Source organism: Fodinibius salinus (genome assembly GCF_008124865.1).
Taxonomy (GTDB): domain Bacteria; phylum Bacteroidota; class Rhodothermia; order Balneolales; family Balneolaceae; genus Fodinibius; species Fodinibius salinus.
The window spans coordinates 1-57,671 of sequence record NZ_VNHY01000005.1 but is presented as its reverse complement, the minus strand read 5'-3'; the positions used below and the strand labels follow the sequence as shown (position 1 = coordinate 57,671).

Below are 57,671 nucleotides of genomic sequence, written 5' to 3'. Positions count from 1 at the left end.
TACTACAAGCAATATTGCCACCTTCCGCTATGACGACCGCGGGGTTGGGCAATCAACCGGAAGCTTTGGAAATACTACACTCCAGATGCTGGCTTCGGATGTAGAAGCAATCATCAAATATCTTACAAAAAGACCAAAGCATAATTTTAAAAAAATTATTTTACTGGGGCACAGTCAGGGTGGCATTGTCGGGGGGAGAGTAGCGGCAAAAAACAAAAAAGTTGATAAGCTCATTTTAATGGCTTCACCATCATTGACGCTTGATAAAATTTTGCAATATCAGTTAAAACAAAATTTTATACAAAATGGCTTTGAAGAAGCAAAAGTTGAACCTGCCCTTTCAGCATTTCAAAAAGCACTGGAGGCTATACATAATGAGAACAATGTAAAAGCAGCAAAAAAACACTATGAGAAAAAAATTGGGGAAATGTTCAGAAGCCTGCCCAATCAAAATAAACCCCAAATAGCTAATTTTGATTCTGCTGCATCCGCCCAGGGTAAGGGCTTGCTGCAAGCATTTACCAATCCCCAAATGCAGTCACTGCTGTTTTACGATCCCACGAATGATTTAAAGAAACTTGACATCCCTGTTCTGGCTTTATTTGGCGGTAAAGATGTACAAGTGCTTGCTGGCAAAAACAAACCTCCTATCAAAGCAGCGCTGGAGTCGGCCGGTGTGCCCTATCGGATCGAAGTGTTTGAACAAGCCAACCATTTATTCCAAAAAGCAGACACGGGCTTACCTCAAGAATACGGTACTCTCCCAAACCAGTTTCTGGATAAATTTACATCTACAATAATTGAATGGATTAACAAAAGCGGTGGCGAAGCGGCTAATCACAAAAAATAGCATGTCCAACGTGCGATTTCCCTGTTTCATCCACAATCTTTTAAACTTGGATATATAAACAACAGTAATACAGGCGGACGCTTGCACTATCCCTTTTTCCATTTGTGCCGGTCAGATATTTGTTTTTGCCGCTGTCCCAACTATCCATGCTTGGGACAACACATTAACTATTTTCCGGACTCCACTCCTTCATCTTATCATCGATTACCTCTTTGAGACGACTTACCGGCACACGATCCTGGGTCATATCATCACGGTAACGAATGGTTACCGTATCTTCGCCTTCCGACTCTACACCATCGAAATCAACCGTAATACAGAAGGGAGTACCGGCTTCATCCTGTCGGCGATATCGTTTACCGATTGATCCGGATTCGTCATACAACACATTATAATCCTCGCGCAGCTCATTAGTAATATCATGTGCCAGGCTTTGTAATTTCTCTTTTTTGATAAGCGGGAAAATGCCCACTTTCGTTGGTGCCAGCTCTGGATTCATTTTAAGCACCGTTCGCGTATTGCCATTTACCTCTTCTTCCCGGTAAGCATCCGCGAGCACCATCATTACCGTGCGATCGAGTCCTATAGAGGTTTCAATGACATACGGTATGTACCGCTCCTCTTTCTTTTGATCGTAATAGGAAAGTTTCTTGCCCGAAAATTCTTTATGCTGACTCAAGTCAAAATCTGTCCGATTATGCACACCCTCAACCTCTTGCCAGCCAATAGGGTACTCATACTGAATATCGGCAGCGGCTTCGGCATAATGTGCCAGCTTATCTTCAGGATGATCTTCGACGCGCAGCTTCTCTTCGCGAATACCCAGTGCCTTGTGCCACTCCATACGCTTTTGCAGCCAGTGGTCATAACTTTCTCCATCCGTTCCCGGCTCTACAAAATACTGCATTTCCATCTGTTCAAACTCTCGCATCCGAAAGATGAACTGTCGGGCTACGACCTCGTTACGGAATGCTTTACCCACCTGGGCAATACCAAAGGGGACCTGCTGACGGGCGGTATCCATCACATTTTTAAAGTTTACAAAAATACCTTGTGCCGTTTCAGGCCGCAGGTAAACCGAATCATCACCGTCGCCACCCGAAGATGTAGCTCCAAACTGGGTTTCGAACATTAGGTTAAACTGGCGCACCTCCGTCCATTCAAACGCTCCCGATTCGGGCGCACGGATCTCGTAGTCCATGATGATATTATAGAGATCCTCGCACAATCCATCCCGAGAGCCGGCTGTATCCAGCAGCTGCTGTAACTCATCAGCTTTTTCTGCTTTTTCTTTGCTGCGGAGTTTGGCGATTTCATTCTCAATGAGCATATCTGCCCGATAGCGCTTGTTGGATTGCTTATCATCAATCATCGGATCGTTAAATCCATCCAGGTGCCCACTAGCCTTCCACACTTTGGGATCCATAAAGATAGCAGAATCAAGCCCCACAATATTATCGTGCTTCTGCGTCATTGATTCCCACCAAAGATCGCGAATATTACGCTTCAGCTCTACACCAAGCGGACCGTAATCATAAACGGCTCCCAGTCCACCGTAAATTTCAGATGACTGGAAAATAAAACTGCGCGATTTTGCTAGTGAGACAAGCGTATCTAAGCTATCGAGTTCGGTAACGGACATGTAAATACTCTATTTGTTGTTACTGAGTTACAAATTTTTAATGCGCAAAGATACCAAAAATTAATCCTTTAATTAATATTCAATTTCTGCCTATCTTCACCTTCTCTAAATTACATACATACACTAATTTTTCGAAGTCTTTGAAAAATCCTCTGTTAACTAATAACTAATTACCAACCAATGCCTTCACACAACGTCGGAATTCTCGGAGCTACCGGGGCGGTAGGACAAAAATTTATTCGTTTACTTGAAAACCATCCATGGTTTACTATTTCTAAACTTGGCGCATCTCAACGCTCAGCTGGTAAAAAATATACCAATGCTGTTCACTGGATTGAAAAAACGGAACTGCCCCGCCAGGCAGCTGATATTGAAGTAAGCGAATGTATCCCTGATCATTTCCAGGACGTAGACTTTGTCTTTTCCGGACTGGATTCATCCGTAGCCGGCGACATTGAGCAGCAGTTTGCCGAGGCAGGCATACCGGTCATCTCCAACGCTAAAAACTATCGCATGCACGACCAGGTACCGCTTCTGGTTCCCGAAGTCAACCCCGATCATGCGAAACTCATAAAAAAACAATCATTCACCGACGACGGCAGTGGTTGGATTGTGACTAATCCCAACTGTGTTTCCGTTCCCCTTTCGATGTCACTGAAGCCACTGGCCGCTGCATTTGGTATAGAGTCTGTAATTGTTACATCTATGCAATCGGTTTCCGGGGCCGGTTATCCCGGAGTATCCAGCCTGGATATTATAGGGAATGTTGTACCGCACATTGGGGGGGAAGAACCCAAAGTGCAAACAGAGTCCACCAAAGTTCTCGGTAACTTGGCAGATGATATTATTGATTTCAACGATTTCACCATTCAGGCTACTGCCGTTCGGGTACCAACCATTGAAGGACACTTACTATCAGTAGCTGTAAAACTCAATAATACTCCCTCATCCATCCAAAAAGCCGAACAAGCTTTCACTGAGTGGGACAATCCCATTTCAGATCTGGACTTACCTTCATCACCGGATAATCCTATCCGGTTGTATCAGAAAGAACGATACCCCCAACCGCGACTACACGCCGATCGCGAAGGAGGCATGCAAACAGCTGTGGGGCGGCTGCGTGAAGGTACAGTTATGGATTTAGGATATGTAACGATGGCACATAATACCATCCGCGGTGCCGCCGGCGGAGCGATCTTAAATGCAGAGTTGTTGGTAGCCAAAGAGTATATTAAATAATAAATCTGGCATACCTGAATGATGGTTTAGCATGTATTAAAACAATGGCTCTAATATCCTTTATACAACCGCTAAACTCGTTAGAATAATTATTGAGCTTCATAATGGCTAGTCAATGGTTACCAGTTAACACTCAGTACGGCTTACCAAAAATAGTTTTAATCCTCCTCATCCAGTTGATCCAGCTTTCGTTCTGAGAGCTGCACCTGGGCTTGAGATATTAAATTACGTGCTTCCTTTCGGTTCTTCTTTTTAACGGTAAGCGTGCAAGTAGCAATATCAGTGCCCGGAACTTCATCAAATACTTTCATTGAATGTCCTTCGAACGTAATATTGTCGCTAAACCATCCCTTTTCATATCTAATGTCCTGTAAGTCACCATAAGAGATTCGAACAGTTTGGACACCGGATGTATCAAAAACGCCCAGAAACTTCTCTTCAAATTCTAGCTCCAATCCCCCCTTCCACAATTTGAACAATCCATTGGCCTGCTTTAAACCATGATTAATATCAGGAATGGTAAAAGGAATAGATGGACTATTAGCAATATTCATTTTTCTTTTTTAGGTAAGAATTAGATTTACCAACGATGATAATAAAAAAATCAAAAAAATTTGTAAGGATTTGCTCTCGCAACGGTCTTACTAACAGAAACGCTTAAATGCGTTAAGCCGTTGAAATAGAGAGCAATATCAAATGTCCTTCCGGGGTGAAGTTGTTGAATCCAACTTCACCCTTTTTTTATGTTACTTTTTTTGCCATTCACGCCCTCCTCTGTTATCCTAAGATAAATTAAATATTTGATATGCGGAGATGAGAAAAAGTATTCGGATTCTTGTGACAATACTGTCGGCTTTTTTCATAACGGCCAACAGTTTCGCACAAACAAATTTTGAGGACGGTTTTGAGGACGAGGATTTTACAAACAATCCTACTTGGAGCGGCGAGGACAGCGAATTTACCGTTGTTGACGATTCACCTAACTTTTTGCTTCAGCTAAATGCATCTACAAGTCCGGCTTATTTAACAACCCCTTCTACCGATGTAAACGGAACATGGACATTTTATATTGAATTTCGTGGCTTTGAACCGTCAGGATCGAACCAAGCAGAGATATTTTTAATGAGTGATATTGCTGATCTCGAAGGTGCAGTCAACGGCTATGCCGTGCAGGTTGGAGAAAGCGGCAATGACTTCTTTAAGATTGTGCGGTACGACAGTGGCAGTGAAGCCGCCACAGTACTTACGGGCACCACGGTTGTCCAGTCCGGAGGTACATATACTGTGCGTGTAAATCGTGATGGCAGCGGCAACTGGCAGATGGAAGTTTCTGACAACTATGGAGGACCTTATAACACCAACATTTCAGGAACCGATAATACACATACTAATGCCTCTTATTTGGGTCCTCGTATAAATTTTACATCAACACGCTCCGACAAGTTTTATATGGACTTCAAAATTGACCTCCCTCCTTTTGATGTTACCCAAGCTTCGGTTAGCGGCAGCCAAGTAGATGTAACGTTCAATCGAGGTTATAACCAATCTACCGTAGATGCTTCCGATTTTAGTATTGATAACGGTATCGGCACCCCCTCCACCTCTTCGGTTACCTTCCCAAACACTACCACCGTACGGCTTGACTATGGAAGCACGAACTTCCCCAGCGATGAATATACGGTCACCGTAAATGACGTAGATGACCAAAACGGTAACACCATTGCAGCCAACACCACAACTTCGTTTGTCATCTTTGGAGCTTTTGCACAAGGCGATGTGATTATTAATGAATTCAGATACGATCCCCCCACCGGGCGGCAAGAATACATAGAACTTAAAAACACCTCCTCCAAGTTTTTGAATCTACAAAATTGGGAGCTGGGTGATGACGGAGGCACAAGTACAATATCATACTCCAATCTCACCCTCCGGCCTGACAGTTTTTTGGTAGTTTCGGCTGATACCTCTTCTCTTTTTAACGAATTTGGTAATCGTGCCTACGTTAGCATGGGCGGGCTGGCAGGCTTTAACAATGGCGGAGATGTTGTTCAAATCAATACCAGCAGTGGTACACAGGCCGATTCGTTACGATATACTGACGAATGGGGCGGCGAAAATATTGCCTTGGAGCGTCGTTCTGATACAGCCCCAGCTACCATGCAAGCCAACTGGGGGGATTCTCCAAGTTCCCTAGGTGGCACACCGGGCCTTACTAATGAAATCCCTTCTGATAATACTCCACCCTTTTTTACGGATTTGTTTGCTGTGGATGAGACAACACTCAGGCTGGGCTTTTCTGAACCTATAACGGCCTCTTCTGCTACCAATAGCAGCAATTATCAAATTACGCCAAACCGAAAAATTCAGCTTGTTTCAGCGCAGGACGACAGTGTAACACTTGTCCTAAGTTCTCCGCTTACCGATGGGGAATCATACGACGTTACGGCTTCAAATATCTCTGATATATTTGGCAATACTTTATCCGGTGCCACCCGTAGCTTTGATTTCTTAAAAATTGATGAGGCACTATCCCGCGATATTGTTATCAATGAGGTGTTATATAATCCCGATGATCAGGGAACAGCTGATTTTGTAGAACTTTACAATACTACCGACAAGAACTTTGATCTTAGTAACTGGACCATAAGCGATGCCAGCAGTACTTCTTCCATTCCGGCAAATACGCAGCTTAAAGCAAATGAGTATCTTGTTGTTACCGGAGATGCTGTTTTTGCTAATTCTGTCCCTAATGCTATACAACTAAGCGGATTCCCCGCTTTTAATAACTCCAGCGGAGATATTGTACAACTAAAAAACTCTAATGGCGAATCTATAGACTCGTTGCGTTATGCCACAACCTGGGGCGGTAGCCAGGAAGGTACATCCATGGAACGAATAGACCCCAGTGCTGCTTCCAACGATGCCTCAAACTGGCAAACCAGTACAGCTAACAATGGATTCTCAGCCGGCGTTGAAAATCCCAGCCTCCAACCGGACACTACACCACCCGAAGCGGTCTTCTCAAAAACACTACCCGGTGGAAATATTAAAGTACAGTTCAACGAGTTTATCCAACTTACACAGAGTCTAAGCTTTCAATCCGGTGGACAAAAATTGCAAGTAGCTGAATATGATTCTGTTAATGCCAATAGCATTATTTTGGATGGTGGACAGTCTAAATCAACAGGCGCGGCTGCAAAGGTCACTATCCAAAACCTAACCGATTTTGTCGGTAATACGACCAACAGCACCGAAATTCCGATAGCCCAGTCCATTTCGGCCAATCAAAAAAATATTGTCATCAACGAGATAATGTATAATCCGCTGGATGAGTCTGATGATAACCAACCGGATCAAAGCGAATATATTGAATTGCGCAATGCAAGCGAATCAGCCGTATCGCTAGAAGGGCTTGTACTCCATGATGAGCCCGACGAAAACGGCGTTGTTCGTGAACTCGTGCCCGTCAGCAGTAATGCCAAATGGGTCCCCGCCGGTGGCCATGTACTTATCTATGCTGATAAAACCACCACTTTTAAACAAAGTAATGTTGCCAACTTTTTTGATATCTCTACCCCCGAGCAACGTTCTCTAATGCGCATTGACCGCACTACACTGAGCTTAGCTTCCAATGACGATGCCATCTACATTGCCGACAGCACAGGCGCTAATATCGATTCGGTATTCTATGATGAATCGTGGCAAAACCCAAACCTGATTGACACGCGCGGCATTGCCCTGGAACGCATATCACCTGAAGGGACCAGCAATGATAAAACAAATTGGGGATCAAGTGTTAATCCCAAAGGCGGAACACCAAACAGTGAAAACTCTATTTTTCAGCCCCAATCTGAACCACCCGCTGAAACCGGTATTAGCTTTTCGCCCAATCCCTTTACTCCAGACGGTAACGGCGATAAAGACAACCTGTTTATCAACTATACGCTCGACCAACAAGATTATCTTATTAAGGTACGTATCTACGATCGATATGGGCGTCTGGTCAAAGAACTGGCGGACGGCAAGCAAGCCGGTTTCTCGGGACAGCTTATTTGGGATGGCCGCAAAGATGATGGCGGGCGTAACCGTATTGGTATCTATATTGTTGTTTTTGAAGCCTTTGACAGCGCAAGCGGTAAAGATAAAGCCTTCAAAAAACCTGTTGTTCTGGCCCGTCCGCTAAATTAAAGTTTTGCGATTCAATTAAATCAGTTTAAGGCTTTTCTAAATGGTGTCAATCCATACACCTCTCGGAGAATATCTAAAGGTATTTTGCGTACTTTCTTCATCATACTTCTCAACCGAAAGACTGGTAAAATTTAGCTGCTATATTTTTTATTTGAACTCTATAATTAGGAATTATGAATTCGTAGTCTTTTTTTACTTCAAACTTCATAGCCGTTAATCCCTAATCACTTTATGAAATTAACACCTATTGGCATTTTTGACTCCGGCTACGGTGGACTAACAGTGATGAGAGACATTGTTGACGAACTGCCGCAGTATGACTATTTGTATCTCGGCGATAATGCCCGATCTCCCTATGGGAGCCGTTCCTTCGAAACCATTTATAACTATACGCTGGAATGTGTTAAATATCTTTTTTCTCAAAATTGTCACTTGGTAATATTGGCATGCAATACAGCTTCAGCTAAAGCCCTCCGTACGATCCAGCAGAAAGATTTGCCTGAAATAGATCTCAAACGAAGGGTACTGGGCGTTATTCGTCCTACCGCCGAAGTTATTGGCGAACACTCGAAAACCGGTCACGTGGGGGTGCTCGGGACAAACGGCACCGTCAATTCAGAATCGTATGTGATGGAAATCCGTAATCAATTTCCCGACTTAGAAGTTTATCAAGAGGCTTGCCCCATGTGGGTACCACTGGTGGAAAATAAAGAGTATGACAGCAAAGGTGCTGACTATTTTATAAAGCAACATATAGACAGAATCTTATCTCAATCAGAGCAAATCGATACGTTGTTATTAGCCTGCACCCACTACCCATTGCTCATTAAAAAAATAAAGCAGTTCACACCAGATGATATTACCATTCTGAGCCAAGGTAAAATTGTCGCCCAAAGCCTCGCGGACTATTTGGAACGGCATCCTGAAATAGCCGAAATGTGCTCTACAGGTGGTAACCGACAATTTCTTACTACCGATTCCACCGATGATTTTGATGAACATGCCAATTTCTTCTGGGGCAATGAGATAACATCTAAGTTCATTGAATTATAAGTTATCATGTCCGAATCTAACAAAATCGCAGTCATAGGTGGCGGTGCTGCTGGATTTTTTGCCGCCGTAAATACCGCCCGGCTTAATTCCAGTCTGGATGTTACCATTTTTGAAAAAAGTCGAGAGCCGCTCTCTAAAGTTCGCATCTCGGGTGGCGGCCGCTGTAATGTTACCCACCAGTGCTTTGATCCCGAAGTAATGGCTAAAGCCTATCCCAGAGGCTCCAAAGCACTCCGCTGGGCCTTTGAACAGTTTCAGCCCAAAGATACCGTGCGCTGGTTTGAAGAACGAAACGTGGAGCTCAAGACAGAATCCGACGGACGCATGTTTCCTACCACCGATGATTCGGCTACTATTATTAATTGCTTACATGACGAAGCAAAAAGGAACAATGTAAAAATCAACCTACGAAGCCGAATTGACTCTATTAAGCAGAATGATACCGGCCGGTACAAGCTTGAAATTCGTAATAACGGATCCAAATTATTTGATGCAGTCGTAGTTGCTACCGGCGGATCGAACAGGTTAAAGCATTACCGATGGCTCAAAGATCTGGGCCATTCTATTGTTGAACCTGTACCATCGCTGTTCACCTTCAATTTTAAAAATCCTATTTTTGAAGACCTTTCCGGTATCTCAGTAGCAGATTGTTCGGTCGAAATTGAAGGCACTTCCTTTTCACATACCGGCCCTATTCTAATTACACACTGGGGATTCAGCGCACCGGCCGTACTCAAGACATCCGCCTGGGCCGCGCGATACCTGCATGAACAAGACTATCAATTCACCATTCAGGTCAATTGGTTGTATCCCCAAAACGAACAGGAAGTACGCCACCAATTAGATGAACTGAGGAAATACAACGCAAAGAAGACCGCTGCCAAACAAGACCAATTTACTATTCCCAAGAGACTATGGACACGGTTTTTGGAACTAGCTGATATCTCAGAGAACCGCCGGTGGGCTGAACTTTCAAATAAACAAATCCACGATCTGGCCCATCAGCTGACAAATGCCAGCTACGAAATAGAGGGCAAAACAACCTACAAAGAAGAATTTGTTACCAGCGGAGGAGTTCCATTAGACGAAATAAATATGGGCACTATGGAAAGTAAAAAACTGTCTAACCTCTATTTTGCCGGCGAAATCCTGAATATTGACGGTATTACCGGCGGCTATAATTTTCAATCTGCCTGGACTACCGGATGGATCGCAGCTCAGGATATTGGTGGCAGCTAAGTACATTTCATTTACCAGTGCAAGCTTTGTTATCTGACAATGTGCATTTTAAGGCTATTCCAAAGCGTCCGAGCATCTGCTGATACTATTGTAATCCAATTTATATCTAACCTCACAACAACTTGCTGGCCAGGTTTGCAAGTTCGGAACGTTCTCCCTTTTCAAGGTTAATATGTGCATACAGATCATTGTCATGCATGCGATCCACCAAAAATGACAGTCCGTTACTCTGGGTATTCAGATAGGATGTGTCGATCTGATAAATATCACCGGTGAAAATAATCTCTTTTATCTATTTCAATGTTGCTGTCAGCTCATACAGTGCAATAGAGGTTGCGATAGCGGCATTTAAACTTTCTACCTGTACATTTTTTTGCGGTGGAGCAATACGGATACGGCGAAGGGGTACCGCTTGCAAGTCTGCCTGGATACCATGCGCCTCATTCCCGACTACAATTATAGCTTTATCAACAGATGCAATATCAGATAGGGATTCTGCTCCCTCTCCGGTATCCAACATGAAAACAGGCCAACCCTCTTTTTGCAGCTCCTTAAGCAACGCAGAAAGATTTCCATTCAAATGTGGTACACTGCCGGTGGCTCCGGCAGTGGCACGTACAACCTTGGGATTAAATAAGTCAACCGTCCCTTTACCCGAAAGTATTCCAGTAGCACCAAACCATGAAGCAGTGCGAATAATGGTACCCAAATTTCCGGGATCTTGCAGGGCATCGAGGGCTAATATAATCCCCTTTTGGGACTGAAGGTCTGTAATTGTTGTTTCTTGAGGCATTTCACAAATAGCCAATACTCCCTGTGGATTATCGGTATCCGATACTTCGGCAAATAAGGCCTCATCCATCACAGAAACATCTACTTGCTGCGCTGCTTCTGCCCATCGTTCGTCTCTCCAGTACTGTTGGTTCTCATCAAAAAATAATGCTCTCACTGATATAGCGCTATTGGTTATCACCTGCTGTACAGCGCGATCCCCTTCAATTAAAAAAAGCTTCTCTTTGTGACGATATTTTTTCTTGTTGAGTTTACGAAGCAGCGTTGACTGGCGATTGGAGACAGAAGTGGGTTTCATCAAATAAATATCTTATTCAAGATTATGTACTATGCAATGTACGTTGTCCTACATTTGCAATACCAAATGCTTACTATTATTGCTTCAAAACTTAAAAACAATCCTTATCTTGTGCAGTATTAATTTAAAGAAAAACTGCAGCTCAATATTATGGATTTTCTCAAGAAATTAGGGATTGAAGACACAAATCATGGTACCAGTACCGGGCAACAATTTTTAGGAGACGGTAGTCAACAAACAATTACCAGCCATACCCCGGTGGACGGTTCGCCCATTGCCGACACTACAGTAACTACGCGTGAAGAATATGATCAGGTGATAGAAACGGCGCAAGAAGCCTTTAAAGAATGGCGTATGGTGCCTGCTCCCAAACGCGGTGAAATTGTGCGGCAAATCGGACTTGAGCTGCGTGAACACAAGGAGGATCTCGGCCGATTGGTAACTTATGAAATGGGCAAAATTTACCAAGAAGGGCTTGGAGAAGTACAAGAGATGATTGATATCTGCGATTTTGCCGTAGGTCAATCACGCATGCTTTACGGAAAAACCATGCAGTCTGAACGTCCTGAGCACCGTATGTATGAGCAATGGCATCCGCTGGGAATTACCGGTATTATCTCAGCCTTTAACTTTCCCGTAGCTGTCTATAGCTGGAATGCAATGATTTCCGCCATTTGTGGAAATGTGATGGTCTGGAAAGGATCTGAAAAGACCCCGCTGTGCGGAATTGCTGTCCAAAACATTATTGGGAAAGTCCTAAAACGCAATGACCTGCCCGAGGGCATTTTTAATTTAATTACCGGTGGACGAGAAGTCGGACAATGGATGACGGAGGATGAGCGTCTTCCTCTGATTTCTGCAACCGGCTCTACCCGGATGGGTAAAGAAGTAGCTAAGACAGTAGGTGCGCGACTCGGTAAAACCATCCTAGAGCTGGGCGGAAATAATGCCATTATTGTATCCAAAGATGCAGATCTGGAAATGGCTGCCCGTGCTACTGTTTTTGGATCAGTAGGCACCTGTGGACAACGGTGTACCTCCACACGCCGCCTTATTGTTCATGAAGAAGTATTTGACGAGCTTAAGGATCGGCTGGTAGAAATTTATGAAGATGTCAATATTGGAAATCCTATGGATGAAGACACGCTGGTAGGTCCACTTATTGATGAACAGGCTGCCAATAGTATGCAGCGTGCCCTGCAAGAAGTGCAAGAAGCCGGCGGAGAGATTGTTTACGGTGGCCAAAAATTAGACAAAAAACAGCTGGACGGTGGTCACTACGTACGTCCCGCCATTGTCAAAGCCGAAAACGACTTCGATATCGTACAAGAAGAAACCTTTGCTCCTATTCTGTACCTCATCAAATACAATGAGCTTGACGAAGCCATTGCCAAACATAATGGCGTTAAACAGGGACTCAGCTCATCGATGTTCACGCTGAATATGCGAGAGGCCGAAACTTTCTTGAGCGCCCGCGGTTCCGATTGCGGTATTGCTAACATCAATGTGGGTACCAGTGGCGCTGAAATTGGAGGAGCCTTTGGCGGTGAAAAGGAAACCGGAGGTGGGCGTGAATCAGGATCAGATGCCTGGAAAGCCTATATGCGCCGACAAACAAACACTATTAACTGGAGTGACGAAATGCCGCTGGCACAGGGTATTGAGTTTGATGTGGAATAGCGAGATATCTTTGAGAGTTGAGTGTTGCAGATGAAGAGAATCCCCCTAATCTGCAATACTCAACTTTATTTTTTACAGGATGCTGTATGAAAGTCCCGCTGAAAGTACCTGTTTCATTTGTACCTCTCTGGAAAAATCGCTGTCATAAATTACTACAAACTGTAAAGACATGTTCATGACATCGTTAATTTTCCCGATAAGCTCATTTGAGAAGTTCACATCCGTATTATCAAGGTGACGCTGGAGGTTTGTAAATGTTTCTACCGAACTGATGAGCCGTACATTAGCAAATACTTCTCGTTCATAGCTCAGTGCTAAGGAATAACCCGGCTCAAAACGAAATGTTTCTCCTGCCTCTAAACCATATCGGGTAGAAAGAGTTGTGTCTGAAACAATCGTTTCTTTAAGTGCTAAACCACCTTCAGCGGCAAAATAATTATTTGGTGAATAAGCAACACCGGTAATTTGTGTAAAGTAAGCAGGAGCAAAAAATTTGGAAATCAGTGTGGGAGGATCCGTATCATATCTTAATCCTTCGTCAAACTGGGTGTTAAAATTAATATTTCCGAACGCACTCCAATTTGGGTTATTAAACAAATAATTGAATTTATTATTTACAGCAATACGATCATCTGTTTTTCGCGTACCCTCTCCTTCTAAATGCGACTTGCCGTATTTTAAATTAGTTGAAAAGGCATATGCAAATCGATCTTTGCGATATTTTGCCTCAAAGGCTGTAGAAGCTGTCACACTAATAGTATTTACGCCTCCCTGGCTCCAGTTACTATATGAAGCCTGCGAACCATTCAACCCAGTAGACCAATTCACTTGCCAACCGTCTAACGTATCAGCAACTACCACTTCACTGTTAATACGCGACATATCACGCGCTGATATATCCTCTTTATCTTCAATCAGTTTGCTAATTTCAACTGCTTCTTGCCCCAGTACCTGAGAAAAAGGGATGAATAACAAAATGAGTAATACTGCTGGTAATAACTGTTTGTGCATGTCTCTAATTTTATTTGTCTGATCTCATTAAAAATTTTGCCTAAAAATATCACAAAAAAGACTGAGAATAAACTATCTATCATCAGCGATTTTGCAACAGTACTTCTTTCACGGTATGATCATCTACCATGACAGATACATGTTCATCAAGTTTTGTAGGAAGCTGCATCCCATAAAATCCGGCCCGAATAGGAAACTTTCGATGCCCGCGATCTATCAACACAGCAGTATGAATTTCTGTGAGCGGCAGGTCTTTTCCTATTTTCGTCAGTGCTCGGAACATCGTTTCCCCAGAGAAAATTACATCATCTACAGCAATAAGAAACATATCTTCTGTTTTATTCGACGGCAAGGAATTCAGCGTCTTTTGGGTATTGCCTTCATCAAGCGGAAGTGAAACTGTTTCTATAACTCCCTGCCAAATATCATCAAGTACATTGCCAAGCAATTCAGCTACTGCTGTTCCACTCTGATCAATACCAAATAACAAAATGGGGGTATCCTTTTTGTTCGTCTCAATAATTTCATGTCCCATACGTCTGACTGACCGGTGAATACGCCGTTCATCCATTAGAATTAAGTGATCATCCATAATAAGTTGGTAAAAATTAAATGATGAATAATTTAAAATATTGAAAAGCGTTTGTACATTACCATCTACTGATGGTTACCATAACTTCGTTTCGAAAATAATCAATTACCAACTTAAGATAGAAATATTATGGCTTCGAACTCCAAAATAAGATCTATCCTAGCCTTGACCTCCTCATTTATCGGGGGCGTAACTATAGGCTTACTGTTGGCTCCCAAAAATGGATCGGCAAATCGTCGCTGGCTCAATAAAAAAGTAAGAAAACTATCTCGCTGGGCAGATTATCATCGGCAGCAAGCACAACGTTCAGGCATAAAAGAGTATCATAACCTGCGTACCTTACTTAATCGCAGGATTCATGATAACATTCCCGATCTATATGAATCAACAGCGGACATACCACTTAGTAAGCACGATTTAAACAATGAGTAACGGTAAGCCGCCATACCACGAGAAACTCCTCCACTGGCTGTGGAAACACCGTCAATTTAGTACTAGCCAACTACAAACGGGCAGCGGTGATAAAGTTATCATCCATAATACCGGGACACTCAATAAAACAGACGGAGCAGATTTTAGGGGAGCTGACATCACTGTAGGTGATCTGCGATGGCACGGAGATGTTGAAATCCACTGGAATCTTGCAGGCTGGAAAGCACACGGCCACCATGCTGATCCAAACTTTGAGCAGGTCATCCTCCATGTAATTTTCGAAGAAGAACAAGGATGTGTCACCCGCAGCGATGGTACTTCTATCCCCACCCTTTGCCTTTCTCCATTACTACGACAACCGCTTAAAAAATTTATGGCACAATATCGGCAAGGTCCCGACCTGCCGTGTTCAGGGCATTTATCCTTTATTTCGGAAGAAGCTTTTGCCCAACAAATTCAAAAAGCACACAAAGAATATTTTGAACAAAAGGTAGAAGATCTGCTTGAATTTTATGATCCCACCCTGCCTCCTTCGAAAGCCTGGCAAAAAATGTTTGCCATTGCACTCTTCGACGGGCTAGGCATTTCTCATAATCGGGAGCCGATGCAAAAACTGGCCACAGAGCTATTTGATGTGGCTGAACCCTCTACTTTAAAATCAACATTAAAAGCCAAAGCTATTAGGCTTTCAGAAATTGAAAATGATGCTACACACCCTAGAAAGCTAAACTGGAACCACAAGGGCGTGCGTCCAGCTAACCACCCCCGGCCCCGTATGATGCAGGGAGCTGAATGCCTCTGTTTTATTTTGCAACTACCTTTCCAACATTGGATGCGTAAGGACCCTGAATTACTTTGGGAAAAAATGGTCCATTCTATTTCTACAACTCCCTCACTAGGCACCGAACGCAGTGATATTTTATTCGGGACCGTTTTTCTGCCTGCACTGTACTCACTGGGTAATCTCTTTTTCTGCGAACAGCTTAAGAGCCAAAGCTGGGAACTTTGGCTACAGCATCGCGTCTCACTTCCTCAATCACTGCTTACATTATTTTCTCAAAGTGAACTTCCCACTGGCGTTTATGCCCAGAAATTGGGTACCATTCGTCAGCTTCGCAATTATTGCAAACCCAAAAATTGTCAACAGTGCAAAGTGTTTAAAAGTGTAATTTCTTCTTGATTTGAAAGCAGTAAATCCCTATTATCTGAATCTGTTAAAAACAGACTTTGATTGCCCGGTCGTCTAATGGCAGGACAGCGGTTTTTGGTGCCGTCAGTGGGGGTTCGAGTCCTCCCCGGGCAACACCAGTACTATTTTGTTAGATGGGACGAAGGATGACTATAAAAGCCATCCTTTTCTTTTATTTTAAATTCCTGAAAATCCGTTTCGTTGGATACGCCCTTAGCCATATTTGCAGGACGCAGTAATATTGCATTATCACGTGCTATTGCTGAAAATTATGGTACTTCGCTTGGCGAAGTTACCATCAAGCCATTTTCAGATGGCGAACTGTATGTCAAATATGAGCAGAGCATTCGAGGAGAAGATATATTTGTGGTTCAACCCACAACTCCGCCGGGCGATAATATTATGGAATTGTTACTGTTGCTGGATGCCGCAAAACGCGCATCCGCCAAACGCGTTACTGCTGTGATTCCCTATTTTGGGTATGCGCGGCAAGACCGAAAAGATCAGCCTCGCGTCTCTATTGCCTCTAAAATGATGGCAAACTTGTTAACAGAGGCCGGTGCCGATCGCATTCTGACGATGGATTTACATGCATCCCAGATACAAGGCTTTTTTGATATTCCGGTAGATCACTTGTACGCAAGCCGGTTATTTATTGACTATTTTAGTGAAAATCCAATTGAGAATTTGGTAGTTGTTGCTCCCGATGTGGGGAGTTTAAAAATGGCGCGTTCATATGCCAAGCAACTGGGCGCTCGTCTTGCATTTATTGATAAACGACGCCCAAAACAAAATGTGGCCGAAGTAATGAATATTGTCGGCGAAGTTAATAACAAAAATGTACTCATCGTTGATGATCTTATTGACACGGCAGGTACATTAACAAATGCCGCTTCGGCTTTAAAAGAACGAGGAGCACTCAATATTACGGCTACCTGCACGCATCCAATTTTATCGGGACCTGCATACCAGCGTATCGAGGATTCCCCCATTGATAAATTATTGGTGACTGACACAGTTCCGCTGCGGAAACCATCAAAAAAAATAACAGTATTGAGCGTCGCAGGAATTTTTGCAGAAGCAATACAGCGGATCCACACAAACGATACGATAAGCGCACTTTTTGACGATTAAACTTGCAACCACAAAACACGAAATACTTATTAACGAACGATAATCACCTTTGGTGACTTTCTGTTTTCGTGGTAAAAAATAACAGTAAGACTTATGATTACTCCAGAAATTGTTGAACTAGAAGGTAAGAAAAGAGAAACCGGACGTCGTGCCGCAGAGGCATTGCGGGATGCCAAGCGAGTACCAAGTGTACTCTACGGGCCCGAAATTGATGAGAACCTACATTTCTCTATTGATGAGCTTGAATTAGAAAAGATCTTAGCAGTTAGTAAACGTCAATTTATTGAAATCTCTATTGACGGTGAAACACAAAAGACACTGCTTAAAGATGTAGAGTTTCATCCCATCACCGACCGGCCTATACACGTAGATTTTTATGCCTTGGCCGATGATCACAAAGTGACTTTAACTGTTCCCATAAAGCTGGAAGGCACTCCTACCGGCGTTTCCGAGGGAGGCGGACGTATTTTCCAGCCTATGCACATTCTTAATATCCGTGTAACGCCTGACCAAATCCCCGGGGCTTACACAGTAGATGTAAGTGAACTTGAAATTGGAGACTCACTGCACGTCCGTGACCTCGAACTCGAAGGTATTATTCCTCTCGATGAGTTGGAGCAAACACTTGTCACAATTCGTCCTCCAAAATCCGAAGCACTCCTCACCTCTTCACTTATTACCGAGGAAACCGACGAAGAAGAACTCGAAGAAGGAGAACTGCCAGAAGGCGAAGAAGGCGAACTCGAAGAAGGAGAATTGCCAGAAGGCGAAGAAGGAGAAGCCGAAGAACCAGGCGAAGAAGGCGAAGCAACAGAATAATTGACCTTAAGACCAGCGTAGTTACTGTATGCCACTAATTATAGGACTGGGAAATCCCGGGCGTAAATACGCTGGTACCCGCCACAATGTTGGTTTTACATTAATAGATCTATTGGCTGATTCGTTATCAGCCCGACTGGGGCCCGGCAAGGGCCCTTTTCAGGTGGGAAAGGGAAATCATGCCGGCCATCCCCTTTACCTGATGAAGCCGACAACATATATGAACAACAGCGGTGAGGCCGTAAAACAAGCTGTTGACTGGTACAAAGAAGATGTTAATAACTGCCTGGTATGCTATGATGATCTGGATCTGGAGGTTGGGACCATCCGGATAAGACCAAGTGGCAGCGCAGGAGGACACAACGGTATTAAGGATATTATTCAAAAATTGGGTACGAACGCTTTTCCACGTTTACGAATCGGGATCGGAAATGACTTTCCAAAAGGACAACAAGTGCAACATGTGCTCTCCCCTTTTTCGGACGATGAACAATCCGTTCTTACCCCAACACTGGACGAGGCCGTAGATGCTACCCTTTGCTTTATTCGCGAGGGTATCGATCAGGCTATGAACAAGTTTAATTGATCAATTACTAACGCTTACAATTAACCAATCAATAATATGGATACTTCAACTTTAATAACCTACTTGGTTCCCATCGCGGGAGTCATTGGCTTATTATATACATTTTTTAAATCATCTTGGGTTTCTAAACAAGATGTAGGAACCGAAAAAATGGCCGGTATTAGCTCCCATATTCAACGCGGAGCAATGGCTTTTCTTAAAGCAGAATATAAAGTACTCGCTATTTTTGTAGCTGTTGTTGCTGTGCTCTTGGGATGGAGCGCCGACCCGCAACTTTCCAGCTGGATGGTAGCTATTTCCTTTGTACTCGGGGCTATCTGTTCGGGACTAGCCGGGTTTATCGGGATGAGAGTAGCAACAAAAGCCAATGTTCGAACTACACAAGCTGCTCGGTCAGGTCTAAGTAAAGGATTGAATATTGCCTTTGCCGGCGGATCTGTAATGGGACTTGGTGTTGTAGGTTTAGGCGTACTCGGTCTCGGTGCACTCTTCCTTTTCTTTGGTGATTATTTTGGTGTGGACACAGCTGAAAGCGTTAAGCGCGTACTGGCTGTTGTCACCGGATTTTCTTTCGGTGCTTCCTCTATCGCCCTTTTTGCCCGTGTAGGCGGTGGGATTTATACCAAGGCCGCCGATGTTGGAGCAGACTTAGTAGGTAAAGTTGAAGCAGGTATTCCTGAAGACCATCCGCTGAATCCCGCTACTATTGCCGACAATGTTGGAGACAATGTAGGCGATGTTGCCGGAATGGGTGCTGACCTTTTTGAGTCGTATGTAGGATCTATTATTGGCGCCATGGTACTCGGCGCTGCTTTTATAGGGCTTGACGGGTTTGCAACAGCCAATGACTTTGGCGGTCTCAATGCCGTACTGCTTCCCCTCGTACTGGGCGGAGTCGGAATTTTGACCTCTATTCTCGGGACCTTTTTTGTACGCGTTAAAGAAGGCGGTAATCCACAGTCGGCGCTGAATATTGGTGAATTTACTTCAGCTATCGTCATGTTAATTGCCTCCTATTTTATTATTGACTGGATGCTGCCTGCAAGCTGGACTTTTAACGGCATCGAATATACGCCACTCGGAGTATTCTGGGCCACCATTTTTGGTCTTGCTGCGGGATTGATGATCGGCCTAATTACTGAACACTACACCGGAACAGGCACTAATCCTGTAAAATCTATTGTAGAACAATCTGTTACCGGATCAGCCACCAATATTATAGCCGGCGTTGGGGTGGGCATGATGTCAACAGCTATTCCCATCGTGATTATTGCCGCAGCCATTATTGGTGCTTATCACTTTGCGGGATTATATGGAATTGCCATTGCCGCTGTAGGTATGCTTTCCAACACCGGAATTCAGCTGGCCGTTGATGCATACGGGCCTATTTCTGACAATGCTGGCGGAATTGCAGAAATGTCAGAACTGCCCGATGAAGTACGCGAACGCACTGATAAACTCGACGCTGTAGGAAACACCACGGCAGCCATTGGTAAAGGATTTGCCATTGGCTCTGCAGCCCTTACCGCCCTGGCACTTTTTGCTGCATTTATTACTTCTTACGAAGCAGTAAATCCTGGTGCTGATATTTCCATTAGTGTAACGAATCCATATGTAATGGCTTCGCTCTTTATTGGTGCAATGCTTCCTTTCCTCTTCTCTGCACTTTCTATGAATGCAGTAGGACGTGCAGCAATGTCAATGATTGAAGAGGTGCGCCGACAGTTCAATGATATTCCAGCTCTGCGCGAAGGACTTGACGCAATGAATCGTAACAAAGGCAAGAAGCTGGAAGAATGGTCAGAAGAAGATCAGGCTATCTTTGAAAAAGCAACCGGGAAAGCAGAATACGAGAAGTGTGTAGCAATTTCTACCACAGCTTCGCTCCGTGAGATGGTCGCACCAGGCGTACTAGCTGTATTGGTTCCTGTTGCATTTGGCTTTCTCGGTGGCCCTGAAATGCTCGGCGGACTCTTAGCAGGTGTTACCGCATCAGGAGTATTAATGGCACTGTTTCAATCTAATGCCGGTGGTGCTTGGGATAATGCCAAGAAGATGATTGAAGAAGGATATGAAGTGGACGGCGAAGCACTCGGCAAAGGCTCTGATGCGCACAAAGCAGCCGTTGTCGGTGATACCGTTGGTGATCCATTCAAGGATACCTCCGGTCCTTCACTCAACATTCTGCTCAAGCTGATGTCCGTCGTTGCTCTTGTTATTGCAACAATGATCTAAGCTGAACAGAGATAAAATTCTTAAGCCCTGTCCCGATTTTCGGGATGGGGCTTTTTTGTTTTGTGTTTATTGGGTGCTGCGTATTGCGTACTTTACAATGCTTACGCAATACAAAATAAGCAAACCCCATATGGACATTTTTAAACTCTTCTTTAATCATGACCAGCGTCTCGATAAATTGGCCAAACGCAATGCCAATAAAACTCAAGAAGAAATAGAAGCCTCGCTGGATGACTTTATGGAGCCTGATCTTACCTACTCTAAATTTTATATCACTGGTACACGGCTCAAAGATGAACAGTTTGGACTTAGTACACTATCAAAATATGAGACTGTCATTGAACAACTGAATAGAGCATTTGAAGATCACACAATTTATACCAATAGCGGATCTAAGCCGTCTCTGAATCAAGCAATAGAAACTATCGCAATCGGAGAGGTTCTGGTTATCAGTAAATCCAGGAATCAAGAATATAATTTTGACACTCTTGAAATTGATGAGGAATCAAATGTGGGGCACAAAAAAGAAACCCTTAGCAAAGTGCTTAAATCCGGTGCTTTTGTAATATACAAAGAGCAGGCCCACCACGGCTTTGACCTCCACCTGTTTTCGATGGAAAATATCTATCCCGATCTTTTTGAGGTATTACAACCACTAGTTCAAGAAGATTTCCGGTTCTTCAGCATCAATAGTAAGCGCATGGGATCGGAACGTCATTTCTACTTTGAAACCTGGACGCTGAAAAACCCGCCTCACGGAGCAGAAGAGGTGTTTCAAGAGACCGTTTTATGAGGTAATAGGTGAGATAACAGACCTAAAATGTAAGACGTAATATATGAGGCAATTAACAGTCTCCCACTCCCCACTATTTATGTTTCCCTCTTTATTCTAAATGACTGACAATCAATAAGCGATCACTGCTTTCCGGGTCAAAATCATTGCCTTTGTAATCTCCATATACATGATCAATATGTAAACCGTGATCGGTCAACTGCTCTTCAAACCACGATAAGTCATAGAGTTTTACACGCTCGGCATATTTTTTGGTACCCTCTACCTTATCTCCAGAAAAGGTAATCTCTTTAAAGATTGAATTATCCTCAATATAACGCTCAATGTCATAATGTATCCCCTGGAATTCTCCGCTGTCTACTGGTTGAAAATGGTGGCGAACGTGTTGAGCATTCATATAATCCAGTACAAATATGCCACCCGGATCCAACATCTGTTGGACACTCTCGAGCACAACAGCATTTTCATCATCAGATTCAAAGTAGCCAAAAGTAGTAAAAAGGTTTACAATGGCATCGAATTTTTCGGGCAGTGGATTTCGCATGTCTCGAACCTCAAATCGGATATCAGAGAGCTCCAACTCTTTTGCCTTTTGGCGGGCCGTAGCGATCGCCTGCTTCGATAGGTCAATACCGGTAACACTATATCCCTTTTGATTTAAAGTAATAGCATGGCGCCCGCGACCACATCCCAAATCCAAAATTGAGGAACATTCCTCAAGAGGCAGAGAGTTTTCCAGCAAAGCCACAAGCTGTGCTGCCTCCTGTACATCTCTGTTTGCATATAATTTCTCATAAAGGGGACTATCGAACCACTCTTCAAACCAATCCATTGACAATAATTATTTATTACAAAATTTTCGGATTTAATATACGAAATCGATTAACCTGATATAAATAAGACAAAATGTGTAATTAAAATTTTTAAAATTATCTGCTTTTATTTATTTATTGCTTAACAATGTTAAGTAAATGATTTTTATTTTATATTAAATTCACCTTTTTGAATTTTATTCCATAATATCTAATAATTCAATCTAAGGTAATACTAACAATAGAAGTTTGTTTCACCGCGTTTTCGGGGATACTAATCACCTTCAAATCATCGAAATACGCAATATCTCAAATTTGTCCGATTAACTTTCTATCAAATCCATAGTTCTATGAATAGATCGACACCTATCAAACTGTTAAGCTTTTTTATGATTGCCATGCTTTTGGGAATGGCTCATATCCCGGCTACAGCAAAAGCCGAACTCGACAATGCTGATATCCAAATTTCCGGTACTGTTGTGGAAGCCGAATCAGGTGAACCGCTCGGCGGGGTCAACGTCCGCGTTAAGGATAAAGTCATCGGCACCTCTACCAATGCAGATGGTGAATTTTCACTATCAGCAAGTGTAGACCCTCCGCTTGTATTGGTCGTAAGCATTATTGGATTTCAAACGCAGGAAATCACTATTGAAAAAAACTCTGTTTCTGATCTTAGAATAGAAATGCAAGAAGCTTCCGTTCTAGGTGACGAAGTTGTAGTTTCTGCTTCCAGGGTCAAAGAAAATAGGCTGGAGGCACCTGCAGCAATTGAAAAAATTGATGCTATCGGTATACAGCAATCGGCTTCTCCCAGCTTTTATGAGTCATTGGCTAATTTAAAAGGCGTAGATTTTAGTACGCAAAGTATTACCTTTAACTCTGTCAATACGCGTGGTTTTGGTGCTAATGGTAATAACCGTTTTGTCCAGCTTATTGATGGAATTGATAACCAAGCTCCCGGACTCAACTTTCCCGTGGGTAATGTGGTTGGAATTTCAGATATTGATTTGGAAAGTGCTGAACTTATTCCCGGCGTGGCCTCGGCTCTGTATGGGCCTAATGCCATTAACGGAATTTTGCTGCTTAAAAGTAAAAGTCCGTTTGACTATCAGGGACTCACCGTCAACGTGACCACCGGTGCTAATCATGTAGATTCCCAGGTAGAAGACCCATCAATTTACCAAGATTATTCACTACGGTACGCTGATGTTATCAATGACAAACTAGGGTATAAATTAACGTTCTCGTATCTACGGGCCCAAGATTTTGTTGCCCAAGATACCCGTGACCGTAGCTCTGCAGCACAAGGTATTGTAGAACGAGGAGCAACTTCGCGAAACGGCAATCGTGTGTATGACGGTGTGAATGTATATGGACAACCACTCTTAACCGTTGGAGGCGTAGCTGATCAGGTTATTGCCAATGGCGGCCCCCAAGCTGCGCAACTTTCAGCTATCCGCTCATTACTGCCCGATGGCGAAGCCGGAGCCTTTACTCCAACCGGTTTTACTGAATCATCTTTTGTTGATAATACTGCTAAAAGCCTGAAATTAGGCGGAGCTCTTCACTATCGGCTAACCAATGATCTTGAGCTCTTGGGCCAATTTAATTATGGAAAGGGAAGCACGGTTTACACCGCCAATGACCGTTTTGTGCTTGATGATTTTAGCATTTGGACAGCAAAAACAGAGCTTACAAGTAAAAATTTCTTTGTTCGCGCATATATGACACGTGAGGATGCCGGTAATACGTACGCTGCTAACACGATGGGAAGCCTTATTAATTCTGAAACATTTATCCCCGCTTATGTAGGTGCCTTTGCAAATGCCCGAACTCAGGGAGCCACGGTTGAACAAGCCCACGCCCAGGCACGGGTAAAAGGTAATCAGGCTCAGCCCAAACCGGGTACTCCAAAGTTTCAAAATCTATTTAATCAATTTAGGGATACCCCTATTTCGCAAGGTGGAGCAAAATTCCTGGATGAATCTGGTCTTATTCACGCTGAAACCCAGTATAATTTCGCTGATCTTATTGATCCGTCTAAAATCGAAGTCATTGCCGGCGGTAATATAAGGCGATATGATCTAAAGTCAGATGGAACCCTCTTTGCTCTCAAAGACAATGGGGAAGAATTTAATATAGACGAGTTTGGCGCTTATCTACAGCTTTCAAAAGATATCCTGGATGAAAAACTCGACCTTCAGGGTTCTATTCGATATGATAAAAACGAATATTTTGAGGGACAACTGTCACCCCGTATTTCGATGGTTTACACTATTGCCGGTAATCACAATATCCGCGGTTCATTCCAGCGCGGTTTCCGCATTCCCACAACTCAAACCCAGTTTATTGATCTGGATGTTGTTGACCGTCGCCTGATCGGGAGCAATCCCAAACTTCGGGAACGGTATAATTTCGAGTCTAATACAGTATATTCCACTGAAAGCATTCTAGCCGCCCGTAATGCACTAGACCAGGGACAAAGTGCCTCTGCTGCGCGTGGCCTGCTAGAACCCGTGCAATTTGAAGACCTTAAAACTGAAAAAGTAAGCACCTACGAGGTAGGATATAAATCGCTTATTGCCGACCGCCTGCTTGTTGATGCTTATTATTACTACAGCTCTTATTCTGATTTTATTGCCGAAATTGACTTTACACAAGCTATCCCCAATGGTTTACGACAAGATCCCGGTTCTTTTGATCCAAATAGCAATAGCGGACAAGATGCCATCATCAATCAAACCGTACCTACACAACGCTACGGATATGATGTAAACGCAGATGGCACAGTGGAATCACAGGGATTTGCCGTTGAGATGGAATATGCACTTAACGGAGGCTACAAGATTGGCGGTAATGTTGCCTACAACGATCTAATATCCCAAGAGGATCTTACCCAACAGGGATTCCGCGCAAGCTATAATACCCCTGAATGGCGATATAATTTAAAGGTCGAAAATCGTAAGCTTACCGATAATGTAGGCTTTAATGTAGTATATCGCTGGCAAGATGCCTTTCTCTGGGAGTCTTCTTATGGTTCCGGCATTGTAGATTCCTATGGAACACTTGATGCGCAGGTGAGTTACACCCTGTCAAAATATAATACGCGCATTAAATTAAGCGGGAGTAACATCCTCAATCAAAAATATACTACGTCGATTGGAAACCCGCGAATCGGCGCTATTTACCTGCTTTCTTTCACATTTGATCAATTTCTGAACTAATATCTACAACTATGAAATCTTTTCTAAAAACTACGTTATTTATTATCGGCGCTGCGCTCTTCATCTCTGCATGCGAAGGCCAGACTGATTCCTTGACTAACGATCGCCTCGAAGAAAATCCTGTACCTGACCAAGTTACAGCTGATGCAGGAGATGCCGATTTTTCTAACTATGTAGCTATTGGTAATTCGCTGACAGCCGGCTTCATGGACGGCGCACTCTATAATCTGGGACAACAAAACTCCATCCCCGCCCTACTGGCAGATAAGCTGTCGCTGGCTGGAGCACCCGATGAATTTAATCAGCCTGACATTAACTCGGAGCGGGGTTATAACCAATCTGCTACTACGCAGGGAGGTCCTATATTAGGCCGATTTAAGCTCGATACCCAAGCTGAAGCCCCATCCCCAACATTAGACGGGGAACTGCCAACAGCATTTACCGGAGACAAAAGCGCACTGGATAACTTTGGTGTACCGGGCATTACAGTAGGCCAACTGCTTACATCAGCTACCGGCGGTCCAGACGATCCATCTAATCCCGCATTTAACCCCTATTATCAACGTTTCGCATCTGCACCGGGCTCTTCTACCATACTTGAGGATGCCATCAGCACTCAGCCCACATTCTTTACACTCTGGATTGGCAACAATGATGTACTGGGATATGCCATTAGCGGTGCATCAAATCCTGCTATACTTACCTCTAATTCTGACTTCCAAACACGATTTAACGGCGTAGTTAACAACCTGATGGGAAACACACAAGCAAAAGGAGTAGTAGTCAATATTCCGCCATTCCTGGGTCTCCCCTATTTCCGAGCCGTACCATATAATGCCATAGAATTGGGATCAACAGAAGCCCAACAGCTTGACCAGAAATTTGACCAACAGCTTAACCCTGTGCTTGATGCAGTAGCAGCTAATTTTCCACATACACAGGCCGAAATAGACGCCCGAAAAGTTCATTACCAACAGGGCGCAAACCCTATTTTAGTGAATGATCCCAGTCTTGACGATCTGGAAGATGAGTTCGATCAACTACAATCAATGAATGTCATCACTGCTCAAGAAAGAGCAGCACTAGTACCTTATGAACAATCACGCCCGTTAACTGTTGTTAATGGCAAACCCGAACTTGTAACCTTGCCAACAGGTTCTGCTCTGGGACAAGAAGCAAACCCATCGAACCAACGTCCGGAAACAATTGGCGTTATAACGCCTTTGGGATATCAGCCAGCCAGCGTACAAGAACCCCTTCCCTGTACCCAAGCAGCAGGTGATGAATGTTACCTAACCCTGACCGAGCAACAACAAATCGAGCAAAAACGCGGAACATTTAATGGATACATTCAAAGTGCTGTAAACTCATACGGTAACCGATTGGCCCTATATAACACCAATGCACCGAAAGGAGCTTTTGCTGATATGTTTGGCCTTGCACCCGGCGACAGTCCGGGCATTACGGTTGACGGTGTTGATTTGGCTCCCGATTTTTCTCCCGGTGGAGTTCTATCACTGGATGGGATCCATCCTAATCCCCGGGGTAACGGTATCCTCACAAATGAAATCATTACCGTTATTGAAAATGAATTTAACGCCAACATTCCAAAAGTAGATGTACTAAATCTACCGAGTGTACAACTTTGTGACGGTAATTGTGTGAGCCAGCAAAGCGGAGGATCATAACCGTATAGACATTAATTATCTTTAGGAGGCAGATGTTATAATGACATCTGCCTTTTTTATTTACCAATCTGGGATTCCTTGCAGTGGTTAAAATGGCACTGCCTTTCAATTACTCACTTGGCTGAAATTAAAATTACGGTACTATCTCTCTTAAAAGATGCCAGTACGCTATCTCAATTAGCAACGCTTGAGCAATTAATCAAAATCCCTCCCTGCCAAATTTCGAATACCTGAATGCAGTTTGTATCTTCCGCTGAATTGAAAAAATACTTTATACATGAATTTCAAATCAAAACTTGGCAAAGCCATTGGTCAGGCAAAATCCACCCTTTGTGTGGGGCTTGATCCTAATCTTGATTTACTTCCAAATGCAATCACCGACAAAGAGATTCCACCGGCTCAGCAAGTTGAGCAATTTCTCAAAACGGTAATTGATGTCACCACCGAACATTGTGCCGCTTACAAACCAAATCTCGGCTTTTTTGAGGCTTTGGGCAGCGAAGGGTGGACAACATTTGGAAAAGTTTTATCGCATATTCCCAATGATAAAATTGTCATTGCCGATGCCAAGCGCGGCGATATCAGCTCTACGGCAGAACACTATGCCAAAGCATTTTGGAACCGTAAAAAAATAGATGCCCTTACTCTTAACCCGCTAATGGGCTTTGAAACACTGGATCCTTTTCTTAAAGAGTCATCTAAAGGAATTTACGTACTTGCGTTGACTTCCAATCCCGGGGCGAAAGATATTTTGCTTCGTAAGCTTTCATCCGGACAAACAGTATCAGAAGTAATTGCAAATCAGTTGAAGGAAAAACAACGAAAAAGCGATACTTCTATTGGCATGGTTGTGGGCGCAACAAAAGCTGAGCAATTAACACCCGTAATCTCATCCTTTCCCGAAGCACCATTACTTATTCCGGGTGTGGGTAAGCAAGGGGGGTCCATCAATGCCCTTGCCAATACGCTAGAGAATCACAATGGGCTCCCGCTCATCAATTCCAGCAGAAGCATTATTTATGCCGGCAACGATACCGCAAATTGGCAACAAGATGTTGCTGCATCAGCCGAAAATCTTAAAAATAAATTAGCCCCTATTACCCAACGATATGTCTAAAAAAACTCCAAAAACGGTCATTGTATTCACGGATGGTGCCTGCAGCGGAAACCCAGGTCCCGGCGGATGGGGCGCATTGCTACAGTGGAATGGCGAGGAAAAAGAGCTTAGTGGCGGAGCATCACACACTACTAATAACCGTATGGAGATGCGCGCCGTCATCGAGGCGCTGAATGCCCTTAACCAACCATGCACAGTTAAAATTCACAGCGACAGTGCGCTTATTGTTAATGCTTTCAAACAGGGATGGATTGACGCATGGCTAAAACGCGGATGGAAAAAAGCTGATAAAAAACCAGTTGAAAATCGGGATCTTTGGGAAGAAATACTTGATGCCATGAAACCCCATACTGTAAAATGGATAAAGGTAAAAGGGCATTCCGGAAATGAGCGGAATGAGCGAGTAGATCAGTTGGCAGTAGAAGCCTCAAAGAAATTTCAGTAATATAAAATTTAACGTTTTCTGGTTACGTTAAGTTTTAGGCTTTCTATCTGCTTAAACTTGCAAACGGTTGCAAGTTCATATCTGCATACATCCCTTGTTCGGCCATTATGTGACCGGTTATAGCTATCATTGCTGCATTATCGGTACAGTAAGCTAACTTGGGGATATAAAGCTCAACACCTTGTTCAGCCGCAAGCTCTTCTGCTTTCGATCGAAGCATGGAATTGGCTGAAACCCCTCCCGCTAACACTATTGATTCTACCTTTGTATGCTCCACTGCATTACGCAACTTTTTGACCAACACATCAGTAATTGCACGGGATACACTGGCACAAATATCATTCAGGTGATCATCTAAAAATTGTTGGCGGTCTTCCTGGTCCTCCAAAAAATATTTAACCGCAGTCTTGAGCCCCGAAAAACTAAACTCAAAATTATTGTCGAGCATAGCCTGGGGGAAATCATGAAAACGGGAATCTCCATGCTGAGAACGTTTGTCAACTTCCGGTCCCGCTGGATAAGGCAACCCCAGCAGTTTACCAATCTTGTCAAAAGCTTCACCAGCCGCATCATCACGCGTTTGCCCCAGCAACTGGTGATCAAAAGTATCTTTGACATGCACAAGTTGGGTATGTCCACCGGATACTGTAAGTGATACGAACGGATAATTCGGGGTATCATCTATGAAATTGGCATAAATATGCGCATCCATATGATTAACACCCAAAAGCGGTATATCTCGTGATAAACATACTCCCTTTGCAAAACATAACCCGACTAACAGCGATCCCATCAAGCCCGGCCCCTGTGTCACAGCAACGGCGTCAACATCAGAAAGAGTGATACCTGCTTCATCAATCGCTTGCTGTACAGTCCGCCAGATCGTTTTATGATGGGCACGGGAAGCCAGCTCTGGCACAACTCCACCGTACTGCTCATGCACCGCCTGAGAGGCTATAATATTTGATTGGAGCCCATCATCGGTATAAACAGCGGCTGCTGTTTCGTCGCAAGAAGATTCGATACCTAAGATATTCATAATTCGTATTGCATAGTGCGTATTAGTGGCAACTGCAATGAGTGTTATCTAAGATAAGAAAATACACATTACTTACTACGCAATACTCAGCATCCGTTCGATAGGTAAATGAGCTCTCTTAGCTAACTCTTCAGGCACTTTTACTTCGTGCTGATCATATTTAAGCGAATCATGCAGCTTTTCGAGCGTAATCATCTTCATATATTCACAAACTGCATCTTCGTTGGCAGGATGGAATTTTTTATCGGGATTCTCTTTGCGCATACGGTGCAAAATGCCGGTCTCTGTAGCTACTACAAATTCATCCGAATCGGATTTCTGTGCCTGCTCCAGCATTCCGCCGGTAGAGTGGATATGTCCATCTTCACAATCAAAATACATGGCAGATTTCATCATACATGAAGTAGAACAGCCACACTCGGGATGAATCAGCATTTCAGCTTCGGGATGTTCCTCTTGCTTTTCGGATAGATTCACTTCCCCGATTTTTTCGTGTACATGACATGCACCGTCCCAAATGGTAAGATCACGTCCGGTAACCATTTCGACATATCCACCCAAGAATTTATCAGGCAGAAAAAGAATTTCTTTTTCCTCAGAAATACTATTTACTACATCAACGGCATTAGAAGAAGTACAACAATAATCAGATTCGGCTTTAACCGCAGCGGTAGTATTTACATATGAAACAACCACCGCATCGGGATGTTGAGCTTTCCATTCGCGAAGCTGCTCAACCGTAATGCTGTCGGCCAACGAACATCCGGCATCCAGATCGGGAATCAGCACTCGTTTATCCGGAGCAATAATAGACGCCGTCTCAGCCATAAAATGGACGCCACAAAATATAATTACATCAACGTCTGTATCCGCCGCCTGGTGCGCTAGTTGAAGTGAGCTGCCGAGAAAGTCGACCGTATCCTGTACTTCGGGCACCATATAATTATGGCCCAAAATTAGAGCATTGCGCTCTTCTTTTAGTTTTTGAATCTCATCAACGAGTTCTTCTGTCTTTGTCTTAGTAGCCATAGTTAAACTATTTTTGAACCTTCTTTTAAAAAATTTCTTGTAATTGCTGACTAATATCAAAAGCCGCAACCGAATGTGTTAATGCTCCTACAGAAATAAAATCTACGCCAGTTGCAGCCACTTTCGCCACTGTTTCAAGCGTAATACCACCAGAAGCTTCAGTCTCGGCAGAATCTCCAACTAAGTGTACTGCTTCGGACATCTGATCAATATTCATATTGTCTAACATAATAATATCAGCTCCGGCATCAAGGGCTTCCTTTACTTGATTAAGAGTTTTGGTTTCTACTTCAATTCGTATCTCTGGATTGTTGGTTCGTACGTTTTTAACTGCTTTTGCAATATCTCCGGCGGCAACAATATGGTTATCCTTGATCATCGCTAAATCAAACAATCCCATCCGGTGATTCCCCCCACCTCCTGCCGCAACAGCATATTTATCCAGCGTACGCAGACCCGGCACTGTTTTACGGGTATCTAAAATTTGGGTGTCATATTCTTTAACTGCTTCAACATATTTCCGGGTGATCGTCGCGATGCCCGATATCCGCTGTACCAAATTTAGTGCAATGCGCTCAGCCGTGAGTACTGCTCGTGCCTGCCCCTGTATTTTTACAATATCTGCTCCCGGTTTTATTAAAGAACTATCTTCTACCACCGGATACCATTCTAAATTACTATCCAGCTTCTGGAATACCATACGCGCAACAGGCAATCCGGCCACGATGCCTTCATCTTTTGATTGCCAAACTGCCTTAGCTTGTTTTTGCGGATTGACGATGGAATCAGTTGTCACATCTCCACTACGAATATCTTCTTCAAATGCTCGGGCAATGAGTGTTTCTAATGCCTGCTCGTCAATATTATGTACTGCTAATTCCTTCATACTTTATGATACAAGCTGGGGATTTTCTTTTTGATACTCGATATGCGCTTGGCTATTACTCGGGGAAGTAAAGTCACTGCGCTGATGCACACCCCGGCTTTCTTGGCGCTGAAGTGCCGCAGATGCAATCATTTCTGCTATGTGTAGCATTCCTCGTGCCCGTATTCCATAATATTCATGCTCATCTGAGAAAAGACTGCTCTGTATATTACGAATCGCCTGCAATGCTTTTCTCATACCTTCTGCGTGACGTTCAATGCCAATATATTTAGTTAATAATGCAGATACTTGCTGTTGTACATCCGAAAATTGTTCAGCAAAATGATCATCAATATCAAAAGAATGAGGGGAAACCATACTTGGTTTTTCTACTCCCCAACTTGCTGCATGGTCAACAGCCCGCTTGCTAAACACTAAACATTCGAGTAACGAATTACTAGCCAATCGATTGGCCCCGTGTACACCATTGGCGGCCACTTCACCACAGGCATATAATCCATTAACTGAGGTCTTCGAATTCAAATCAGTAGCTACACCTCCAATACAATAATGGGCGGCAGGAGCTACAGGGATACCCTGTTCAGTAACATCAATACCTTGATTAGCAATCTTTTGCAATAAGTTTGGGAAATGATCTCTAAGCACATCCGCATCGAGATGACTTACATCCAGCAAGACGTAACTCTCATCCTGCTTATGAATTTGATCTAATATTTGTCGTGCTACTACATCACGGGGTGCCAACTCTTTTTGAGGATACGCTCCCATAAACCGTTCACCGGCTTGATTATACAAACGAGCTCCTTCTCCGCGCAAAGCTTCACTAATTAAGAAGCTAGACCCCTCCTCGGCATAAAAGGCGGTAGGATGAAATTGAATAAACTCTAAATCCCGCAGTACCGCTCCGGCATTATAGGCCAACCAGAGTCCATCTCCGGTGGAAGTATGGGGATTTGTGGTCCGACTATATAATCCCGAATATCCGCCGGAGGCTAAAATCGTCACCGGACTTTGAATCGTTATCAACTGATCCTGTTGATATAAATAAGCTCGTGCTCCGGAACATCTTTCTCGATCTGTTAAAATCTGATAAACGAAAGCTTCTTCCAGAATGCGAATATTCGATTTTTTGCGAACACGCTCAATCAAAAATTCGACCAATGCCTTGCCTGTCGCCGCACCGTTGGCATGAAGTACGCGCCGATTGGTATGCCCGCCTTCGAGGCCAAGATCAAGGTGACCGTTCGTCCGATCAAAAGGCATACCTTTATCAATGAGCTGTTGTACCTGCCGGGCCCCTTCTTTGACGAGTACATCCACAGCTGATTTGTTACAGAAATTACGACCAGCTGCCAAGGTATCTTCTTCATGACTTTGAAAACTATCGTCATTATTTAATACAGCTGCGATACCTCCCTGAGCCCAGTAGCTACTACTTGTTTCTAGGCGCGATTTGGTCACGACCGTAACGCTACCGTATTCGCTGGCATGCAGGGCTGCATGCAGGCCTGCGGCTCCGCTACCGATAACACAAAAATCTGTTTCGAGGGTAGTGCTGTTCACTGAAAAAGTATTGGCCAAAATTTAACTGAATATAAGAGTTTAGCATCAACACACCTAACATTTTGATACCAATCGGTCATTACAAAGTAAACCCTTGAAAACCGCGATCTATCTGCAGCAAAGCTACTGATGCAAACAGAAAAATAATAAAAAAAGCCTCCCACCGCTATGGTGGAAGGCTTTTTGTTAATATCAGCTGAAACTAATTATCCGTTGTCTTCTTCCTCGTCGACAACTTCAAAATCAGCATCAACAGCGTCTTCATCTTCTTCGTCAGCTTCCTCAGACTGTGCTGATTCGGCTCCGTTATTGGGTGCCGCACCAGCCGCTGCTGCGCCGGCAGGTCCGCCGGGTCCGGCTGCTCCGGGTCCTGGTTGACCTTGTCCTTGTGCAGCATCCTGATAAATTTCCTGAGAAGCCTCAGACCATGCGTCATTCAGTTCTTCCATTGCATCATCCAGCTCCTCAACTTTTTCTTCCTCATGGAGCTCTTTCACTTTCTCAAGTGCGGCTTCAATCTTCTCTTTGTTGTCATCGGAAATTTTATCTTCATGCTCATCAAGCTGCTTGCGTGTAGAGAAGACAAGGCTGTCAGCTTTATTCAGCTTCTCAGTACGCTCACGAATACGCTCATCTTCTTCAGCATGTTCTTCGGCAGCTTCTTTCATATCCTCGATCTCTTCTTCAGACAATCCGGAAGAAGCCTCGATACGGATGCTTTGCTCTTTACCTGTACCTTTATCCTTGGCACTAACATCCAGCACACCGTCGGCATCAATATCAAAACTTACCTCAATTTGAGGTACGCCTCGAGGTGCTGGCGGAATACCGTCCAAGTGGAACCGGCCGAGCGTTCGGTTGTCTTCCGCTTTGGCACGTCCACCTTGCAGAACATGAATTTCTACGCTGGTCTGGTTATCAGCAGCAGTAGAAAATGTCTCTGTCTTGCTGGTTGGGATGGTCGTATTTGCCTCAATAAGTTCTGTAGAAACGCCGCCCAGTGTTTCAATACCAAGCGTAAGTGGCGTAACATCGAGGAGTACTACATCATCTACATCGCCAGACATTACACCTCCCTGGATGGCAGCACCAACTGCAACAACCTCATCAGGATTTACTCCCTTACTTGGGTCTTTGCCAAAGAAATCTTTGACAACTTCCTGAATCTTAGGAATGCGGGTGGATCCGCCTACCAAGATAACTTTATCAATATCATTTTTACTAAGGTCGGCATCGTCGAGCACTTGTTGGCAGGGATCTAACGTTTTCTCTACCAAATCATCAACCATTTTCTCAAACTCAGAACGACTGATGTCAATATTCAAGTGTTTGGGACCAGAATCAGTGGCAGTAATAAACGGCAGATTTACATTTGTCTTCTGTGAATTTGAAAGCTCAATTTTAGCTTTCTCCGCCGCATCTTTTAATCGTTGCATAGCCATCGGATCTTCGCGAAGGTCAATACCTTCTTCTTTCTTGAACTCGTCGGCCAAGTGGTCGATCAAACGAGAGTCGAAGTCGTCACCGCCGAGGTGTGTATCTCCGCTGGTGGACTGTACTTCGAAAACGCCGTCGCCCAGTTCCAGAATCGAGATATCAAAAGTACCACCACCAAGGTCGTAAACGGCAATGGTCTGATCCTCATCCTTCTTATCAAGTCCGTAGGCAAGTGATGCAGCTGTAGGTTCGTTAATGATACGTTTTACTTCAAGGCCAGCAATATCGCCCGCTTCTTTAGTAGCCTTTCGCTGCGCGTCATTAAAGTATGCAGGAACGGTAATTACCGCTTCTGTAACATCTTCACCCAAATATTCTTCGGCGGTCTGCTTCATTTTCTGCAGTATCATTGCCGAAATTTCTTGGGGTGCATATTCACGGTCATCAACTTGAACACGTACCGTATCATTGTCACCTTTTACGATTTCGTAAGAAGCCTGATGAGCCTCTTCTTTCACTTCATCATAAAACCGTCCCATGAAGCGTTTAATCGAAGAAATTGTTTTCTCCGGATTAGTAATTGCTTGTCGTTTAGCAGGTGCACCAACCAGTCGTTCTCCTTCTTTGGAAAAAGCGACAACCGATGGGGTTGTACGACCTCCCTCAGAATTTTGAATAACGGAGGGTTCGTTCCCCTCCATTACAGCAACGCAGGAGTTGGTGGTACCTAAGTCTATTCCTATGATCTTTCCCATAATAGTTATCTATTATTTTTTATTAGTTGTTAATTTTTTCTGTTCAATTCTTGTAAGATCCCGAAAAGATACTGAGCAAGCTCAGCACTCCGGCCCGGGATAGCATATTTAAAGTCACTTTATCGGGATGGAGGTTGAATCATTCACCTCATCCGATTTGGCCATGGTGATTTTAAGTACACCATTTCGAAAAAGAGCATCTGTTTCTGAGGTATTTACATTCTCGGGCAAAGCAAAAGACCGTGAAAATACACCGACGGAACGCTCCTGCCGGCGAAAAGTCTCATCGTCATCAAGGTCTTCAACCCGTTCCCCTTTAACCGTCAACACATGCTCTTTAAGCGCAATATTAATTTCTTTTTTGGATAAGCCCGGTAAGTCCAGCTTAATCACATACGTATCGCTGCTTTCAATGATATCACAGACCGGGGAAAAATCGTATCCTTGGTCTTCCAGTGGAACAATTCGTTCTACAAAGTCTTGGATATCATTCCCCAATTGGGTCAGTTGCTTTTCGATATCAATGGTAAATTCATTCATAAGCTTATCCGTCAATTTATGTTCACTATTATATGAGCAATCACAATGCCAAGTTTGATAGGCTGGATATATTTATGACGTATTGGCATTATTGCGTCATGAACAAAAAGTATTTGTCAGATTTGCGGATATGCTTACCAATTCGTCAGCAATTGCAGGTCATCCCAAAAGTTGGGATAAGAGATATCTGTACAGGCGGCATTGCTTATTTGCGACGGTTGCTCTCCCATCAGACTCAATACTGCGGCCGACATAGCAATACGGTGATCATGCTCACTGCTAAAGCTCCCTTGCTGCGGAGTAAAATCAGGATTACCATGAATTTCGATACCATCCTCAAATTCCATAAAACTGGCTCCTGCTTTTTTCAAAATATCGGACAGAGCCGCCAAGCGATCAGTTTCTTTATGGCGAAGTTCCTCAGCCCCGGTTATTTTTGAAGTCCCATCTGCAAACAGCATAGCAACAGCCAGAATAGGGATTTCATCAATACAGTTAGGCACCATCTCTTTTGTGATATCAACAGGCTGTAACTGCGATGAAGAAACAGTAATATCAGCGACAGGCTCTGCTCCTTCCTTTCTTCTATCAGAGACCGTAATTTCGGCATTCATGTTCTTCAATATTTCCAGCGCGGCATTTCGTGTGGGATTCATACCCACCGCCTTCATCGAAATTTTTGCTTCGGGATGAACGGCCCCGGCCACAAGCCAAAATGAAGCTGCTGAAAAATCATTTGGGATACGATACGATTGTGCCGGTATATTATCAGCACGGGAAGAGTGAATAATTTTTTTATCCTTCTGCTCTTGGATATCAAGCTGTAATAGCCGCTCTGTATGATCCCGGCTGGGCAAGGTTTCAATAACAGTTGTGGGATCATCCCCAAACAAACCAGCCAATAACACGCATGATTTAAGCTGTGCGCTGGGTATTGGCAACGGAAAATGCAATGGTTGTAGTTTACCATTACGCTGAATATGCAACGGGGCAAAATCGCCATCGCGGGCATCAATCTGTGCCCCCATATCCGTAAGCGGATCGATAATACGCTGCATCGTTCGGGACGAGAGCGACTTATCCCCAATCAGCTGGGCAGTGGTACCCGCACCGGCAATAATGCCACTAAGCAGACGCATAGTGGTACCGGAATTACCACAATCTAAATCTTCATCTGGGGATTTTAGTCCATCACGACCTACGCCCTCTACTTTAATACTGTGATCCTTCTCTTGAATATTTACCCCCAAGCTACGCATACAGCAAATAGTGCTGTGTGGATCAGCGGCGGTCGAAAAATTGGTGATCGTTGAATGCCCCTGATGCAACGAAGCAAAGATAACCGACCGGTGCGAAATAGACTTATCGGCCGGCAAACTCGGCGATCCTCTGAGAACTGATGCAGGTTGAACTTCTTTATCCATACTACTCTTCATTCAATAATTTTCGAGCCTCTCCAGCCTGCGGTGTATCGGGATAATTATCAACTAACGTATTGAGCGTTGAGCGCGCTTCCCCTTGTTTATTTAATCTGATATAGCATTTTGCCTGATTGAGCATAGCTTTAGACACCCATCCATCAAATGCTTTATACAACACATTAACATCAGCATAGGCTTTGACCGCCTTTTCATAGGACTGCTGCTGTTGAGCAATCATCCCCAGTAAGTACTGAGCCTCGGCACCAACTTCGGTAGTATTTGATTCAGCAACCGTGGACAAAAGATTACGAGCCTCGCTATAATTATTTTCTTGGATCTCCACTTTTGCCAACCCTACTTTAGCAGGATCGTAATTCGGATTTGTATCCAGTGCTGTCTGGTAATATCCACCGGCTTGATCGGTATTCTCCATCTGCAGCTGTGCGTTGCCCATACCAATATTTGCTTCCTGCTGATATTTAGCTCCTTTCTGCGAAAGCTGTTTAAAATAGTCAAACGACTGTTGGTAATTGCCTCGGCGGGATGCTATGGCTCCCAATGATGTTAAGGCTGAAGATGACCGCTCAGAATTAGGAAAGTCAGACACAATAATCTGATATTCCTGTACTGCTTTCTCAACCTGACCGGTTTTTTCGTAGGCATTTGCCAGGTTAAAGTGGGCATCCGGCTGTAGTTCTTCACTGTTGGTAATCCGCAAGTACTGTTGAAATTCTTTGATGGCTCCTTTGTAGTCGCCGGTCTGCATACGCGTATCAGCCTGACGAAATCGAAGGCGATCAGCCATCGAGCTGCGTGGATTATCAGCTAAAAAATCTTCTAACACAGCTGAACTGGAATCTGCCTTCCCGCCGGACAGCTGCGCATACTGGATGCCATTCACGGCTTCAATGATGTATTCGCTTTCGGGATATTTTTCCATTACCTCCTTGTAAGAGGAAATAGCCTTTTCATAGTCCCCGGCGTTGTAATAGGCATCTCCGATATTATATTGCGCACGAGCCGCCCAGGATGTGTTGGGATATTTATTAATGACTGTTTGGAACTCCTCAACGGCACGCGAATAGTTTTCCGTATTCAGATAAATATATGCAATATTATATTGCGACTGCTGGCTAAACTGGCTCTGGGGATAGATGCGTAAAAACTTGCGGAACGTTTTTACGGCTTCATAACTCTTCTCTGCCCGGTAGTAGCTGTTTGCAATCTGAAACATTGCATAGTCGCCCCCGGGTTCGGCACCAACTGCTTTCTGATAATTTGAAATAGCCTCAGAATAATTACCTACGGCATAGTAGGAATCACCAATACGAAGCTGCGTGTCAGTATCATAGGGATAAAGTGCCTCTTCGGGCGGTTCATAATTTTCTCTAAAAGTCTTAAAAGGCTGTATCGCTTTTTGATAATTTCCCATCTTGAAATAGCTCCATCCAAGGGAATAATGCGCGGGACCCGCTAACTTATGATCGGGATAGCGCTCGATAAAAGCTGCATACTGTGAGCTGGCTGGACCATAATGTTTCATGTTATAATAAGAATCGGCACTCCAAAACAGCGCTTCTTTTCCCAAATCAGTATTTGGCGCATTATCATAAATTTTCTCAAAAGCTGACTGTGCCGGCTCATAAGCCTGATTGCTATACTGTACCCATGCCTTTTGAAAACGAGCCTGCCGCTTAATAGCATCATCAACATCAGTTACTTTTTCTGCTTCATCAAAAGCCTGTAATGCGCGGGTGTACTCCTTATTAGCAAAATACGATTCCCCGAGCAGCGTAAAAATTTTGCTCTTCCATTCAAGGGATTCATCACTGCGAACCAGCGGAAGCAGCACCTCTATAGCCTCGGAATATCGACCTACTTCATAAGCGGTAACCGCCCATTCGTAGTAAGCTTTTTCTACCCAAAAACCTTTCTTAAAACGATCACCAAAAGTACGAAAACTCTCAAGCGACTGCCGATAACGAGAACCTAGCTTCTCATTTACAGCCTTATAATACAGTGCCTTGCGTGATATCTTTCCTGATCCTTCGGCTGCTTTCCCAAACTCATCAGAAGCCCAGTGATAAATCTCCTGCTTGTGATATACCCATCCCAAGCCATAATGTGCAGTATACTCTTCATCCGTTCCTTTTGTACGATTGATATGCTGTAAATAATAGCTTGAAGCCTGGTCGAGCTTGTTCAAATAATTATAACTTTCAGCAATCAAATAAACCGCTTTAGTTTTAAGATCCCCTTCTAAATTTGGTAGTGCATCCTTAAAAGCTGTAATCGCTTCTTCATACCGTCCCTGTTGGTAATACGATTCGCCCAGTGCCGTCCCCACACGCCGGGTCATTTCATTATTGGGATATCTTTTTTTCAGGGTCTCAAAAGCTACGGTAGATGAGTCATATTTATTTTCACTCAGGTATAATCGCCCTCGTGCGTAAAGTGCCTTAGGTGCCCACTCCGACCGAGGATATTTATCAGCAAGCTCTAAAAAGTGATTACGGGCTTGCACATTTTGTCCATTCTTTGCCGATGCCTCGGCCAGCCGGTAATAAGTGCGAGCTCCAGCCTCATCATTTAACCCCAACTTTATTGCTCGTTGGTAGTGTTCTATAGCCTGACCATATTGGTCATTATTCTCCATCCGGTTTCCCAGCTCAAAAAGTAATTGAGAAGTAAACTGCGTTCGAGGATAGCTGCGTATGTAATTTTCGTAATAGGTTCGAGTATTAACCGAATCCAGATATGCTTTTGATCGGGCCAGATAAAAACCTGACGACGAACGTAGATTATGATCTTTTTGCTGATTCACAAAAGTATCAAACGCATCTGCTGCTTCTTCGAACAACCCGTTTTCAAAAAGTGTAAGCCCCTTTTCATAATATTCTACCGAAGAAGATTGTATATCCTGCGCCTGCAACGAGAGAGAAATGAGAACTGAGCACAAAAGACAAAGAATCGAAAAAATGCGCTTATATATCATTTTGAGGAAAACCTATTGGCGTTCTGCGTTATTACTGAATATACCAAGAATTGTCATTTTGTTCCCTAATAAAAGAAAGGATCTTAAAATTACAAATCGATTACATATCAATGTAGTTGAGAAGTTCGTCGGCACGTTCCTCTAAATCTTCCCCAAATACTGTACTGCCCGATTGTGTAATCACCGAATAGTCATATCTGCGAAGAGCAGCCGCCACGCGAGATACATCTTTTACGTTCAGCTTAAACGAAACTTCAAACTGCTGGTCATTTTGATCGGGCCGCTCCACAGTAACACCTAAAATCTTGGCATCCTCTGTTTCGATGAGCTGTACTATTTCTGAAAGAGAAAAATTAATACGATCCAATTCTACAGTTATTACAGATCCATACTCAGCCAAATTAAGCATGCGGGAAAGTGACTCCAACACCTGTTGCTTCATCATGAAACCCTGAAACGTCCACTCCTGGTCAACCACTGGCAATAAGCGTACCTCATACTGCAGCATCAGTCGAGCAGCCTCAAAGATATGCTGACCTATATAAAATTTAACAGCCTCATCAAGTTCTAGGTCAGAAAGTAGCTGGTCGGAATCCTGTTGTTCAAGATACGATAATGAAACCTGCCCTATTAATTTTTGGGTAGCTTTATTGACTACGGGCAACGTAGTCACCTCTCTTTCCTGCATCTCTTTAACAACTTCTTCAACCGTATGAGTACCGGTTAAAGGTTTTTCATCTGATGTTATGAGAGAGTTATTTACCAGCATATTATCCTGCGTTTGTTTATCTATACAACCGATTCGGCCGATTCGTTATTGCCAATCATTGACTGCAGACGCTTTAAATCGGTTTTGTCTATACTAAAGGTAACTTTTATATCGGAACCCACATACTCTTTTTCTAAAATTTTCGCTTTGCGATGCAAAAAAGCAACGCCTTCGTACTTAGCTGCAGGAATTTGCTCCGTGGTCGTTACATAGTCCTCTTCTATAAGATCCTGAATGTGCTGTTCAAGTTCACCGAGGCCAATACTACGTTCCGCCGATACAAAAACGGCATCGGGATAAGCGCGCTTCAATTCAGTAATACGATTCGGCTCCAGAAGGTCGATTTTATTAAAGACAAGCAAACTTTTCTTTCCGTCAACGTCCATGTCCGCAAGCGTATCTTCAACTACTTCAATATAATCTTCAATTAAATGTGAAGAAACATCAACGACGTGTAACAAAATATCGCATTCCCGTACTTCGTCGAGCGTCGATTTAAAACTTTCTATCAAATCGTGCGGCAATTTACGAATAAACCCAACGGTATCGGAAAGCAGAGCATCATGATTGTCGATCTCGTATTGCCGAACAGTGGAATCAAGCGTAGCAAATAATCGATTTTCGACCAGTACCTCAGTTTCAGTAAGTGTATTCATCAAGGTGGACTTGCCGGCATTCGTATATCCCACCAGTGATATGCGCACTTTGTCGGAACGTCCCTTGCGCTGAGTTTGGCGCTGCTGATCAATTTTGTCAAGCTTATCTTTGAGCGTAGCGATACGCTTATCAATCATACGGCGGTCCATCTCAATCTGAGTTTCACCCGGCCCTCGGGTACCGATACCTCCTTGCTGGCGTGATAAGTGTGTCCAAAAACGGGTTAACCGTGGACGTAAATATTGTAACTGTGCCAGTTCAACCTGCGTTTTAGCTGCCGCTGTTTGAGCCCGGCTTGCAAAAATATCTAGTATTAGCCCACTGCGGTCCAACACCTTACACTTAGTTTCTTTTTCAATATTTCGAATCTGAGTGGGAGAAAGGTCATCATCAAAAATTAGCGTTGACGCCTGCTCTTCAGATGACATTGTTTTTAACTCACGAAGCTTTCCGGATCCTACATAGGTAGAAGGATCGGGATGCATGCGATTCTGCAAAACTTTATCAACGGCCAATCCACCCGCGGTACGAGCCAACATTGCCAGCTCATCAAGATGTTCTTTTGCTAATACTCGAGGCGTTTCAGGACCGTAGATTCCCACGAGCAACGCTCGCTCTTCAGCAATTTTAGAATGTTCTATCTCTTCAAACAAATGTGTACAGGTAAAAAGTTAACATTATCTAAAACAGTCGTCATTCAAACTGCCCGACGTTAATATCGCTATCTACATAACAACGAATTCGGCGACCGAGTTTATGTGAAATCAAATTTTCGAATAATTCTTTCTTTCCGTGTGGAACATCCAGTTCCAGCCGAATTAAATTGTGGTGTTCATCCATCTCATCAGTTGTATAAATAAAAATGTAGGTGTCACGGTCATCCTGCTCTTTTACTACAAAATCACGAATCTGGTGCCACGCTACTGTTTGTGAAGGCTCATTAGCATTTTTGACGATTCCGTAATCGGTAATAAATCGTTTGGTAGCCAACAAACTCGTTGAAAACCAACAAAAGCCCAACCAACCATAGACACCGGCAATAATAATTTCTTCCATCCCTCCTTGGCGTAAAGCAACTACACCTACCAGCAATACTGAAGACAGAAATAATGTAGAAAATAACGGATATCCCCATAATTTTCCTGCCTTCCAGCTGATACGCACATTGCGCAGGCGAATAACATTAACCAATGCAGCCGTTGCCATTACGGCAGCTCCCAAGGTAAATGCTCCCAGGATAAACCAAAAAATGATATTAAGCTCTGTGCCTAACATTAGTTATGATATTGATTCTGCTTTATAGAGCCGGGCAACAATAGTCTCACTCAGTAAAAAAAGCAAAGCAATCCAAATAAACCAGTTCCAAATTTCTTGCCCGAACATGGCCGTACTTAGTTCTTGGCTAAAATCATTTTCAGAAAGATTATTCGCACTGATAATTTTATTCTGGATGACATCATTTCCAAAATACTGCTGCCATTGCTCTTCTGATAACGGTTCGTAACGGGATTCCATTATACTTTGATTTACCCCGATATTCTGATTCCCTTCTTGCATCTCAATAGTTAACATCCCCGGCTCCCATTCTCTGCCCTCATAACGTATTTCCAATCCATCGGTTTTACGCTGGGTTTCAGCTTTGTATTCAGAATTGTTGAGCGTTAGTTGTATCTCCGAGGAAGTCGTATTAAACGTCCATTGAAAAGGTTGTCCCAACACATGTTGTTGCAAACCTGCCCGCTCTGAGCTAGAGGCATACAATGTGCTGCGATAAAAGAGTGGCGCAAAAATAGGGTTTACCGATAAGTTAGACCAGCCAGGATCGGTACCCAAAGATGCGATTAACACCACACCTTTTCCAAATCGTTGCTCAGTCAAAATAGGATCCCCGTTATCTGCTTTGAGCACATCCAGCCCTGTAGCACTCGTAGTATTTTGGTGACGGAAATAATAAAACAGCGACGACTCTTCAATGTTAATCTCTTCATCTTCTTTTTTAGAGAAAATATCATCCAATACGGGATGTCCCTCCTCTATTCCTGCCATTTTAGTAACGGGATTAAAAGAACCATACTCTCCTAACACATCAATAAACTGACCGGCATTAAAAAGCGAAAAAAACTGGTTATAGTTTTCAATAGTTCCCTGCTCGGAAGGGAAAAACAGTAGCCCATTGCCTGCCTGTACATATTGCTGTAAGCTATTAAACCAGTACTCAGGCACATTTTTGAGACCGTCCAGAATTATAGCATCATAGTTAGACCATTGTGAAGGGTTGACCTCGGACGACGACTCTTCCTTAAACGAAACTTGTGCATTCGTTTCCCGGGCAGCTTCTAACGCCGGCGACAAGTATGAGGGAAAAGAACTATTGCTGTTTTTACCACTTACTAACAAAACCGAATGCTTGCTGGGAATTCGTACTACAAAATTTTGCCGATTGTCATATTCAACCTGATCACCTTCAAGAATTAACTGTCCTGAAAGATCTCCAGCCGTTTCAGGGGTAATACTAAATTCAAATGTTTTTGTTTGTCCTTCCTCCAGCGAAAACTCATACTGCCCAGAACGTTCACCCTCTACTGACAGAGAAATAAACTGATTAGCCGCAGCAGTACTTCCTACATTTTCTACGGTTGCACTTATAGATACCGGAGTACCGTGACTTATCATTTGGTTATTTATCTCGACTGATGAGATAGCTAAATTCTGTTGTTTGCCTGCAGCAACGGTAATCAATTGTACCGAAACTTGCTTTTCCGTCTTTGAAAACTGTTCTATTTCTTCCAGATCGCTCAGCTGACTTTTCTGCCCATCTGAAATTATATAAGCAACCCCTTGCGACTGTGGAGCATTCTGCACATTGCGATAGGCTTTAGCAAATTGTTCCTTGGTATAGTGACCTGTATTGTTCGCCGTTACTTCTGAAACAGCATCCAATGCATCCTGCCTGTCAAGCGATCCCGTTTGTCCAACCGTTGATTTATTGGTCGTTACAATGATAAACTTGTCATCACTATTTGCATTTTGGATAATACGCTCAGCGATACCCTTAGCCTGATCAATGAGTGGCCCACGGTTGCCTACGCGCTGCATACTAGCACTATTGTCAATCATAATCGCCACTGCCTTGGGCGTTCCGGAACTTGTTGATCCAGTTAACGTTGGAGGCAAAAAGGGACGGGCTAATGCAAGCGCTAAGAACAGCAGCGCAATCATACGCAAGGCCATCAACAGATATTGTTTGATTCGGATGCGACGAATTGTACTTTTACGAAGCTCTTTGATAAAGGAAAGAGTTGAAAACGCCACTTTTTGCGGACGGCGTAAATTAACAAGATGAATAATCACCGGGATAGCCACTGCCAGCAACCCAATGAAGAAAAATGGATTTAAAAAACTCATTATTTGTAATAATTCTTACCTTATACCGCCCGTTATACCATTTAAAAACACTAAAAACATAACAACGAATTTGCAACTTTATTACCGAGAAATTTAGCCTATTCATGAATCAATCGAAACTTTCTAGTCTTCTAATATTCTTTCTGATCCTAATTTACGGATGCTCATCACTACCGGACCAGCCGTGGCCTGCCGCCGTACCGGATAAGACTTCATTTGTCATAATTCCCGCCAAAGATGCCACGTTGAACTCCGTTCTCAGTTCTTCATACACGCCTTTTCTTGATGACATTACCTCTTCGGCCATTCCCCTGCTTTCGCGTATTGATTCTACGGCTACCAGTCCCATCACGCTTGATGCCATTACCTTGTATCCCGGCTCGGGAGATCGACTTCAAACGGTTTGGATAACCCAAACATCTAATAACTTTTTAAAAAAGCTTGAGGAAAATTTTTACCAGAAATTTGCACAAAACGAGTATTATTTTGGCAATATTATTATCCATAAGCTGAGCCTACAGCAGCGAACACTTTTTGCTGCCCAGCTAAAGAACAACCTGCTATTATCAGAATCGAGCCTTGCCATTGAAGAAGCCATACGCGCCTATACAGGAGATGTTCCACGGGCCAAGCTTGATAGTCTTTCCCTGTCACCGGGACGTATTGTGATGAACACCCCTTCGCTGGATCGTTGGGCCCGCCAGCTTACTAAAGTAGGCTATAGACCACTTCTCAAGAAAGCACTCGACGGAACTAAACCCACTTTGTTATCTATTAACACAGAAGGCGAGAAGCAAAATATTCAATTTTCAGGCACACTGCCACTTAACAAAAACATTCCCAGTGATATAGTAGCGGCCTTCTCCAGCGAAAATGCTCCTATCTCTCTGGACAAATATATTTCTTCTAACGTCGCAGCTTTTGGTCTTTTTCGAATGGCTCCACAAACGGCAGCTCCGCGATCGCTGGCTGATACAACCAAGCTCGATTCTCTTTTCTTAACAAATAACCAGCGATATTCAAACATTGCTAACACTTTGAGCTCCGAATTTGCGCTCCTAACCTATGCCAAATCGGGTTTTCTCACTACCGGTGAACATGTTTTTGTACGAAAGACAAAAGATGCCAGCACCTTACGTAAACGGCTCCGCGAACTGGCCAATGCCGGACATATTCAGCCACGGGAGGGAACATATTTTGTTCAAAGCAGAGCCTTATCCAATATGATTGGAAGCCCACTATGCGGTTTTCAAAGCTTTTATCTGGATGTGACCGGAGAAGGGGTCATCATATCTAAACGAAAAGGATTAGTAGAAATGATCTCGTCCGATCGAAACAGGCGGCGAACAATGTACTATGAACAATCTTTCCGAGAGATAAAAAACGACCTTCCCCAGCGAATCAGTGGACTCTTTGTGACTTCGGAAGATTTCTATCCTTTCATTGAACCATTTTTGGCACCTGATAATTATGTGGATGTCATCACTTCGAAATTTGATAGAATGGCAGCGTCTGCCAAGCTAGATTCCTCACAAAAGAATTTGGACTTTAATTTAAAAACCTTTCAAACTGAGGATCGAAATGCTCCCTATCGCGAAAAATGGCTATTCCCCACAGGGTCTGACATCTCGGGCAAACCCGTACTAGCTGATATCGGAGGAAGCGAACAAAAAGAAATTATTTTTGTCACCAAAGCAGGCAAGCTGTACGCCCTTGCAGCAGACGGCACCGTGGTTATGCAGGGCAATACCGGCAGTGACGAGCCCATTGGTTCGCCCACTGTTTATGACTGGTACTCTACCAACCAAAATGTAATACTCGTAACAGCCGGCAATAAAGTGTACGGATGGAATGACAACGGGCAGCCACTGCCAAAATTCCCATTCCAGCTGTCCGAAAAAATCACTGCTCCTTTAGTCGTGAACGACATTGACAAAGATGGGCTGCCCAATGCATTAGTTGCTACAGCTAACCGCAAACTGCATGCCTTAAACGGTAGAGGGGAAGATATCAGCGGCTGGCCGGTAACCACCAATGCAAAAATTATACATACCCCAGCGGTTGAGGAAATACCGGGCGGTACATCGGTACTAGCAAATTCCCAAAATGGATTATACGCTTGGTCAGCTGATGGAAGCCTGCGCAAAAACTTCCCCAAATTTATCAACGCATCCCTCAATGGATCACCTGCAATTTATAACAATAATATTCTCGGGAATGCCGCAGATGGAAATCTTTACGCTATTGGACCCAAGAAGTTATTTGCAGACTCACTCAATGTCTTGGAAACAGCTTCTGACTCTTCAAACATCGAGGCTGTTTATACATCCGGCAGCCCATTACTTGGCACGCCATCGGTACATAACCTGACGGTCAATACCGAAGAGCAGCAGTATCGCGAACCTATGATATTAACAATGAGCTCCAATGGATCAGTTTTTCTGTTGAACACCCAAGGTCAACTTCGGTTTACTCAAAATATGGGCCAGCCGGCTGCCAGCTCCTTCTCTCCCTTCATTACTGATATTGATAGTAATAATAAGGATGATTTAGTAGCTCTAGCTAATTTTGGGCGCTTGTATGTATGGGAAGTACAAAGCGGAAAACGAATTTACTCAGTTCCTACATCAGGCATGCAACATCCTATTATTGCAGATATTGACGGTGACGGATACAAAGAACTAATGGCCCAAACCAGAGAAGGCCTACGGTGCTGGACGATCTTTGGCAGTGAAAACAGTGACCAGTGATCAGTCAAACAACTTTAACTTTGAAAACGGAAACTGCTCATTGTCAAAGAATATCTCCTAACGCTTCGGGAAGATGGCTAAAGCGAAATTCAAACCCATGTTGCTGTAACTTCTTGGGCTGTAATCGGAGACTGTTGACAATGGGATTAGCTGCCTCTCCAAACACGAGTTTCAGCACAAATTCGGGCACACGAAATAACGCCGGGCGACGAAGTTGTTCAGCTAGAATATTAGCAAACTTTTTCATCCGAACCGGATTCGGTGCATTCAAGTTATAGGCCCCCTCCAGATCATGATTATCAATGGGAAAAATCAAGCCACGGCACAAATCGTGCATATGAATCCACGGGAAAAATTGTTTACCCGTACCTACCGGTCCACCAACACCAAACTTAAAAGCTGGCAGCATTTGTTTTAATGCTCCGCCCTCCTGCTCCAAAGCAATCCCAATTCGGGGATGAACCAGTCGTACTCCGGCATCTGCCGCTGGTGAAGCAGAAGCTTCCCAGTCAATACATACCCGCGCCAAAAAGTCACTGCCTGAGCCTACCGATTCATCAATTACCTTATCACCTCGATCACCATAAAAACCCGCAGCTGAACCCGAAATAAATAACTCTGGTGGATTTTTCGCCTGCACAATTGCTTCTGCAATATCTGCTGTTCGCTCAATACGACTGTTATAAATCTGCTCTTTAACCTGCTGGGTCCATCGTCGCCCAAAAATAGGGGCACCTGCCAGGTTAATAACCACATCAGATTTATCCATTTCTGTAACTAAATCATCATCCCAAGAGATAAATCGTTGATTTTTAGCCTTTTCATTTTCATAACTTGCGGGATTCCGGGTTACGATTGTTAAAAAATGTCCCTGCCGCAATAACATTGTTCGAAGATATGATCCAATAAAACCCGTTGCTCCGGTAATAAAAATTTCCATAAAATTGTTCTATTTTTAAATTGCTTACATGTACATTAAAAGACAATCGATAATTTCGAAAGTTAATAAATATATCTACAATGCAGTCAACATACCGACGTTATTCGCTATTGGCAATACGAATTATCCTAGGGGCTGTATTTTTATTTTCAGGTATCGGTAAACTCATCGACAGCGGCTATGTGAACTATGATTTAGTGCGGTTGCTTTCGAGCACTTATTTCTGGGTTATCGAATATGCGGCTCATATTGTTATATCGTTGAGCATCGCTGAACTTGTGATTGTAGGATTCCTTTGTTGGGAAAAATATTTAAAATGGACTTTGACAGCCGCTCTGCTTTTGCTTGCCGGATTTACCAGTATCTTAGGATATTTTTACCTGCAGGGTATGAATATAGCAAGTTGCGGATGCTTTGGTGCTTTCAGTTTTGGCTCAGGACTAGAATTTACACTCATCCGTAATACGGTGCTTATGCTCCTCTGTATTGGTGGATTGGTGTTAATCCAAGCCCAAAAGCAGCAGTCCTCCCTTAATAACCATCACTGATTGTTTTAAAACTCTCGGTAATTATTTTTTGGTGATGCCCAAACCGGGTGCATTCCCTAAGCAAAGTTGTTTATCATCGGTAAGTTCAAGCCCTTCAAATGGATCATCACTGATAAGCAGATGACCGTCCAAATCGATATAATCTGCCCACGTTCCGAGCAGTGCTCCGGCGGCAATACCCAGGGTGCTTTCAATCATACAACCGACCATCACTTGTAAGTCTTGTTTTAAAGCCTCTGATAATACCGTTTTCACTTTCGTCAAGCTTCCTATTTTGGCCAACTTTATATTAATACCGTCAAACATTTGAGCAATTTCACTCAGCGATTCACTGCCTGTAAAACGTTCGTCAGCTATCAATGGCAGTGGTGACCAATCATAAAGTTCTTTCATTTGATTATCTAAATCCGACGGCATGGGTTGCTCAACTAACTCAATATTTTGATTAGCTAAAAAAGCAATATGATTTTTAGCCGTTTCCAAATCGGTCCATCCCTCATTGGCATCCACACGTATAGGCTTATCAGTTACTGATCGTATAGCCTCAATAATTTTACGATCCCGATCAGTACCCAACTTTACTTTAAGGATGGGGAATTCTTTAGCTTCCTGTACCTTCTGCTGCATTATATCAATAGTATCCAAAGCAATGGTATATGAGGTAGGAGGTGTCGAATTTGACGGAGCTTGCCAAAGACTCCAAAGTGACTGACCTTTGCTCTTCGCCCACCAATCGAGCCATGCCATTTCTACTGCTGCTTGGGCAGATTTTACAGACCTGTTATAGTCTCCAAGCTTAGATACCAGTTCATCTGCCGATTGGACATCGTCAAAGAAATTATCAGGAATATTCTTTAAGTAGCCCAACACTTTTTCCGCATCTTCGCCGTATCTGCTATTGGGAGCTGCCTCACCATAACCAGTAAAGCCATCAGCAGAAAGTGTTACCATCACATTTCTGACCGACTTTTTCGTACCCCGCGCGATGGTAAACGGATGGGCCAACTCAAGTTCCAGTGGTTCACATAAAAGTCTAAAGTGTGACATAACCCATCATTTGCAAAAAGTACAAATACACATAAAAAGCCGGTGCTGCTAGAATAAGCGCATCAAAACGATCAAAAAATCCACCGTGGCCCGGTAATATAGCTGAAGCATCTTTTACTTTTGCGGCACGCTTCATCCGGCTTGCTGTTAAATCACCGATGGGACCAAAGATACTAACAAATACGGCAGCAGGGGCCAGGACTAGTATGGGGACAGGCAACTGAAAAGGCACAAAATATATTACTAATCCTAATCCAACCAATGCTCCAAGAATACCGAAAGAAAAGCCTTCCCAGGTTTTATTTGGACTTATGGTAGGGGCCATTTTATTCTTCCCCAACGCCTTTCCACCAAAGTATGCAAATACATCATTACCCCAGACCATAAACAGCAAACTAATAGTTAATACAAAACCTATTTCGGGAGTCCCCATATTGCGGATTAAAATCAATGGTAACAGCCCCAACGGCCCATAAATGCCACAGAAAAAAGTATTGATTAACTCTTTTAATCCTCGGTCACTTGTTTTGAATATCTGAACAGCTACAAAAAATAACAGTATTCCAAATCCAATGATCAAATCATGTTCAACAAACGGCGTTAATAAAATCCATAAGCCAATCGTATAGGGAAAAAATTCTTCCGGCTTAAATCCTGCACTTTCAATAATTATCGACATTTCGCGCTGAACAAACAGGGATATAATAATCACTAATCCCACGAACCAGTAGTTTCCCAACCAAGTAAGGATCAGAAAAACCAACGCCGCCGGAACGGCAAACAGAATACGCTTGGTTAATTCACTCACAAGTACCAGTCTTATTCTTGTTCGTTTTCTGCATCCTCCGGAATCTCGAATTCCTCGAGTGCTTCACGGGCTTTCTTCTCATATTCATTTGGTACATACAGATAAACCATTCCCATTTCACCATAATTTACACTAAAGGAAGAATCCCTTTTAGAGAGAATATTGGAGGGGATATCTAGTTCATTCAAATAGTTCTTGGCAATTTCTACCTCATACTCGGTACCAGCCTCCATAACGCAAGTCCAATCTTCTATTTCATTGGGGTCTGAGCTGTCAAACATAATAACTCCCGGCTTAGGCCGTATTTATTGTATATTTTTTGTATATGAAATATACAATAAAACCACTAAATAACAGACTGGGAATTACAACGAAAATAGGTGGTAATGTTTCAGGCGCTATTTTTGCAAAGGCTGATTCAGGATAGTACTTGCCCATCACAACACTACCTGCATTGTTTACAAAATGGGCAACAATTGCAGGATAAACACTTTTTGAGGTCCACGTTAAGAATGCAAATACTATCCCAAGCGTGGCCAAAGGAAGTAAATTACTAAGTTGAACATGGTACATCCCAAATAGCAGACCCGAAACAATTATAGCAGCCAAAATGCCCCAGTTTTTTTGGAAAGAGCGCATGACATAACCTCGGTACAACAGTTCTTCACAAATAGCCGGAACTACGGCCACATGAAACAACATCACCCAAATAGTAAGATCACTGGTTAACAAACTTTCAATCATCTTCATCTGGGTATTTTGCATTTGAGTAAAAAACTCGGGGACTGGAAGAAATGAATTAATCCAGGCCAAGAACATTATAGTAGGCTGAATGACAAAAATAAGTATTACAGCCAGACCTATATTTTTGGGAGTATTTTTGTCGGCGTTAAAACGTAAAAAAGAAAGTTGAGTCTCCCCGGAGGTATGTAATTTTGTGATGAACCAAGTGCCCAATCCCATAACCAATACTTGTCCTATCGAATTGCCAATAATCAACAAGTCAGGGTGTTGGCCAAGCAGTGCCTGCATTTCGGCAGGATTAGGAGTAGCGCCATACTCTGATATAACTAAAAGACCACCAACGATGCCTCCCACAAGCTGAAAAAGCCCAAAAGCAACAACAATCCAAATTAAGGCCAGTGCCCAATCCGCAAAACCATTGCGCTGGACCCATGATTGGTAATTACCGTACAGAGAAGATTGCTTTGAATTATTATCTGCCACTATTTAGAAAGAAACTTACGGTCAAAATTCCGGTTCATCGATTCCAAAAATCTTGGCACCAATCATACCTGTTATCAAATTAAGAAGTCCCCAAATAGGCGCTTGTATCAACAAATTTACGAACACCGAACCAAAGCTATCTGAAGATTGAAACTGTCCGGCTATGGAATCGATTTGCATCTGCTTTTGTGCTTCGGGAATATTCAAGTTACCAATCATTGTAGTCAAATTTTCAAGAAGTTTTGGAATATAATCAGGATCTATTACTGACCACAACTGTGATGCAAACACTTCAACGACGACAATAATAACGCCAGTTATAAATCCTATTAATGCCCCTTTGCCCAGATCAAGCTGTCCGGCAAACTCTTTTGCATAATGCCATGCCGCCGTAAATCCTCCCAGCGTACCGATCAGGCAAGCTAAACAAAAGCCCACCACCGTAATAAGTAATGAACTCATTGCTTCCGAAGGATTGGCATTAATAATCATATATCCCACCAAAACAGGCAGCAAAAAATATATTAGCCCAAATATACCGCCTGAAATAAATACTGACGGCCAGTAATTGTTATCGGTTTCATTTAATTGCTCTGTTGTATCCATAGCAATATTCCTTTTTTATATTTAAATCATTAATAAAATAACCAATTAGAAAAATAACGACTGCGGTGCCAATCCCTACTCCGAAAAGGAAACGAGAAAACAATGTATTTTCCCAAAACCCAAGAAAATTCCCAGCTACATCAAATATGTTAGATATAAGAGCAATCGCTAACAGTGTTGCACTCCCCTTAATATTAATGCCCATCAGGTATCCAATAAAAGGGATCAAAATCCAAGATAGTGCAAAGCTCGCATATATTCCGAAGCATCGACTACACACGGCCATCGGTTGACCGGCTATCCAAAACGAACGGCTAGGCAGCTGATGACATAATTGCTGAAAGGCTTCATGTTGCCATTGAAATTGCCAAGAAACTGACTGCCCAAATAACCCACCGCCCAGTGCAGCTGCAACAGCACTGCAGCTTAATATCAATATCAATAAATAGAGCTTTTGCTGTCGAATTCGCATATCATCAGTTACTAGTCGCGGCAGTTAACTGATCAAGAAATTGTCCGGGAGCCCGACAGGGCTTACGATCTTCTTCATCCATAAAACAAAGATCCACGTTACCTATAATATGGGGCTGTTCTCTACGATCGGTATGTACTTTATAATATGTCTGCAACCGTACCGTAGGAATATCAAACAATAAAACATCAATTTGCATCAGCTCATCGTAAAAAACCGGGGCTTTATAATCCACTTCGGTATGTACCACCGGCAGCATTACTCCAAGTTCTTCGAGCTCGGTATAAGGGAAACCTAGCGATCGTATCATTTCCGTTCGGGACTCCTCAAAATACTCAAGATAACGACCATAATATACATAGCCCATTTGATCGGTCTCCCCATAGCGGCTTCTAAGCGTATGGGTATAGATATAAATGGGCTCTTTTTGAGGGAACAAAATAATTTACTTTTTCTTAGCTTTTGAAGCTGTTTCCCATTCTCCCATCTTGGAATATTTTTCGATACGATGCTCCACCAGCTCTTCGGCAGACATCTTTTTTAGTCGCTCAAGTGATGCCAGTAACTGCTCTTTAACAGCAGATGCTGACCGATTTGGGTCACGATGCGCGCCCCCTAATGGCTCTTCTATAATACCTTCGATGATTCCCATTTCTTCCAGATCGGGAGCCGTAAGCTTTAACACCGCTGCAGCCTGTTCCTTATAATCCCGGTTTTTCCATAAAATTGTAGAACATGATTCTGGAGCAATAACAGAATACCAAGTATTCTCCATCATATATACTTCGTTTCCCATCCCGATGCCAATGGCTCCACCGCTGGCACCTTCACCGATGACCACAGAAATAATTGGGACTTTGAGCGTCGCCATCATCTTTAAATTCTTGGCAATAGCTTCGGCCTGTCCGCGCTCTTCAGCCTCCAGTCCAGGATAAGCTCCGGGAGTATCCAACAGAGTGATTACGGGAATATCAAACTTTTCACCCAGCTTCATTAGCCGGTGCGCCTTGCGATATCCTTCAGGATTGGCCATCCCAAAACGGCGATACTGCCGACTTTTGGTATCACGCCCTTTCTGGTGACCCATAATTACAACTGACTGCCCGTTAATGGTAGCAAACCCACCAACGATGGCTTTGTCATCGCTTTGATAACGGTCACCGTGAATTTCTACAAAATTTTCAGTGATCTTATAAATATAATCTAATGTATAAGGACGATCGGGATGACGCGCCAGCTGTACACGCTGCCAGCGGGTGAGATTTGTAAAAATCGACTCCCTTAGCTCTTCAACACGCTCTTCAAGTCGCTCAATTTCAGGAGTTAGCACATCATCATCCGTTATAGAAAGCTCACTAAGTTCTTCGATCTTTTGTTCAAGATCTGCAATAGGTTGTTCAAAATCTAAATACTCCATACCAAATATTTATCGCTTAAAAGTCAGTTCAAATATAAGAACTAATGCTGAGATATTAAGATGTTATCTCAGTGATTTACAACTGTCCAAAAATGCTTTGAAGCTTGAGCGTCCATACCCGCCAAATAGCTTCCCACACAATACCTTTCGACATTTTTGATACTCCTTCTTCGCGTTCGCGAAAAATTATGGCTACCTCGCTAAGCCTGAAACCGGCTTTCCACGCTCGAAAATGTAGCTCAATCTGAAAAGCATATCCATTCGATCGAATGTTATCCATTGATATTTGTTCCAATACTTTTCTGTGGATGCACTTAAAACCGGCAGTGGTATCAGCGATTGGAAGCCCAGTAATAAATCGAGCATATAAATTGGCACTGTATGATAGGATCAACCGGCTTAACGGCCAGTTAATAATACTAATTCCCTTTGCGTATCGGGATCCGATGGCAACATCGGAGTCCCCATTTTTTACCTCATCAACTAAGCGCGGTAAATCTTCTGGATTGTGCGAAAAATCTGCATCCATCTCACAGATGTACTCATAATCATGGTCGAGAGCAAATTTAAATCCACGAACATAAGCCGTTCCTAATCCTAGCTTTCCTGATCGTTGAATTAAATGTAACCGATTACCATACTCTTTCTGATGTTCTTGTATAATTTGTGCCGTTCCGTCTGGCGAACCATCATCCACAACAAGAAGATGCATAGATGAATCTAATCCCATTACAGACTCAATAAGCCTGGTAATATTGTTAGACTCATTATAGGTTGGAACAATAACTAATGTCTTGTCAGACATAACAATTTAACAATTAGTCAGTACTAAAAACTTGATGCAACTATCCACTCAATAATTGCTAATAATACAAAAATAGTCTCTTAAAGTTACATCAAATAATTTATTAATTTCCAGCGCAATATTATCAACGTTATCCAAAACTTTTAATCCCTATTTTCTTGTTTGAGCTTAAAAAAACAGCAGATTCTAGCAAAGCACGACTTGGAACATTAACCACCGATCACGGCGAAATTGACACCCCTATTTTTATGCCGGTCGGTACACTTGCTACAGTAAAAGCAGTTAAACAGAATGATCTTATCAATAAAATTAAAGCGCAAATAATCCTTGGAAATACCTACCATCTTTATCTTCGACCCGGCTGTGATATTATTGAAAATGCAGGCGGCCTCCACCCATTTATGAGCTGGGATCGTCCTATCCTAACTGATTCGGGCGGCTACCAGGTATTTTCGCTTTCTGACAACCGCGAACTCACTGAGGAAGGGGCGGAATTTAAGAGTCACCTTGATGGTTCCAAGCATATGTTTACACCGGAGAGTGTGGTCGATATTCAACGCACGCTGGGCTCCGATATCATGATGGTACTGGATGAATGCCCTCCCCATCCCTGCAGCTACGAATATGCAAAGGAATCAATGGAACTGACCCACCGCTGGGAGAAACGAGGACGCGATGCTTTCTTAAATACAGACCCTAAATACGGACACAAGCAAGCACAATTCGGAATTGTCCAAGGTGGTACCTTTGAAGATCTTAGGATTGAATCAGCCAAGCGAGTAACTGATATGGATTTTGAGGGTATTGCAATTGGCGGATTAAGTGTAGGAGAACCTACCGATCTGATGTATGAAATGACTGATTTAAACACAGATTATCTTCCGGAGAACAAACCCAGGTATTTGATGGGAGTCGGTAAACCTGCTAACCTGTTACATTGCATCGCTCGTGGGGTGGATATGTTTGATTGTGTACTCCCAACACGAAATGCACGTAATGGTCAGATCTTCACTGAAAATGGTTATATCAATATTTCCAATGCTAAATGGAAAAATCATAATGAACCTTTAGATCCTAACTTTCCATCTGACTTGTGCTCTAAATATAAGATGTCTTATATCCATCACCTTTTCCGTAATAATGAACTGCTTGGACTCGAATTAGCATCTCTCCACAACCTCATCTTCTATTTATCACTTATGGATGAAGTAAAGGAGCGTATAGCAAATGATACTTTCCATAACTGGTACGAAGATAAAGCAGAGTTATTAAATACTAAGATCTGATACTTTTTTGAAGTATCACTTTTGTAAAAACCCTGTATAATTGACTTATAGTTATGCAGGGTTTTACTTTTCCAGATAGAGATAAGAAGTACTAAAAGTTTAAAACCCTCTTTAAAACAAAGAAAGCCCTTTGCGCAGGGCGCAAAGGGCTATATAATAACGAGCAGTCGGGGACCTACGCTCCCGGCCGGTTGGCCAGTACCATCGGCGC

At 43.2% G+C, this 57,671-nt stretch carries 48 protein-coding genes, 1 tRNA gene and 1 pseudogene (1 of these 50 running past the window's edge); 21 read left to right on the top strand and 29 right to left on the bottom strand.

What is annotated here, in order from left to right; genetic code table 11:
* Positions 1-850: the 3' portion of an alpha/beta hydrolase family protein gene (locus LX73_RS12430; RefSeq protein WP_148899846.1), read on the top strand. 602 nt of this gene lie to the left of the window's left edge; only the last 850 of its 1,452 coding nucleotides appear in the window; the start codon falls outside the window, past its left edge; it ends in the stop codon at positions 848-850.
* Positions 851-1,013: 163 nt separating this feature from the next.
* Here LX73_RS12430 and LX73_RS12425 read toward each other — a convergent pair whose 3' ends face one another.
* Entirely contained in the window at positions 1,014-2,492 is a 1,479-nt protein-coding gene (locus LX73_RS12425; RefSeq protein WP_148899845.1) for a glycine--tRNA ligase, read from the bottom strand.
* Between the two features lie 180 nt (positions 2,493-2,672).
* Between LX73_RS12425 and asd the strand changes: the two genes are divergently transcribed.
* Positions 2,673-3,731, top strand: coding sequence for an aspartate-semialdehyde dehydrogenase (gene asd / locus LX73_RS12420; protein WP_148899844.1), 1,059 nt, complete (start codon positions 2,673-2,675; stop codon positions 3,729-3,731).
* A gap of 158 nt (positions 3,732-3,889) precedes the next feature.
* On the opposite strand, the gene LX73_RS12415 is transcribed toward asd, so the two are convergent.
* Entirely contained in the window at positions 3,890-4,285 is a 396-nt protein-coding gene (locus tag LX73_RS12415) for a hypothetical protein (protein ID WP_148899843.1), read from the bottom strand.
* Positions 4,286-4,544: 259 nt separating this feature from the next.
* On the opposite strand from LX73_RS12415, the gene LX73_RS12410 reads away from it, so the two are divergent.
* The 3 genes from LX73_RS12410 to LX73_RS12400 all read left to right on the top strand — a co-directional run bounded on the left by LX73_RS12410 (position 4,545) and on the right by LX73_RS12400 (position 10,211).
* Positions 4,545-7,919, top strand: a complete 3,375-nt coding sequence (locus tag LX73_RS12410) for a lamin tail domain-containing protein (RefSeq protein ID WP_148899842.1) — start codon at positions 4,545-4,547, stop codon at positions 7,917-7,919.
* 231 nt (positions 7,920-8,150) lie between these two features.
* On the top strand, positions 8,151-8,972 hold the full coding sequence (murI, locus tag LX73_RS12405) for a glutamate racemase (protein WP_148899841.1): 822 nt from the start codon (positions 8,151-8,153) through the stop codon (positions 8,970-8,972).
* A 6-nt stretch (positions 8,973-8,978) separates the two neighbouring features.
* Positions 8,979-10,211 (top strand): BaiN/RdsA family NAD(P)/FAD-dependent oxidoreductase, encoded by a 1,233-nt coding sequence (locus tag LX73_RS12400; RefSeq protein WP_148899840.1) that lies wholly within the window; start codon positions 8,979-8,981, stop codon positions 10,209-10,211.
* Positions 10,212-10,323: 112 nt separating this feature from the next.
* Here LX73_RS12400 and LX73_RS13235 read toward each other — a convergent pair.
* Both LX73_RS13235 and LX73_RS12390 read right to left on the bottom strand, forming a co-directional pair.
* Positions 10,324-10,497, bottom strand: a pseudogene (locus tag LX73_RS13235) (PhoH family protein); the annotation flags it as partial.
* Between the two features lie 6 nt (positions 10,498-10,503).
* A complete protein-coding gene (locus LX73_RS12390) occupies positions 10,504-11,301 on the bottom strand; it encodes a TrmH family RNA methyltransferase (RefSeq protein ID WP_148899839.1) in 798 nt (265 codons plus the stop codon).
* Between the two features lie 150 nt (positions 11,302-11,451).
* Between LX73_RS12390 and amaB the strand changes: the two genes are divergently transcribed.
* Positions 11,452-12,981, top strand: a complete 1,530-nt coding sequence (gene amaB, locus LX73_RS12385) for an L-piperidine-6-carboxylate dehydrogenase (RefSeq protein WP_148899838.1) — start codon at positions 11,452-11,454, stop codon at positions 12,979-12,981.
* Between the two features lie 72 nt (positions 12,982-13,053).
* On the opposite strand, the gene LX73_RS12380 is transcribed toward amaB, so the two are convergent.
* Positions 13,054-13,992, bottom strand: coding sequence for a DUF3078 domain-containing protein (locus tag LX73_RS12380; RefSeq protein WP_148899837.1), 939 nt, complete (start codon positions 13,990-13,992; stop codon positions 13,054-13,056).
* A gap of 82 nt (positions 13,993-14,074) precedes the next feature.
* Positions 14,075-14,584 carry a phosphoribosyltransferase family protein gene (locus LX73_RS12375; RefSeq protein WP_148899836.1) on the bottom strand — a complete coding sequence of 170 codons (510 nt, stop codon included), beginning with the start codon at positions 14,582-14,584 and terminating at the stop codon, positions 14,075-14,077.
* Between the two features lie 129 nt (positions 14,585-14,713).
* Here LX73_RS12375 and LX73_RS12370 point away from each other — a divergent pair, with 129 nt between their 5' ends.
* From LX73_RS12370 to LX73_RS12335, 8 genes are all read left to right on the top strand, one after another.
* On the top strand, positions 14,714-15,016 hold the full coding sequence (locus LX73_RS12370; RefSeq protein ID WP_148899835.1) for a YtxH domain-containing protein: 303 nt from the start codon (positions 14,714-14,716) through the stop codon (positions 15,014-15,016).
* Complete coding sequence (locus tag LX73_RS12365; RefSeq protein WP_148899834.1) at positions 15,009-16,196, top strand: DUF2851 family protein; 1,188 nt, start codon at positions 15,009-15,011, stop codon at positions 16,194-16,196. The genes LX73_RS12370 and LX73_RS12365 overlap by 8 nt, the downstream gene beginning before the upstream one ends.
* A 52-nt stretch (positions 16,197-16,248) precedes the next feature.
* A tRNA-Gln gene (locus tag LX73_RS12360) sits at positions 16,249-16,319 on the top strand.
* An 87-nt stretch (positions 16,320-16,406) separates the two neighbouring features.
* The gene (locus LX73_RS12355; RefSeq protein WP_148899833.1) at positions 16,407-17,339 is read left to right on the top strand and encodes a ribose-phosphate diphosphokinase; all 933 of its coding nucleotides are present in this window, start codon (positions 16,407-16,409) and stop codon (positions 17,337-17,339) included.
* A 93-nt stretch (positions 17,340-17,432) separates the two neighbouring features.
* Positions 17,433-18,158: a 50S ribosomal protein L25 gene (locus tag LX73_RS12350; protein ID WP_148899832.1), complete on the top strand. Its 726-nt coding sequence runs from the start codon at positions 17,433-17,435 to the stop codon at positions 18,156-18,158.
* Between the two features lie 28 nt (positions 18,159-18,186).
* Complete coding sequence (pth, locus tag LX73_RS12345; RefSeq protein WP_148899831.1) at positions 18,187-18,744, top strand: aminoacyl-tRNA hydrolase; 558 nt, start codon at positions 18,187-18,189, stop codon at positions 18,742-18,744.
* Positions 18,745-18,780: 36 nt separating this feature from the next.
* The gene (locus tag LX73_RS12340; protein ID WP_148899830.1) at positions 18,781-20,979 is read left to right on the top strand and encodes a sodium-translocating pyrophosphatase; all 2,199 of its coding nucleotides are present in this window, start codon (positions 18,781-18,783) and stop codon (positions 20,977-20,979) included.
* Positions 20,980-21,109: 130 nt separating this feature from the next.
* Entirely contained in the window at positions 21,110-21,772 is a 663-nt protein-coding gene (locus LX73_RS12335; RefSeq protein ID WP_148899829.1) for a hypothetical protein, read from the top strand.
* Positions 21,773-21,863: 91 nt separating this feature from the next.
* On the opposite strand, the gene LX73_RS12330 is transcribed toward LX73_RS12335, so the two are convergent.
* Positions 21,864-22,604: an SAM-dependent methyltransferase gene (locus tag LX73_RS12330; RefSeq protein ID WP_148899828.1), complete on the bottom strand. Its 741-nt coding sequence runs from the start codon at positions 22,602-22,604 to the stop codon at positions 21,864-21,866.
* A 330-nt stretch (positions 22,605-22,934) separates the two neighbouring features.
* On the opposite strand from LX73_RS12330, the gene LX73_RS12325 reads away from it, so the two are divergent.
* The 4 genes from LX73_RS12325 to rnhA all read left to right on the top strand — a co-directional run bounded on the left by LX73_RS12325 (position 22,935) and on the right by rnhA (position 29,058).
* Complete coding sequence (locus LX73_RS12325; RefSeq protein ID WP_246138249.1) at positions 22,935-25,808, top strand: TonB-dependent receptor; 2,874 nt, start codon at positions 22,935-22,937, stop codon at positions 25,806-25,808.
* A gap of 11 nt (positions 25,809-25,819) precedes the next feature.
* Positions 25,820-27,496: an SGNH/GDSL hydrolase family protein gene (locus LX73_RS12320; RefSeq protein WP_148899827.1), complete on the top strand. Its 1,677-nt coding sequence runs from the start codon at positions 25,820-25,822 to the stop codon at positions 27,494-27,496.
* A 277-nt stretch (positions 27,497-27,773) separates the two neighbouring features.
* Positions 27,774-28,613: an orotidine-5'-phosphate decarboxylase gene (gene pyrF, locus LX73_RS12315; RefSeq protein ID WP_148899826.1), complete on the top strand. Its 840-nt coding sequence runs from the start codon at positions 27,774-27,776 to the stop codon at positions 28,611-28,613.
* The gene (rnhA, locus tag LX73_RS12310; RefSeq protein WP_148899825.1) at positions 28,606-29,058 is read left to right on the top strand and encodes a ribonuclease HI; all 453 of its coding nucleotides are present in this window, start codon (positions 28,606-28,608) and stop codon (positions 29,056-29,058) included. The genes pyrF and rnhA overlap by 8 nt, the downstream gene beginning before the upstream one ends.
* 43 nt (positions 29,059-29,101) lie before the next feature.
* On the opposite strand, the gene tsaD is transcribed toward rnhA, so the two are convergent.
* The 12 genes from tsaD to LX73_RS12250 all read right to left on the bottom strand — a co-directional run bounded on the left by tsaD (position 29,102) and on the right by LX73_RS12250 (position 45,554).
* Entirely contained in the window at positions 29,102-30,097 is a 996-nt protein-coding gene (tsaD, locus tag LX73_RS12305; RefSeq protein WP_148899824.1) for a tRNA (adenosine(37)-N6)-threonylcarbamoyltransferase complex transferase subunit TsaD, read from the bottom strand.
* A 75-nt stretch (positions 30,098-30,172) separates the two neighbouring features.
* Positions 30,173-31,126 carry a quinolinate synthase NadA gene (gene nadA, locus LX73_RS12300; RefSeq protein WP_148899823.1) on the bottom strand — a complete coding sequence of 318 codons (954 nt, stop codon included), beginning with the start codon at positions 31,124-31,126 and terminating at the stop codon, positions 30,173-30,175.
* 25 nt (positions 31,127-31,151) lie between these two features.
* A complete protein-coding gene (gene nadC, locus LX73_RS12295; protein WP_148899822.1) occupies positions 31,152-32,012 on the bottom strand; it encodes a carboxylating nicotinate-nucleotide diphosphorylase in 861 nt (286 codons plus the stop codon).
* Positions 32,013-32,015: 3 nt separating this feature from the next.
* A complete protein-coding gene (nadB, locus tag LX73_RS12290) occupies positions 32,016-33,575 on the bottom strand; it encodes an L-aspartate oxidase (protein WP_170245691.1) in 1,560 nt (519 codons plus the stop codon).
* A 206-nt stretch (positions 33,576-33,781) separates the two neighbouring features.
* Positions 33,782-35,767 carry a molecular chaperone DnaK gene (gene dnaK, locus LX73_RS12285; protein WP_148899820.1) on the bottom strand — a complete coding sequence of 662 codons (1,986 nt, stop codon included), beginning with the start codon at positions 35,765-35,767 and terminating at the stop codon, positions 33,782-33,784.
* 114 nt (positions 35,768-35,881) lie between these two features.
* Positions 35,882-36,307 carry an Hsp20/alpha crystallin family protein gene (locus LX73_RS12280; protein ID WP_148899819.1) on the bottom strand — a complete coding sequence of 142 codons (426 nt, stop codon included), beginning with the start codon at positions 36,305-36,307 and terminating at the stop codon, positions 35,882-35,884.
* Between the two features lie 134 nt (positions 36,308-36,441).
* Entirely contained in the window at positions 36,442-37,731 is a 1,290-nt protein-coding gene (aroA, locus tag LX73_RS12275) for a 3-phosphoshikimate 1-carboxyvinyltransferase (RefSeq protein ID WP_148899818.1), read from the bottom strand.
* Position 37,732: 1 nt separating this feature from the next.
* Positions 37,733-40,723, bottom strand: coding sequence for a tetratricopeptide repeat protein (locus tag LX73_RS12270; protein WP_148899817.1), 2,991 nt, complete (start codon positions 40,721-40,723; stop codon positions 37,733-37,735).
* A 100-nt stretch (positions 40,724-40,823) separates the two neighbouring features.
* A complete protein-coding gene (locus tag LX73_RS12265) occupies positions 40,824-41,492 on the bottom strand; it encodes a CBS domain-containing protein (protein ID WP_148899816.1) in 669 nt (222 codons plus the stop codon).
* Between the two features lie 20 nt (positions 41,493-41,512).
* Complete coding sequence (gene hflX, locus LX73_RS12260; protein WP_148899815.1) at positions 41,513-42,802, bottom strand: GTPase HflX; 1,290 nt, start codon at positions 42,800-42,802, stop codon at positions 41,513-41,515.
* A 40-nt stretch (positions 42,803-42,842) separates the two neighbouring features.
* Positions 42,843-43,424: a hypothetical protein gene (locus LX73_RS12255; RefSeq protein WP_148899814.1), complete on the bottom strand. Its 582-nt coding sequence runs from the start codon at positions 43,422-43,424 to the stop codon at positions 42,843-42,845.
* 3 nt (positions 43,425-43,427) lie between these two features.
* Positions 43,428-45,554 carry a BatA domain-containing protein gene (locus LX73_RS12250; protein ID WP_148899813.1) on the bottom strand — a complete coding sequence of 709 codons (2,127 nt, stop codon included), beginning with the start codon at positions 45,552-45,554 and terminating at the stop codon, positions 43,428-43,430.
* Between the two features lie 104 nt (positions 45,555-45,658).
* Between LX73_RS12250 and LX73_RS12245 the strand changes: the two genes are divergently transcribed.
* The gene (locus tag LX73_RS12245; RefSeq protein WP_148899812.1) at positions 45,659-48,304 is read left to right on the top strand and encodes a PQQ-binding-like beta-propeller repeat protein; all 2,646 of its coding nucleotides are present in this window, start codon (positions 45,659-45,661) and stop codon (positions 48,302-48,304) included.
* Positions 48,305-48,347: 43 nt separating this feature from the next.
* Here the strand turns inward: LX73_RS12245 and LX73_RS12240 are convergent, their stop codons facing one another.
* On the bottom strand, positions 48,348-49,244 hold the full coding sequence (locus tag LX73_RS12240; RefSeq protein ID WP_148899811.1) for a TIGR01777 family oxidoreductase: 897 nt from the start codon (positions 49,242-49,244) through the stop codon (positions 48,348-48,350).
* 80 nt (positions 49,245-49,324) lie between these two features.
* On the opposite strand from LX73_RS12240, the gene LX73_RS12235 reads away from it, so the two are divergent.
* Entirely contained in the window at positions 49,325-49,792 is a 468-nt protein-coding gene (locus LX73_RS12235; RefSeq protein WP_148899810.1) for a MauE/DoxX family redox-associated membrane protein, read from the top strand.
* A 21-nt stretch (positions 49,793-49,813) separates the two neighbouring features.
* Here LX73_RS12235 and LX73_RS12230 read toward each other — a convergent pair whose 3' ends face one another.
* From LX73_RS12230 to LX73_RS12190, 9 genes are all read right to left on the bottom strand, one after another.
* Positions 49,814-50,839, bottom strand: coding sequence for a dipeptide epimerase (locus LX73_RS12230; RefSeq protein ID WP_148899809.1), 1,026 nt, complete (start codon positions 50,837-50,839; stop codon positions 49,814-49,816).
* Positions 50,826-51,647 carry a phosphatidate cytidylyltransferase gene (locus tag LX73_RS12225; protein ID WP_148899808.1) on the bottom strand — a complete coding sequence of 274 codons (822 nt, stop codon included), beginning with the start codon at positions 51,645-51,647 and terminating at the stop codon, positions 50,826-50,828. Before LX73_RS12225 ends, LX73_RS12230 begins: the two co-directional genes overlap by 14 nt.
* An 11-nt stretch (positions 51,648-51,658) precedes the next feature.
* Positions 51,659-51,928 carry a putative signal transducing protein gene (locus LX73_RS12220; RefSeq protein WP_148899807.1) on the bottom strand — a complete coding sequence of 90 codons (270 nt, stop codon included), beginning with the start codon at positions 51,926-51,928 and terminating at the stop codon, positions 51,659-51,661.
* 13 nt (positions 51,929-51,941) lie between these two features.
* Positions 51,942-52,874 (bottom strand): CPBP family intramembrane glutamic endopeptidase, encoded by a 933-nt coding sequence (locus LX73_RS12215; protein ID WP_148899806.1) that lies wholly within the window; start codon positions 52,872-52,874, stop codon positions 51,942-51,944.
* A 21-nt stretch (positions 52,875-52,895) separates the two neighbouring features.
* Positions 52,896-53,480, bottom strand: a complete 585-nt coding sequence (locus LX73_RS12210) for a DUF4199 family protein (RefSeq protein WP_148899805.1) — start codon at positions 53,478-53,480, stop codon at positions 52,896-52,898.
* A complete protein-coding gene (locus LX73_RS12205) occupies positions 53,455-53,952 on the bottom strand; it encodes a DUF2085 domain-containing protein (protein WP_148899804.1) in 498 nt (165 codons plus the stop codon). Before LX73_RS12205 ends, LX73_RS12210 begins: the two co-directional genes overlap by 26 nt.
* Before the next feature lie 4 nt (positions 53,953-53,956).
* Complete coding sequence (locus LX73_RS12200) at positions 53,957-54,391, bottom strand: acyl-CoA thioesterase (RefSeq protein WP_246138248.1); 435 nt, start codon at positions 54,389-54,391, stop codon at positions 53,957-53,959.
* Between the two features lie 6 nt (positions 54,392-54,397).
* Complete coding sequence (locus LX73_RS12195; protein WP_148899802.1) at positions 54,398-55,369, bottom strand: acetyl-CoA carboxylase carboxyltransferase subunit alpha; 972 nt, start codon at positions 55,367-55,369, stop codon at positions 54,398-54,400.
* A 76-nt stretch (positions 55,370-55,445) separates the two neighbouring features.
* A complete protein-coding gene (locus LX73_RS12190; protein ID WP_148899801.1) occupies positions 55,446-56,174 on the bottom strand; it encodes a polyprenol monophosphomannose synthase in 729 nt (242 codons plus the stop codon).
* Positions 56,175-56,332: 158 nt separating this feature from the next.
* Here LX73_RS12190 and tgt point away from each other — a divergent pair, with 158 nt between their 5' ends.
* Positions 56,333-57,460: a tRNA guanosine(34) transglycosylase Tgt gene (gene tgt / locus LX73_RS12185; RefSeq protein WP_148899800.1), complete on the top strand. Its 1,128-nt coding sequence runs from the start codon at positions 56,333-56,335 to the stop codon at positions 57,458-57,460.
* Positions 57,461-57,671 lie beyond the last annotated feature (211 nt).

What these genes read in the sequence shown, in the direction of transcription:
- LX73_RS12425 (WP_148899845.1), bottom strand. Translation starts at nt 2,492, where the DNA reads ATGTCCGTTACCGAACTCGATAGCTTAGATACGCTTGTCTCACTAGCA.
- asd (WP_148899844.1), top strand. Translation starts at nt 2,673, where the DNA reads ATGCCTTCACACAACGTCGGAATTCTCGGAGCTACCGGGGCGGTAGGA.
- LX73_RS12415 (WP_148899843.1), bottom strand. Translation starts at nt 4,285, where the DNA reads ATGAATATTGCTAATAGTCCATCTATTCCTTTTACCATTCCTGATATT.
- LX73_RS12410 (WP_148899842.1), top strand. Translation starts at nt 4,545, where the DNA reads ATGAGAAAAAGTATTCGGATTCTTGTGACAATACTGTCGGCTTTTTTC.
- murI (WP_148899841.1), top strand. Translation starts at nt 8,151, where the DNA reads ATGAAATTAACACCTATTGGCATTTTTGACTCCGGCTACGGTGGACTA.
- LX73_RS12400 (WP_148899840.1), top strand. Translation starts at nt 8,979, where the DNA reads ATGTCCGAATCTAACAAAATCGCAGTCATAGGTGGCGGTGCTGCTGGA.
- LX73_RS12390 (WP_148899839.1), bottom strand. Translation starts at nt 11,301, where the DNA reads ATGAAACCCACTTCTGTCTCCAATCGCCAGTCAACGCTGCTTCGTAAA.
- amaB (WP_148899838.1), top strand. Translation starts at nt 11,452, where the DNA reads ATGGATTTTCTCAAGAAATTAGGGATTGAAGACACAAATCATGGTACC.
- LX73_RS12380 (WP_148899837.1), bottom strand. Translation starts at nt 13,992, where the DNA reads ATGCACAAACAGTTATTACCAGCAGTATTACTCATTTTGTTATTCATC.
- LX73_RS12375 (WP_148899836.1), bottom strand. Translation starts at nt 14,584, where the DNA reads ATGGATGATCACTTAATTCTAATGGATGAACGGCGTATTCACCGGTCA.
- LX73_RS12370 (WP_148899835.1), top strand. Translation starts at nt 14,714, where the DNA reads ATGGCTTCGAACTCCAAAATAAGATCTATCCTAGCCTTGACCTCCTCA.
- LX73_RS12365 (WP_148899834.1), top strand. Translation starts at nt 15,009, where the DNA reads ATGAGTAACGGTAAGCCGCCATACCACGAGAAACTCCTCCACTGGCTG.
- LX73_RS12350 (WP_148899832.1), top strand. Translation starts at nt 17,433, where the DNA reads ATGATTACTCCAGAAATTGTTGAACTAGAAGGTAAGAAAAGAGAAACC.
- pth (WP_148899831.1), top strand. Translation starts at nt 18,187, where the DNA reads ATGCCACTAATTATAGGACTGGGAAATCCCGGGCGTAAATACGCTGGT.
- LX73_RS12340 (WP_148899830.1), top strand. Translation starts at nt 18,781, where the DNA reads ATGGATACTTCAACTTTAATAACCTACTTGGTTCCCATCGCGGGAGTC.
- LX73_RS12335 (WP_148899829.1), top strand. Translation starts at nt 21,110, where the DNA reads ATGGACATTTTTAAACTCTTCTTTAATCATGACCAGCGTCTCGATAAA.
- LX73_RS12330 (WP_148899828.1), bottom strand. Translation starts at nt 22,604, where the DNA reads ATGGATTGGTTTGAAGAGTGGTTCGATAGTCCCCTTTATGAGAAATTA.
- LX73_RS12325 (WP_246138249.1), top strand. Translation starts at nt 22,935, where the DNA reads ATGAATAGATCGACACCTATCAAACTGTTAAGCTTTTTTATGATTGCC.
- LX73_RS12320 (WP_148899827.1), top strand. Translation starts at nt 25,820, where the DNA reads ATGAAATCTTTTCTAAAAACTACGTTATTTATTATCGGCGCTGCGCTC.
- pyrF (WP_148899826.1), top strand. Translation starts at nt 27,774, where the DNA reads ATGAATTTCAAATCAAAACTTGGCAAAGCCATTGGTCAGGCAAAATCC.
- rnhA (WP_148899825.1), top strand. Translation starts at nt 28,606, where the DNA reads ATGTCTAAAAAAACTCCAAAAACGGTCATTGTATTCACGGATGGTGCC.
- tsaD (WP_148899824.1), bottom strand. Translation starts at nt 30,097, where the DNA reads ATGAATATCTTAGGTATCGAATCTTCTTGCGACGAAACAGCAGCCGCT.
- nadA (WP_148899823.1), bottom strand. Translation starts at nt 31,126, where the DNA reads ATGGCTACTAAGACAAAGACAGAAGAACTCGTTGATGAGATTCAAAAA.
- nadC (WP_148899822.1), bottom strand. Translation starts at nt 32,012, where the DNA reads ATGAAGGAATTAGCAGTACATAATATTGACGAGCAGGCATTAGAAACA.
- dnaK (WP_148899820.1), bottom strand. Translation starts at nt 35,767, where the DNA reads ATGGGAAAGATCATAGGAATAGACTTAGGTACCACCAACTCCTGCGTT.
- LX73_RS12280 (WP_148899819.1), bottom strand. Translation starts at nt 36,307, where the DNA reads ATGAATGAATTTACCATTGATATCGAAAAGCAACTGACCCAATTGGGG.
- aroA (WP_148899818.1), bottom strand. Translation starts at nt 37,731, where the DNA reads ATGGATAAAGAAGTTCAACCTGCATCAGTTCTCAGAGGATCGCCGAGT.
- LX73_RS12270 (WP_148899817.1), bottom strand. Translation starts at nt 40,723, where the DNA reads ATGATATATAAGCGCATTTTTTCGATTCTTTGTCTTTTGTGCTCAGTT.
- LX73_RS12265 (WP_148899816.1), bottom strand. Translation starts at nt 41,492, where the DNA reads ATGCTGGTAAATAACTCTCTCATAACATCAGATGAAAAACCTTTAACC.
- LX73_RS12255 (WP_148899814.1), bottom strand. Translation starts at nt 43,424, where the DNA reads ATGTTAGGCACAGAGCTTAATATCATTTTTTGGTTTATCCTGGGAGCA.
- LX73_RS12250 (WP_148899813.1), bottom strand. Translation starts at nt 45,554, where the DNA reads ATGAGTTTTTTAAATCCATTTTTCTTCATTGGGTTGCTGGCAGTGGCT.
- LX73_RS12245 (WP_148899812.1), top strand. Translation starts at nt 45,659, where the DNA reads ATGAATCAATCGAAACTTTCTAGTCTTCTAATATTCTTTCTGATCCTA.
- LX73_RS12240 (WP_148899811.1), bottom strand. Translation starts at nt 49,244, where the DNA reads ATGGAAATTTTTATTACCGGAGCAACGGGTTTTATTGGATCATATCTT.
- LX73_RS12235 (WP_148899810.1), top strand. Translation starts at nt 49,325, where the DNA reads ATGCAGTCAACATACCGACGTTATTCGCTATTGGCAATACGAATTATC.
- LX73_RS12230 (WP_148899809.1), bottom strand. Translation starts at nt 50,839, where the DNA reads ATGTCACACTTTAGACTTTTATGTGAACCACTGGAACTTGAGTTGGCC.
- LX73_RS12220 (WP_148899807.1), bottom strand. Translation starts at nt 51,928, where the DNA reads ATGTTTGACAGCTCAGACCCCAATGAAATAGAAGATTGGACTTGCGTT.
- LX73_RS12210 (WP_148899805.1), bottom strand. Translation starts at nt 53,480, where the DNA reads ATGGATACAACAGAGCAATTAAATGAAACCGATAACAATTACTGGCCG.
- LX73_RS12205 (WP_148899804.1), bottom strand. Translation starts at nt 53,952, where the DNA reads ATGCGAATTCGACAGCAAAAGCTCTATTTATTGATATTGATATTAAGC.
- LX73_RS12195 (WP_148899802.1), bottom strand. Translation starts at nt 55,369, where the DNA reads ATGGAGTATTTAGATTTTGAACAACCTATTGCAGATCTTGAACAAAAG.
- LX73_RS12190 (WP_148899801.1), bottom strand. Translation starts at nt 56,174, where the DNA reads ATGTCTGACAAGACATTAGTTATTGTTCCAACCTATAATGAGTCTAAC.